49 protein-coding genes and 1 pseudogene (1 of these 50 cut by a window edge) are annotated in these 57671 nt (G+C 41.1%); 29 read left to right on the top strand and 21 right to left on the bottom strand.

The genetic code is table 11. From position 1 onward, the window contains the following. Nucleotides 1-566 precede the first annotated feature (566 nt). Both RMZ41_RS17200 and RMZ41_RS17195 read right to left on the bottom strand, forming a co-directional pair. Nucleotides 567-944, bottom strand: coding sequence for a hypothetical protein (locus RMZ41_RS17200; protein ID WP_322640383.1), 378 nt, complete (start codon nucleotides 942-944; stop codon nucleotides 567-569). 462 nt (nucleotides 945-1406) lie between these two features. Further along, nucleotides 1407-2078 (bottom strand): LuxR C-terminal-related transcriptional regulator, encoded by a 672-nt coding sequence (locus tag RMZ41_RS17195; protein WP_322640384.1) that lies wholly within the window; start codon nucleotides 2076-2078, stop codon nucleotides 1407-1409. A gap of 101 nt (nucleotides 2079-2179) precedes the next feature. Between RMZ41_RS17195 and RMZ41_RS17190 the strand changes: the two genes are divergently transcribed. Further along, nucleotides 2180-2836, top strand: coding sequence for a DUF3386 domain-containing protein (locus RMZ41_RS17190; RefSeq protein WP_322640385.1), 657 nt, complete (start codon nucleotides 2180-2182; stop codon nucleotides 2834-2836). 66 nt (nucleotides 2837-2902) lie between these two features. Here the strand turns inward: RMZ41_RS17190 and RMZ41_RS17185 are convergent, their stop codons facing one another. Further along, nucleotides 2903-4561, bottom strand: a complete 1659-nt coding sequence (locus RMZ41_RS17185) for a DUF1565 domain-containing protein (RefSeq protein ID WP_322640386.1) — start codon at nucleotides 4559-4561, stop codon at nucleotides 2903-2905. Nucleotides 4562-4843: 282 nt separating this feature from the next. Here RMZ41_RS17185 and RMZ41_RS17180 point away from each other — a divergent pair, with 282 nt between their 5' ends. Beyond that, nucleotides 4844-6463 (top strand): tetratricopeptide repeat protein, encoded by a 1620-nt coding sequence (locus tag RMZ41_RS17180; protein ID WP_322640387.1) that lies wholly within the window; start codon nucleotides 4844-4846, stop codon nucleotides 6461-6463. 112 nt (nucleotides 6464-6575) lie between these two features. Here RMZ41_RS17180 and RMZ41_RS17175 read toward each other — a convergent pair whose 3' ends face one another. Further along, nucleotides 6576-8486 (bottom strand): acetate--CoA ligase family protein, encoded by a 1911-nt coding sequence (locus RMZ41_RS17175; RefSeq protein WP_322640388.1) that lies wholly within the window; start codon nucleotides 8484-8486, stop codon nucleotides 6576-6578. Nucleotides 8487-8801: 315 nt separating this feature from the next. Here RMZ41_RS17175 and RMZ41_RS17170 point away from each other — a divergent pair, with 315 nt between their 5' ends. The 3 genes from RMZ41_RS17170 (at nucleotide 8802) to RMZ41_RS17160 (ending at nucleotide 11013) form a co-directional block, all read left to right on the top strand. Next, entirely contained in the window at nucleotides 8802-9005 is a 204-nt protein-coding gene (locus RMZ41_RS17170) for a hypothetical protein (protein WP_322640389.1), read from the top strand. A gap of 373 nt (nucleotides 9006-9378) precedes the next feature. Then, a complete protein-coding gene (locus RMZ41_RS17165) occupies nucleotides 9379-10218 on the top strand; it encodes a cyanophycinase (protein ID WP_322640390.1) in 840 nt (279 codons plus the stop codon). A gap of 597 nt (nucleotides 10219-10815) precedes the next feature. Beyond that, nucleotides 10816-11013, top strand: a complete 198-nt coding sequence (locus RMZ41_RS17160; RefSeq protein WP_322640391.1) for an NblA/ycf18 family protein — start codon at nucleotides 10816-10818, stop codon at nucleotides 11011-11013. Nucleotides 11014-11039: 26 nt separating this feature from the next. On the opposite strand, the gene RMZ41_RS17155 is transcribed toward RMZ41_RS17160, so the two are convergent. Further along, nucleotides 11040-11336 (bottom strand): hypothetical protein, encoded by a 297-nt coding sequence (locus tag RMZ41_RS17155; RefSeq protein WP_322640392.1) that lies wholly within the window; start codon nucleotides 11334-11336, stop codon nucleotides 11040-11042. A gap of 28 nt (nucleotides 11337-11364) precedes the next feature. Here RMZ41_RS17155 and RMZ41_RS17150 point away from each other — a divergent pair, with 28 nt between their 5' ends. The 4 genes from RMZ41_RS17150 to RMZ41_RS17135 all read left to right on the top strand — a co-directional run bounded on the left by RMZ41_RS17150 (nucleotide 11365) and on the right by RMZ41_RS17135 (nucleotide 20403). Then, on the top strand, nucleotides 11365-11505 hold the full coding sequence (locus RMZ41_RS17150) for a hypothetical protein (protein ID WP_322640393.1): 141 nt from the start codon (nucleotides 11365-11367) through the stop codon (nucleotides 11503-11505). Nucleotides 11506-11627: 122 nt separating this feature from the next. Continuing rightward, nucleotides 11628-13961: a response regulator gene (locus tag RMZ41_RS17145; RefSeq protein ID WP_322640394.1), complete on the top strand. Its 2334-nt coding sequence runs from the start codon at nucleotides 11628-11630 to the stop codon at nucleotides 13959-13961. A 361-nt stretch (nucleotides 13962-14322) separates the two neighbouring features. Then, nucleotides 14323-19926: a PAS domain S-box protein gene (locus RMZ41_RS17140; RefSeq protein ID WP_322640395.1), complete on the top strand. Its 5604-nt coding sequence runs from the start codon at nucleotides 14323-14325 to the stop codon at nucleotides 19924-19926. Nucleotides 19927-20172: 246 nt separating this feature from the next. Next, entirely contained in the window at nucleotides 20173-20403 is a 231-nt protein-coding gene (locus RMZ41_RS17135) for a hypothetical protein (RefSeq protein WP_322640396.1), read from the top strand. Between the two features lie 98 nt (nucleotides 20404-20501). On the opposite strand, the gene RMZ41_RS17130 is transcribed toward RMZ41_RS17135, so the two are convergent. From RMZ41_RS17130 to RMZ41_RS17120, 3 genes are all read right to left on the bottom strand, one after another. Further along, nucleotides 20502-20984 (bottom strand): hypothetical protein, encoded by a 483-nt coding sequence (locus tag RMZ41_RS17130; protein WP_322640397.1) that lies wholly within the window; start codon nucleotides 20982-20984, stop codon nucleotides 20502-20504. A 123-nt stretch (nucleotides 20985-21107) separates the two neighbouring features. Next, nucleotides 21108-21650: a hypothetical protein gene (locus tag RMZ41_RS17125; protein WP_322640398.1), complete on the bottom strand. Its 543-nt coding sequence runs from the start codon at nucleotides 21648-21650 to the stop codon at nucleotides 21108-21110. A gap of 116 nt (nucleotides 21651-21766) precedes the next feature. Further along, nucleotides 21767-22219 carry a cupin domain-containing protein gene (locus RMZ41_RS17120; RefSeq protein WP_322640399.1) on the bottom strand — a complete coding sequence of 151 codons (453 nt, stop codon included), beginning with the start codon at nucleotides 22217-22219 and terminating at the stop codon, nucleotides 21767-21769. Nucleotides 22220-22425: 206 nt separating this feature from the next. Between RMZ41_RS17120 and RMZ41_RS17115 the strand changes: the two genes are divergently transcribed. From RMZ41_RS17115 to RMZ41_RS17095, 5 genes are all read left to right on the top strand, one after another. Beyond that, nucleotides 22426-23991, top strand: a complete 1566-nt coding sequence (locus tag RMZ41_RS17115; protein WP_322640400.1) for an ATP-binding protein — start codon at nucleotides 22426-22428, stop codon at nucleotides 23989-23991. A gap of 250 nt (nucleotides 23992-24241) precedes the next feature. Further along, a complete protein-coding gene (locus tag RMZ41_RS17110; RefSeq protein WP_322640401.1) occupies nucleotides 24242-24616 on the top strand; it encodes a response regulator in 375 nt (124 codons plus the stop codon). 336 nt (nucleotides 24617-24952) lie between these two features. Then, nucleotides 24953-25234, top strand: a complete 282-nt coding sequence (locus RMZ41_RS17105) for a Nif11-like leader peptide family RiPP precursor (protein WP_322640402.1) — start codon at nucleotides 24953-24955, stop codon at nucleotides 25232-25234. Nucleotides 25235-25472: 238 nt separating this feature from the next. Further along, nucleotides 25473-25763, top strand: a complete 291-nt coding sequence (locus RMZ41_RS17100) for a Nif11-like leader peptide family natural product precursor (RefSeq protein ID WP_322640403.1) — start codon at nucleotides 25473-25475, stop codon at nucleotides 25761-25763. Nucleotides 25764-26086: 323 nt separating this feature from the next. Continuing rightward, on the top strand, nucleotides 26087-29395 hold the full coding sequence (locus RMZ41_RS17095) for a type 2 lanthipeptide synthetase LanM family protein (RefSeq protein WP_322640404.1): 3309 nt from the start codon (nucleotides 26087-26089) through the stop codon (nucleotides 29393-29395). Between the two features lie 95 nt (nucleotides 29396-29490). On the opposite strand, the gene RMZ41_RS17090 is transcribed toward RMZ41_RS17095, so the two are convergent. Further along, nucleotides 29491-29946: a hypothetical protein gene (locus RMZ41_RS17090; RefSeq protein WP_322640405.1), complete on the bottom strand. Its 456-nt coding sequence runs from the start codon at nucleotides 29944-29946 to the stop codon at nucleotides 29491-29493. Between the two features lie 250 nt (nucleotides 29947-30196). On the opposite strand from RMZ41_RS17090, the gene RMZ41_RS17085 reads away from it, so the two are divergent. The 4 genes from RMZ41_RS17085 to RMZ41_RS17070 are packed head-to-tail and all read left to right on the top strand — an operon-like array spanning nucleotide 30197 to nucleotide 37317. Next, nucleotides 30197-31636, top strand: coding sequence for an NHLP bacteriocin system secretion protein (locus RMZ41_RS17085; protein ID WP_322640406.1), 1440 nt, complete (start codon nucleotides 30197-30199; stop codon nucleotides 31634-31636). Then, nucleotides 31618-32322, top strand: a complete 705-nt coding sequence (locus RMZ41_RS17080) for a hypothetical protein (protein ID WP_322734471.1) — start codon at nucleotides 31618-31620, stop codon at nucleotides 32320-32322. The genes RMZ41_RS17085 and RMZ41_RS17080 overlap by 19 nt, the downstream gene beginning before the upstream one ends. Beyond that, on the top strand, nucleotides 32241-34433 hold the full coding sequence (locus tag RMZ41_RS17075) for an NHLP family bacteriocin export ABC transporter peptidase/permease/ATPase subunit (RefSeq protein ID WP_322640408.1): 2193 nt from the start codon (nucleotides 32241-32243) through the stop codon (nucleotides 34431-34433). Before RMZ41_RS17080 ends, RMZ41_RS17075 begins: the two co-directional genes overlap by 82 nt. A gap of 7 nt (nucleotides 34434-34440) precedes the next feature. After that, entirely contained in the window at nucleotides 34441-37317 is a 2877-nt protein-coding gene (locus RMZ41_RS17070; RefSeq protein WP_322640409.1) for an NHLP bacteriocin export ABC transporter permease/ATPase subunit, read from the top strand. Nucleotides 37318-37509: 192 nt separating this feature from the next. Here the strand turns inward: RMZ41_RS17070 and RMZ41_RS17065 are convergent, their stop codons facing one another. From RMZ41_RS17065 to RMZ41_RS17045, 5 genes are all read right to left on the bottom strand, one after another. Next, nucleotides 37510-37827, bottom strand: a complete 318-nt coding sequence (locus RMZ41_RS17065) for a putative quinol monooxygenase (RefSeq protein WP_322640410.1) — start codon at nucleotides 37825-37827, stop codon at nucleotides 37510-37512. A gap of 186 nt (nucleotides 37828-38013) precedes the next feature. Further along, the gene (locus RMZ41_RS17060; protein WP_322640411.1) at nucleotides 38014-39114 is read right to left on the bottom strand and encodes an ABC transporter ATP-binding protein; all 1101 of its coding nucleotides are present in this window, start codon (nucleotides 39112-39114) and stop codon (nucleotides 38014-38016) included. A gap of 147 nt (nucleotides 39115-39261) precedes the next feature. After that, nucleotides 39262-40125, bottom strand: coding sequence for a carbohydrate ABC transporter permease (locus RMZ41_RS17055; protein ID WP_322640412.1), 864 nt, complete (start codon nucleotides 40123-40125; stop codon nucleotides 39262-39264). 2 nt (nucleotides 40126-40127) lie between these two features. Continuing rightward, on the bottom strand, nucleotides 40128-41036 hold the full coding sequence (locus RMZ41_RS17050) for a sugar ABC transporter permease (RefSeq protein WP_322640413.1): 909 nt from the start codon (nucleotides 41034-41036) through the stop codon (nucleotides 40128-40130). Between the two features lie 55 nt (nucleotides 41037-41091). Then, nucleotides 41092-42423: an ABC transporter substrate-binding protein gene (locus RMZ41_RS17045; protein ID WP_322640414.1), complete on the bottom strand. Its 1332-nt coding sequence runs from the start codon at nucleotides 42421-42423 to the stop codon at nucleotides 41092-41094. Between the two features lie 473 nt (nucleotides 42424-42896). Here RMZ41_RS17045 and RMZ41_RS17040 point away from each other — a divergent pair, with 473 nt between their 5' ends. Further along, on the top strand, nucleotides 42897-43631 hold the full coding sequence (locus RMZ41_RS17040) for a DUF928 domain-containing protein (protein WP_322640415.1): 735 nt from the start codon (nucleotides 42897-42899) through the stop codon (nucleotides 43629-43631). Nucleotides 43632-43837: 206 nt separating this feature from the next. Here RMZ41_RS17040 and RMZ41_RS17035 read toward each other — a convergent pair. Continuing rightward, nucleotides 43838-43951: pseudogene (locus tag RMZ41_RS17035) on the bottom strand (transposase); the annotation flags it as partial. A 327-nt stretch (nucleotides 43952-44278) separates the two neighbouring features. Then, nucleotides 44279-44890: a hypothetical protein gene (locus RMZ41_RS17030; RefSeq protein ID WP_322642436.1), complete on the bottom strand. Its 612-nt coding sequence runs from the start codon at nucleotides 44888-44890 to the stop codon at nucleotides 44279-44281. 133 nt (nucleotides 44891-45023) lie between these two features. Between RMZ41_RS17030 and RMZ41_RS17025 the strand changes: the two genes are divergently transcribed. The 3 genes from RMZ41_RS17025 (at nucleotide 45024) to RMZ41_RS17015 (ending at nucleotide 47454) form a co-directional block, all read left to right on the top strand. Then, entirely contained in the window at nucleotides 45024-45455 is a 432-nt protein-coding gene (locus RMZ41_RS17025; protein WP_322642435.1) for a biotin carboxylase, read from the top strand. Between the two features lie 71 nt (nucleotides 45456-45526). After that, nucleotides 45527-46165 (top strand): YybH family protein, encoded by a 639-nt coding sequence (locus RMZ41_RS17020; protein ID WP_322642434.1) that lies wholly within the window; start codon nucleotides 45527-45529, stop codon nucleotides 46163-46165. 8 nt (nucleotides 46166-46173) lie between these two features. Next, a complete protein-coding gene (locus tag RMZ41_RS17015) occupies nucleotides 46174-47454 on the top strand; it encodes a glycosyltransferase (protein ID WP_322642433.1) in 1281 nt (426 codons plus the stop codon). Nucleotides 47455-47702: 248 nt separating this feature from the next. On the opposite strand, the gene RMZ41_RS17010 is transcribed toward RMZ41_RS17015, so the two are convergent. The 3 genes from RMZ41_RS17010 to RMZ41_RS17000 all read right to left on the bottom strand — a co-directional run bounded on the left by RMZ41_RS17010 (nucleotide 47703) and on the right by RMZ41_RS17000 (nucleotide 50040). Next, the gene (locus RMZ41_RS17010; protein ID WP_322642432.1) at nucleotides 47703-48242 is read right to left on the bottom strand and encodes a hypothetical protein; all 540 of its coding nucleotides are present in this window, start codon (nucleotides 48240-48242) and stop codon (nucleotides 47703-47705) included. Continuing rightward, nucleotides 48242-49108: a TIR domain-containing protein gene (locus RMZ41_RS17005; protein WP_322642431.1), complete on the bottom strand. Its 867-nt coding sequence runs from the start codon at nucleotides 49106-49108 to the stop codon at nucleotides 48242-48244. The genes RMZ41_RS17010 and RMZ41_RS17005 overlap by 1 nt, the downstream gene beginning before the upstream one ends. A gap of 77 nt (nucleotides 49109-49185) precedes the next feature. Beyond that, on the bottom strand, nucleotides 49186-50040 hold the full coding sequence (locus RMZ41_RS17000) for a DUF5677 domain-containing protein (RefSeq protein WP_322642430.1): 855 nt from the start codon (nucleotides 50038-50040) through the stop codon (nucleotides 49186-49188). A gap of 257 nt (nucleotides 50041-50297) precedes the next feature. On the opposite strand from RMZ41_RS17000, the gene RMZ41_RS16995 reads away from it, so the two are divergent. Then, nucleotides 50298-52004 carry a D-aminoacylase gene (locus RMZ41_RS16995; protein WP_322642429.1) on the top strand — a complete coding sequence of 569 codons (1707 nt, stop codon included), beginning with the start codon at nucleotides 50298-50300 and terminating at the stop codon, nucleotides 52002-52004. Between the two features lie 285 nt (nucleotides 52005-52289). Here RMZ41_RS16995 and RMZ41_RS16990 read toward each other — a convergent pair whose 3' ends face one another. Both RMZ41_RS16990 and RMZ41_RS16985 read right to left on the bottom strand, forming a co-directional pair. After that, entirely contained in the window at nucleotides 52290-52604 is a 315-nt protein-coding gene (locus RMZ41_RS16990) for a helix-turn-helix transcriptional regulator (RefSeq protein ID WP_322642428.1), read from the bottom strand. A 10-nt stretch (nucleotides 52605-52614) separates the two neighbouring features. Then, nucleotides 52615-52950, bottom strand: a complete 336-nt coding sequence (locus RMZ41_RS16985) for a type II toxin-antitoxin system RelE/ParE family toxin (RefSeq protein WP_322642427.1) — start codon at nucleotides 52948-52950, stop codon at nucleotides 52615-52617. 149 nt (nucleotides 52951-53099) lie between these two features. On the opposite strand from RMZ41_RS16985, the gene RMZ41_RS16980 reads away from it, so the two are divergent. From RMZ41_RS16980 to RMZ41_RS16955, 6 genes are all read left to right on the top strand, one after another. Beyond that, entirely contained in the window at nucleotides 53100-54020 is a 921-nt protein-coding gene (locus tag RMZ41_RS16980) for a hypothetical protein (RefSeq protein WP_322642426.1), read from the top strand. 144 nt (nucleotides 54021-54164) lie between these two features. Then, nucleotides 54165-54578, top strand: a complete 414-nt coding sequence (locus RMZ41_RS16975) for an Mpo1-like protein (protein WP_322642425.1) — start codon at nucleotides 54165-54167, stop codon at nucleotides 54576-54578. Then, on the top strand, nucleotides 54562-55566 hold the full coding sequence (locus RMZ41_RS16970; protein WP_322642424.1) for an aromatic ring-hydroxylating dioxygenase subunit alpha: 1005 nt from the start codon (nucleotides 54562-54564) through the stop codon (nucleotides 55564-55566). Before RMZ41_RS16975 ends, RMZ41_RS16970 begins: the two co-directional genes overlap by 17 nt. Nucleotides 55567-55808: 242 nt before the next feature. Further along, complete coding sequence (locus RMZ41_RS16965) at nucleotides 55809-56549, top strand: hypothetical protein (protein ID WP_322642423.1); 741 nt, start codon at nucleotides 55809-55811, stop codon at nucleotides 56547-56549. A gap of 5 nt (nucleotides 56550-56554) precedes the next feature. Beyond that, nucleotides 56555-57586 carry an aromatic ring-hydroxylating dioxygenase subunit alpha gene (locus RMZ41_RS16960; protein ID WP_322642422.1) on the top strand — a complete coding sequence of 344 codons (1032 nt, stop codon included), beginning with the start codon at nucleotides 56555-56557 and terminating at the stop codon, nucleotides 57584-57586. 80 nt (nucleotides 57587-57666) lie between these two features. Then, nucleotides 57667-57671 carry the 5' portion of a ferritin-like domain-containing protein gene (locus RMZ41_RS16955; RefSeq protein ID WP_322642421.1) on the top strand. Its footprint extends 901 nt past the window's final position, so the window shows 5 of its 906 coding nt (coding positions 1-5); it begins with the start codon at nucleotides 57667-57669; its stop codon lies off the right edge, out of view.

The following is a 57671-nucleotide window of genomic DNA, read 5'->3' as shown; positions in this document are numbered from 1 at the left end:
AATATAATTTTTATTCAATTTCTGGATTATTTATCAAGTAAGGCAGGAGGCAGGAGGCTTTTATGAAATTCTGACTCATGTGGAGCCACGATCGTAGGGAGTAAGGGGTTAAGACAAGAACACCAAATTTTCAATTTGGTGGCTCTTGTTTAGAGGGGTCTGAATCCCCGATCTTACAAAACCTTCTGCCCTCAGCATAGCTGCCTTCTGCCTTCTTCAATTGTTTATCTAATTCGTACAGCAGATATTAAGGTTACTAAACTCATTACTGGGTATGAATTTTAGGGAATTAAGTGCTTTATTAAAAAACTTTTAGTATTAGATAAACAACAGCTAAATAAGTAAGTCGTAGTGAAATTTTATAAGTATGTAACAACATAGTTTGGTTTTTTCACCTCGTTCTACTTAAACCATTGCAAAAACGTGCTTGATAATGACTCTCAGGTACTTTTTATCTCACGCCTCTATGTTTACCGGAACTCTGGGTAGAGAATTTCTCTGTCCAGAGTTCTCTAGAGCATCAATCAATTGTGAATACAGATTTAGAGATTTTCAACGATAACTAATTAACTATTTAACCAATAAAGCTGATAGTCCTCAATCAAAAATGTTCCATTATTGGAAGACATTTTAAAAAAGAAGAAATAATCTCCTGGTTCCCAAATACTAAATTCTTGCTCTTGTTCTTGAGAAATAGCTGTAGAGCCACTGTTAGGAATAGTCATGCCAGCAGTTTGTGTTCCATTCTGCGCTCTCATCAAAAAAACTTCCAGCAGTGAGAAACCCTGTAATTCGGCAGAATAACGGATTTTGAAGCGGATTTTCCCTCCATCTCTTAGGGTCTTTTTAACAGAAAAGCATTCAGTTTGAATGGGATTACCAGACAGTTTAATATTCTGATCTTGTGTTAATATTTCGATCTGCTTTTGATCAACTGAATTCATTAATTTTCCTCCTGAGAAATAATAGGCTATATTGAGGTAATTGCATTTTTGGCAAATGTCTTTTGGTAACAATTCAGCATTCAGAAATTAAAAATCAGAATTTAGAACCAGGTCTGCTTTGAATGATCGATATGATTAATCAAATGTTATTGTGATTCTTTAATTCTTCTGATTTCTGAATTTTGACTCCTGAATTCTCCTTGTAACGTTCGTATTCTCCCGTTATCGCTAAAAAAATGCAATGACAGATAAGACAGATAAGAAGATAGTTAAATATCTAAACTTAGTACAACAAAAATAATCTAGACTTAAGCCTTAACTATAGGAATCCGGTTTGATTCCTGGAATTACTAGGATTTATGTATCGCCAGAAAAAGTTAAATTTAAATCATTTGAAAAACCGCATCTATCGTAGGGTCAATTTTTGAATTGCTCTTACAACAGATGCTTCTGAATTATTCTTCAAGAAACTTGCATATCTTGCAGCTTTGCCACCATTTCTGCACGCGCTGAAACCTTCAGCTTACGAAACATCCTCTTCAAAGCTTGTTTGACGGAATTTTGCGTAATCCAAAGTTTTTCCCCAATTTCTGCGTTTGTTAACCCCTGCGCCACTAACTCGGCAATTTGTAACTCACGCGCTGTTAGAGGACTTACTACAAGAGAATGAGATATTTTTGGTTTTGTCCGCAGAGTTGCCATTTTTGCTGACAAATGAATGCATAGGGCACTCAAATCGGCTAAATCGTTGCCATTAAAAGGGGGATTTCCTTTATCACGAGCTAAGTTGAGCGTTCCCACAAGACGACCATCGCAAACAATTGGCCCAGTCATGACGTGTTCGTGGTCAGAACGCGAACAAAAATGCTTCCAGTCTCCTGGCGATAATAATAACTGTTCGTGGGCGGGAGCGTGACGCTCAACCACATAGCGCCCCACTGGATTGCTTTCTAAGCAGACTGCGGGAATACCTTGAACATCGATTTGGGCTGTTGGCTGCTCATCTAAGAAATAAATGCCCCAATTTTGCACGCCAAAATGCTCACCAATTTTATCCGTTAGAGCTAGCCTTAATTCTTGCTCATTTTGGACATTAGCGATCGCATCAAATACAGCGTGAAGAGAATTAACCATAAGTGTACCCAGTTGGGGACTATCCAAGCCTCAACAATTACTTCTATGCTAATACCAACGAAACTAAAACGCTAATTAACAGTAGCGACTAGGAGAAGCACATGACAGTTACACAACTCTCTGCTCAGGAACTTTTCCGGGCTGCTTATGAGAACCGCTATACTTGGGACAAGAATTTCCCCGGCTATACTGCAAATATTACCTTTAAGCATGACGATAAAGTTTTTACAGGTAAAGTAATCATCAATGCCAATCTCAAAGCCGAAGTTTTAGATGTAGATGACGAGTCGGCCCAGAAAGCAATTCATGGCCAAGCCTGGGAGATAGCAATTCACCGCATCCGCCGCAGCTTTGAAGACACCCACAGCGCCAATACATTTAGCTATGGTAAAACTGACGAAACTGGTGCGGTTGAGCTTTTAATTGGTGGTAAGGCTGAGGGCGATAAATACAAAGTCCGCAATAATGAAGTCTGCCACGTTCACCGTCTAATTCACGGTACTTTCGTGACAATTGACACTTTCAGCAGCCATGACACTGGTGAAGGCTACCTCTCTCACCGCTATGATTCTGTGTATCATGACCCCAAAACTGGGGAACAAAAGGGCGGTAGAAGCGAGTTTATTGATGAATATGAAAAAGTTGGTGACTATTTCATTCTAAATCGTCGGGAGATTCGCACCGAGACAGCAGGAGAAGTATCTACTCAAGAATTTATTTTCTCTAACATCAAATTGTTGGAACCTGTTGCTGCTTAAGTTTTATTTGGGAATTTACAAATTAGCGATCGCTCCTTTAAACTAAAGAGCGATCGCTTTTATTTTTTATGCACTCACAATATAAGGCGATTCAATCGCCGCTACACGGCCAGCATCAAGCAAAGCTTGATATACCATTACCGTTACCTCTGCGCGTGTAGCATCGCGGGTAGGATTGAGTTGTTTGAGGTTCGGGTGATTGACGATAATCCCCTTGTCTATAGCTTTTACTACCTCATCTTTAGCATAATCAGGAATCTTTGCTTGGTCATCAAATTTAATAGCTGCTGTACCATCAGCAGATAATCCCAACCCATTCACTAGAGAGACAATCACTTGCACGCGCTGAATATTTTTGTTGGGGCCGAAGGTATTGTCAGGAAAACCAGAGAGAAATAAACCTTGATATGCCTGTTGAATTACCTTGGATGCCCAAAAGTCTGCTGGTACATCTTTGAATTTGCTCGCGGGGCGATTTGGTGATGGGTTAAAAGCTTTTACCAATAATGCGGCGTATTGCGCCCGTGTCATTGTAGCATCGGGTTTAAATGTGCGATCAGGAAAACCATTAACTATGCCCAATTTGACTAATTCCCGAATAAATCCACCTGCCCAATGATTACTAATATCGGTTAATTCAATAGCAGGCGTTGGTGTTGGTGTAGGAGTTGGTGTTGGTGTCGGGGTGGGTGTTGGTGTTGGTGTTGGTGTAGGAGTTGGTATCGGGTTAGGTGTGGGTGTTGGTGTGGGTGTCGGCGTGGGAGTTGGTGTTGGGGTAGGAGTTGGTGTGGGAATTGGTGTTGGCGTTGGTGTCGGGGTGGGAGTTGGCGTTGGCGTTGGTGTCGGGGTGGGAACTGAACTATCCGCAAACTCTATGTTTCCTGTAACTTTAGACGCATTTATTTTATTTCCCACAGAAACCAGCTTATTGGAACTGGCATTTTGCAAATCGAATTTACCATTATTTTGTAGAGTATTGCCTCCTGGATTATTGGCACTGCCGATATCTGGTAGGGCGGTTCCAATTACTGTGATGCCATCGTCAGTGTTATTTTCGCTGACATTGTTACGCAATACAGGGCGAGTACTGCCAGAGATGACAATTCCAGAACGGTTTTCCGAAAGTTTGTTATCTCGAAGTATGGGTGATGCAGTATCACTAATGGCGATGCCAAAACCTGTTTTGACACAGGTATTACCTTGAATTTGACCTTTGGAATTTTTAGCGATCGCAATTCCATTAGCTGCATTCTCTCTGAATACACTATTTAGAATAGCTGGGTTAGCATCACCTGTAGCAAATACTCCCTCCCGCTTACAGTTGATGAAGGTACTATTAGCAACAGTAGGAGCAGTTGATTCAATCCAAACACCAGTACCGCGGCTAGCCAGATTCGTTACCGTAACTCCCCGTACCTCAGCTTTATCTAGCAGTACAAATGTTACATTTTGAGCAGCAAAAGTACGGCTGAGGTAGCTACCACTCCCTTCAATCAAAACACCATTACCAATGTTTGTTTCATCACCTACAACTATTACGCCCGATGGAACCGTTAGCGGAAATACTTCACCGCTAGCAGCATTGTAATTACCATTTGCTAGTTGAATCTTGGTGCTATTTGTAGCTACTTTGAGTGCTTGGGTAATAGTTTTGAACGGCGCTTGTTGACTACCAAGGTTAGTATCGCTACCTGATACTGGATTTACATAAAAAGTCTGAGCCATATTTATACTTCCAAAAAATACATAGCTATCCTAACGCTAACTATAAAAGTAGGTAGCGGTTGATGCATTAAATAACTTAAAGTAATTCTCACTGCAAAGTTAAAAAATTATGCCAATACTTTTAGGTTTTACTGTTTGCAAAAATAATTATGTAAATTTAAATTAACTTATAATACATAATGTGAAGCAATTTCGCATAATTTTACCCAAGCTAATTGAAAGGTTTACGGCGACTGGATATTTTAATAGAATAATTTCATCAAAAGATTCGCAGAAATATCAATGGACTGGATTACACTACTGCGATCGCTACAGTCTGATTTTATTAAAAGGTTAACATCTGGTTGTCTGCTTCATTGTGAAACAGAAGGTCAATATAGTGAATTAACTATAATCTCTGGAGAGAGATTAAAGGCACTACGGGAATTTTGCTGGTTGATGGCTGAGAAATATAAGCGTGTTTCACCAGTCCGTGACGTTTTTCTCAGCTATCTTAAAGGTAAATTGGGTGAGGAAGTTGTCAAAGAACGTTTAGCAGATTTTATTACCGAAGTCGATTATGAAAAGCGATTCGGCGGTGATGGCAATATAGACTTTACCTTAACTTCTGACCCATCTATTGGTATCGAGGTTAAATCTCGTCATGGTAGTATTGATAGAGTTAGATGGTCAATTAGTTCTGAAGAAGTTGAAAAAAATGCAGTTGTAGTTTGCATTTTGATTCAAGAAGATGTCAGCGAAGCACAATCTGAATATCACCTTTTTTTGGCTGGCTTTCTCCCAACCCGGATGATTAAATTAAAGACTGGGAAAATTTCTTTTGGGATAGAACAATTACTGTATGGCGGTGGTTTATGGTGTTACCTAGAACAGTTACAATCTTCTATAAATAATTCTTCTAAGCAGCAATCACCAATTTACAAATATCTTGCAAAGCCAGAAGTTTTATCTAAGCCAACTAATAATCAATTTACTAAAGCTTCTTTTCAATCTGAATACAGTAATGAAGATTTAAATATACTTTATATTAAATTGGGTGATGAGTGTTTTGAGAGAGCAGAATATACAAATGCAATAATTAACTATAATAAAGCCTTAAAAATTAATCATGGTGATGTTGATTTATATTATAAACGAGGTTTAGCTCATTATCAACTAGGAGATTATGAAGCTGCGATCGCAGATTATTCTCAAGCAATCCAGATAAATATTCAGGATGCCAAATCTTACAATAAACGAGGTTTAGCGCTGTCTCAACTGGGGCGATTAGAAGAAGCAATTAATGATTATACCCAGGCTATCAGAATTAATCCTAATGTTGCCGTAGCTTATAAAAATCGGGCTCAAGCTCGTTCTCATGTAGGAGATAACCAAGGAGCAATTGAAGATTATACCCAGGCGATTAAAATTAATCCTGATTATGCTGATGCTTACAAAAACCGTGGAATTGCTCGTTATTTATTAAGTTCTCAACCAGGATTTCCCCAAGCAATTAAGATTAATCCTAAAGATGCCATAGCTTATAAAAAACGTGGTAATGCTCGTTCCGACTTAGGAGATTTTGAAGGAGCAATTGAAGATTATACTCAGGCAATCCAGATTAATCCTAGTTATGCCGATGCTTATTACAATCGTGGTAATGCTCATTCCGACTTAGAAAATTTTCAGGAAGCGATTGAAGATTATACTCAAGCAATCCAGATTAATCCAAATTATGCAGACGCTTATTACAATCGTGGCAATATCCGTTTAGAAATCGCAGATAAACAGGGAGCAATCGAGGATTTTCAGAAAGCGGCAGACATCTATCGGAAAGAGGGTAAGCTAGAAGCACTCAAAGATACACGAGAAAAAATATTAGATTTAGAAATCGAAGAATCATTAGATATTTTGAAATTTTAGGCAATCAATTTATTGTAGAGACGGCGATTCATTGCGTCTCTTGCCTTAACGATAAATTCAGATACCCGACTTCTTAAAGAAGTCGGGTATCTAATGGATTCACTTACTTAGCTCAAAAAATCGTTCCAGTCTCTTTCAAATAAACCCGTGTAAATGGTTCATCTTCAGCCAAAGTATAATCTTCAATCAATCCTTTGCGACGGATAGAAATATCATTGCCTTTTCTAATCACCACAGTAGAACTATCGAAGACATCCCGCGCTAGTATCATCTCAGTTTCGGTGGGATTGTCCAAAACTACGATATTACTATTTTGGTAAAATATCCCCTCTTCATCTAAGGTTTCTTCCGCATACTCGGCAATCAACAAATCAACTTTGGGATGACGCAGCAAAGTTTGGACGTTGCTATTGTAGTTTTTGCTTAATACTTTTTTCGAGCGATTCACAAAAACGGCATCACGACAAACAGCACCTATTGTCAAATTGGGATGTTGCAAAAGGATATGGTCAATGGTTTCTTGAAGTTCTTCAACGGAGATTTTATTAAAGGTGATAATTGGTATCCTCGCATCTGTACCCGACTCAAAAAAGGTTTCTAGAATATAAGCAGGTACATCAACACTTTCACCTTCAGAAGGTTTAAGATGCATCAAAACTCCCGGTGCAGCGTTGATTTCCAGGATAGCGAAGTTACTGGATTTCCAAGATTCAGAGAGACTTTTGGTAATGACATCAATACCAAGGCAAGTCAGTTGGAAGTGTTGAGCAATATCTTGCGCCAGAATAATATTGTCAGCATGAACCGTGCGCGTTGCATCGATGCTCATACCCCCGGCTGAAAGATTGGCGACTTTACGCAGATAAACAGTGCGCCCTTTCTCAATCACGCTGTCTAACGATAAGCGTTGTTCCTCTAAGTAGAGTTCCATCGCTTCATCAATCTGAATTTTACTCATGGGTGAGGTAGGCGTATCTAAACGTGCAGGTTTGCGGTTTTCTAGGCGGATTAATTCTGCAAGCGTTAAATACCCATCACCAATAACCGATGCTGGACGGCGTTCTGTGGCAGCGACAAATCTGCCATTGACACACAACATCCGAAAATCCGAGCCGGAAATACTTTTTTCAACAATTATCCGAGTTAGCTGATCTTCAGGAATCGCTGCTAATGCCCTATTATAAGCAGATTCTAGTTCTTTTGAGTCTTGAATGTCAGCTGTAACGCCAATTCCTTTGTGACCTACCACTGGCTTAACTGCCACTGGGTAGCCAATTTGTCTTGCTGCTGTTAATGCTTCCTTTTCAGAAAAGACGATATCGCCTTCAGGGACTGGAAAACCCAATGTCTTTAAAAATGCCTTGCAGTCATCTTTACGAGTGGTAAACTCCGAATCTAGATGACTATCACAGTTAAATGTTGTTGCTACTCCCCGGACATGTTTTTTCCCAAAACCATACTGCATTAATCCTTCTTCCCACAAATAAAAGGCGGGAATACCTTTTTCGTAGGCTGTTCGCAATAGGGCGTAAACTGTGGGGCCGCCATACACAGATGCACGGAACTTATTTTGCAGCCTGACTATCTGTTCGTCAAAGTTAAAGTCTTCATCTTGGGTAATGGCTTCAAACCAATCCCAAACAAAATAAACGACCTCTCTAGTTGTGCGTTCGTGTAGTGATTGGACGCTAATTCGCACTAAATCTGGATATGGCTTGACACTCCATTGGTTCAGGTGCAAATCCATGTCCAGTTTTCCAACTTCAGACACAACTTGGGCGAACAGATGGGCATGGGACTCGTAGCTTTGGTTGCCCAGATTTGGATAGCGATCGCCAATGCTTGCAATATAATCTTCAATGGGCAAAGGCTCTCTAGACTCAACTAGAGTAAAGTCAAATACTATTGCCCCTGAATTTAAATAGGGGTTGGGGCCAGCATAATGCTTGAAGTTGAAAATATCGAATACATCCGTTCTTCTAGCATTAATGCGGACTAAATCACTGCTTTTTTGTAGAACCATTGATTACGAACCTCTGGCTAAACACCCTGAAATTTATATGGTGAGTTATCGTTACTTAGATTACTGATTGGAGATCGATTCACATTAATTTTGGAGAGTGATGGCAAAGCCATTGATCTAATCAGAACCTACACTAACTCTATTAGTAAGCATTTTTAACTATCTCAAGGCATAATAAAATCCCCTCTCCTCAGCAAAAAATAAAGAATAGTAACTTCATCCTTACGAATAGTCAAAGATATAACCTTTGAAAGGTGCAACACTCATCAGGAAATTTGTATAAATAAATATCCAGTATTGAAAAGACAGCCAAGTATGAATACCACACAAGCTGCTCTAAGAGATGAAATTCGAGAACTTGCTGAGGAAGCTTTTCATCAAAAGCTGATCTCTGGGCATGGTGATGGGCCAGACATCAACGAGTATCAAATTGTCTACCAAGGTAAACCCAGGCATCTCCCACTAGAACAAGCCCGTTTTTTCTTGACTAACTTGCTTTACAGAAGTCGCATTCATTAGGATTTACCATCAGATATCCAATTGCACGATAAATTTTTCGGTAATTAGGAACGTAGTCAACCTTGCCTCTAGAACAATTTCTCTAAGCAGTTGCATTTGGGGTTTTTATTTAGTAAAAGAAATTAATTTTGAGGGAAGCTGTTCTTTGGGTAATTTCTCGGAAAAATCTTTTGGTCGAATTGCGATGCCTAACGACAAGCCGCTGACGTTCCTTCTCTGCGAGACGCTCTCGCGTTCGTCGCTACCGCTTCGCTAATGCGTCTATGCAAATTCTAATCCTGCTTTCTATCAGGTAATCTACCAGAAGGATGATTTGATAGTTTAATTGTCATGGTTTAGTGAAATTTATTAACTCACATCAGGGGGCATCAAGGTGGAAAGTAATTTTAAACGGCAGTTGGTAATTATTGGGGGAGCCGAAGACAAAGAAGGAGATTCCCAAATTCTGCGGGACTTTGTTCGACGCGCTGGCGGTACGAAGGCGTACATTGTCATTATGACGGCGGCGACAGAATTACCAAGAGAAGTTGGAGAAAATTACATTAGAGTTTTTGAGCGGTTGGGAGCCGAGAATGTTCGCATTATTGATACAGAAACCCGCGAAGATGCATCTTCATCTACCGCATTAGAAGCAATCAATAAAGCAACTGGGGTATTTTTCACAGGAGGAGATCAAGCTCGCATTACTAGCATCCTCAAAGACACTGAAATCGATGCGGCGATTCATGAACGGTTTGCGGAAGGTATAGTTATTGCCGGTACAAGTGCGGGCGCTGCTGTAATGCCAGATAAAATGATAGTTGAAGGTGATTCACAGACACATCCGCGAATAGAAACTGTTGAAATGGGCCCTGGTTTAGGCTTTTTACCAGGGGTAGTAATTGACCAGCATTTTTCCCAACGCGGACGCTTGGGACGTTTAATTTCAGCTTTAATACTAGAACCGGCTGTTTTAGGATTCGGTATTGATGAGAATACTGCTATGGTTGTAACTGATAACCAAATTGAAGTGATTGGTGAAGGTGCGGTAACAATTGTCGATGAATCAGAAGCTACATATAACAATATGGGCGAAATTTTAAGGGATGAGTCTTTGGCGATTTGCGGAGCAAAGCTTCATATTTTACCACATGGATTCAAATTTGACTTAAAAACTCGCCAGCCTATCCTCAATAATGGCTCTGTAGCTAATGTCTCTGTACCTGTAGGTTGATCAACACCTAGCTTTTTACAGGTGCGTTTAACTAGGATAAATAATTAATAGTTGTAGATTATCAAAACAGAATTCAGGAGTCAGGAGCGGAACTAGAGACATTCCTATATTTTGACTCTTGAATTCTTCTCCAATAGCATTTATCTCTTGAATATTCTCTCGAGTACTCTCAGAAATAGGGAACATATAGCATTTTCCGGTCTATTGAAGGAAGTACACCTTAAAACCTCACCCCCAGCCCCTCTTCTTACTAAGGAGAGGGGAGATAAAGCACAGTTTATTTTCAGTAAACCATAGTGGGGGACTGGGGACTGGGTGAAAAGTCTTTTTGTGTCTAAATTTATCATCTGTAGCGCTGTTTTGCCTGCCGTAGGCGATCGCCAGCCGCAAGCAGAGGCTAAAAATGCTTTTGAAAACCTCAATGTAAGAAACTTTAGAACTTAGGTTTCGACTTTGGCTGCCACAATGGAGTAATATCAAGGTTTTTAGCAGCAGATACGGCAATTAAACCTACATCGGTACGGTTTACACCCCTTTGGTTTTTGTAAAGCTATCGTAACATTTATTTATATAAAGCAATATTTAGGTAATAAAGTGATGAATCAACCCATTGAATTATCTTTAGAACAAGAATTTAGCCTGAGAACATTCGCTGACGCTGTGAAGCAGATGTCACGTGAACAAGCTCAAGAGTTTTTGCTGATGCTCTATAAAGACATGAAAGTTAGGGAAGCGACTTACCAAGAATTGCTCAAACATCAGTGGAAACTTGATTCAGATTCAATCTTGGGTTAAACCGAACCTTGCAAGGTCACTTTAAGCTAATCAGAAGATAACGAACACAGAATTATTTTTTTCAAGAACTGCACCTTAGCCTGTTTAGCGTCACGGTTGGTTAGAAATTCCCGTCCCAGTGTCAAATAATAGTGCATCCGCAGTTGAGGATACGAGCCGTCGTCATCTTTCTCGACAAGCTTAGGGGAAACATCAACTTCGTAGCGACCGGACAATTCTGCTTTACGCTGCTGATGTCGTTCAGTTTTCGTTTTCGCCCTTTTGTCAAGGAACTTCTTGAGTTCAGCCCCAGAAAGTTCAACAAAGTTAGCGATCGCATTCATAAGCTACGGAAAAACGAAAACCAAGAAGATGTTAAAGCGACCGTATTTGACGGTTGTGGAGGAGAAGCTGTTAGGTTTGATAGAGATTAAGGAAGTAGTTTTTCACATCACATTGCAGAAATTGCGATCGCTTCAGTTTGTAAATCTGTGGGGAGCGAATGTATTTTAAGTTAATTTTTCGATTGCTTGACCGTTCATCGTGACGTATTTACTGCTTATAAACCCAATTTGGTCTACATTTTTGTTTAAGTCCCAATAGGATTTTTATATGCAAAAAAAGGTAGTGTTGCGATGAGAATCTTGCTGATCGAAGATGACGAAGTTTTAGCGAGTGTTTTGTTGCAGTCTCTTACCCAACAACACTATGCTGTTGAAATAGCACAAGATGGGCAACTTGGCTGGGAATATGCCCAAGCGACGAAATACGACCTGATATTAACAGATGTAGTATTGCCGAAACTAGATGGTATTACTTTATGTCAGCGCTTACGTTCTAGTGGCTGTTCCACTCCTATTTTATTGATTACAGCAAAAGATGAAACTAGCGATCGCATTCGTGGACTTGATGCAGGAGCAGATGATTATCTAATTAAACCTTTAAATTTGAGAGAACTGCAAGCAAGGGTACGCGCCTTGTTACGTCGCGGTGATACTCCCCTTCCTCCAGTGCTAGAAGTTGGGGCATTGCGTTTAGATCCAAGTATTTGCGAGGTAACATACGACAATCAAGTTCTGGATTTGACACCAAAAGAATATAGTCTACTGGAGATATTTCTGCGGAATCCATTGCGGGTTTTTAGTCGGGGAGATATTATCGAACATCTCTGGACATTTGACGATCCACCCCAAGAGGAAACTGTGAAGTCTCATATTAAGGGGTTACGACACAAGTTGAAAGTGGTTGGAGCCGTAGATTGGATTGAAAACGTTTATGGTTTGGGGTATCGCTTAAAATCCCAAAAAAAGAATAGTAGTGGAAATAGCAAAGAAATAACTCAAAAAAACCCAGTTCAGAATTCTCCATCAGTTGAGCAGCAGTTTCAGCAAGCAATGAATGGGCTGTGGAGTCAATACCAGGGGCTAATGACACAGCGAATGGAGGTATTGCAACAAGCAGCAGCAGAACTCTCTAGCGACACACTAACTATAGAATTACGTAACTCGGCGGAACGGGAAGCGCATAAGTTAGCTGGTGTTTTGGGAATGTTTGAGCAAGAAATAGGAACTCAAATAGCGCGGGAAATTGAACAGATTTTAGCGAAAGAAGGGGATTTATTAGCAGCCCAAAAACGCCAACTGCGATCGCTAATACAAGAGTTAGGCGAATTGTTAAACCTCATGGCACAAAAGCTAGTAGATCAAACTGCTACCTCCATTGAGGAAGAGATAAGTTCTAAGTTACTGCTGATTGACCCTGATTTACAATTGGGTTCACAATTGCAACAACTGGCATATTCTACGGGAATGCGTTGGCAGCAAATAACAACTTTAGAAGGTGCGAAAAACTTCTTGCAAACCACATCACCAGATTTAGTAGTGCTAAATGTAGATGAGATTGGGCAGCGAGAGGAAACTTTAGCATTAATGTTGAACTTAGCAACACACACCCCTCCTATACCTGTACTGGCACTTGCTATTAGCGATCGCCTAGTGGATCGTGTAACTTTGGCTCAGTCTGGGGCGCGGGGTTTTCTCCTTAAGCCTGTCACCGCCAGCCAAGTTTGGGAAACTGCCTCACAAATCTTACAGTTTACCCGTTCTTTAAAAGTAAATGTATTAGTCGTTGATGATGACCCGCTTATTTTAGCAGCGCTAGGCCCAATGTTAGAACCTTGGGGAATGCGAATCACCGGATTGGACGATCCCCTACGTTTCTGGGAGGTATTACAATCTACTGCACCAGATTTGTTGATTTTGGATGTGGAAATGCCTCACATTAGTGGTATAGAACTTTGCCAAGCAGTTCGCACAGATCCGCAATGGCAGGAATTGCCAATTGTTTTTCTAACGGCTCACCGAGAGATGGAAACAGTGCAGCAGGTGTTTGCTGCTGGGGGAGATGATTATGTGGTTAAACCTGTTGTAGGGGCAGAATTGCTGGCAAGGATTACCCATCGCTTAGAACGCAGCCGCCTACTACAGTCGCTTTCTACCAAAGATCCTTTAACGGGATTAGCAAATCAATTTCAGTCTAGCCGCGACTTACAACGCCTGATTGCTCAAGCCGAAAAAAATCAGCGATCGCTTTGCTTGGTGATATTGAATATCAGCGATTTACGCCAAATTAATATCCAGTACGGCCATGAGGCTGGTAATCAAGTATTGCAACGATGGAGTCGGCTATTCCAATCGACATTTTGCAGTGGCGAAATATTGGGCTATTGGGGTAACGGAGAATTTGTAGTGGGAATTTCTGGGTTTACTGAAACCGCAGACACAAAGCAACTTGTCGTTAAACATCGCCTCAGTGAAATTTTAATTAAGCTTCGCCAGCAGGTATTTACAGCTTCAAATGGCGATCGCTTCCAGGTAACTTGTAACTTTGCTATGGTTGAATATCCTAATGATGGACTAAAGTTACAATCTTTATACCAAGTTGCTAATTCTATGTTGAAGCAGAGCTAAAAGGCAATAGGAAAGAAGGCTTTTTGAGTATTGGGTAAAGGATGTAAGTAGGTCGGTGCAATTAAAGCTAACTAGTGGGGGCTGTCATTTATCCTTTGTCATTGGTCATTGGTAAGAGCTTGAAGCTGATTTACGTTTTGTAATATAGTTAGATTTATTTCCGCCCACTTACTTATTCAAAACCTTTCCCCATTTCCCTTTCCCCTTTAACCCTCAATGATGCTAATAACCGTATTAATGCTGTAACATTTGAAGGCAGTATGTAGTTTTGCTATGGTTAAATATCTTAATGCTCAACTTATAGATAGAATCACTATACCAAGTTGTTCTATCTATACCAGGAGACATTAAGGAGTTGGTGATGAGCGCTAAACAATTGGAGCAGGTGAAGCAATTGCAAGCTACCCTCACCAAGATGGAAGTAACATTAGGTGCGATCGCTGATGCTGTAGTCTGGGTAGGAGAAGACCGACGCATTCAATGGTGCAATTCTCATTTTGAATCTCTGGTAAATCAACCCCACGACAATATCTGCGGCGCAAAATTAACTGACTTACTACCCTTAGCACAAGCAGGACAACCAGTTTATCCTGATGTGCAGATACTCAATGGAGAGTACGAAACAGCAAATTATCAGTACCAGCAGGGTGAGCAGACTTTAACACTAGAAATTTCTGGTAGCTGTACCAAGCTGACTGACGATCGATGTGCAATATTGGTAATTCGGGATATCACGATAGCAAAACAAACCCAAGAATCCTTGCAAGAGATTGAGGAGCGATTGCAGACATTAATTAACGCTACACCCGATATTATCTGTTTAAAGGACGGTGAGGGAAAATGGTTGCTTTCAAACCAGGCTAACCTGGAATTTTTAGAAATACAAGGGGTTGATTATCAAGGCAAAACAGACTCCGAACTAGCAGAATTTAGCAATTTTTATCACGATGCTTTACTCAATTGCGATAAAACAGATGAACAAGCTTGGCAGTTGGGATGTGTGCATCGGGTAGAAGAAATTATACCCCGACCTGATGGGACAGTCAGCAGTCTCGATATGATCAAAGCTCCCCTATTTCACCAGGATGGTAGACGCAAGGCTCTAGTGGTTTTAGGGCGGGATCTGAGCGAACGCAAACAAACTCAAATAGCTTTAGAAAACTCTTTATCTCTATTAAACGCTATCTTTGAATCGATTCAAGATGGTATATTAGTAGTCGATAGTTTAAGTAATATCACTACTTATAACCAAAAGTTCTTAGAAATGTGGTCAATTCCACCAGAACTTTTGACAGAACCAGATCATCCTCACCGACTGGCGTATTTGGCAAATCAGCTAAAAGAGCCAGATCGGTTTTTGCAACGAGTTCGAGAATTATACTCACACCCGGAAATAGTTAGTTACGATTGCTTAGAATTGCAAGATGGTAGGATATTTGAACGATATTCCTGCCCTCAGCGTGTTGGCGAACAGATTATTGGTAGAGTGTGGAGTTTCCGCGACATCACCCAACGCCAAAGGGCAGAAGAAGCACTACGGCAAAGTGAGTTGCAATATCGCACTATTTTTGAAGCAATCAATGATGGACTATTTATTACTGATATAGAAACTGAAAAAGTAGCTGAAGTTAATCCTGCGGCTTATCAGATGCACGGTTATTCTTATGAGGAATTTCTAAGTTTACATCCATCTGTCTATATTCACCCAAACTCACATTCAGTTTTTCTAGAGTTTGTTGAAACAACGCGATCTGGTGAGCAATTTTATGGGCAAGCGGTTGATATCTGCAAAGATGGTACTTTAATAGATGTGGAAGTCAAAGGAACGACTTGCATTTACAACGGTAAGCCCCACATATTGGCAGTGGTGCGCGATATTAGCGATCGCAAACGCACCGAAGAAGCCTTACGACAAAGCGAAGTCCAGTATCGAGATTTGGTGCAAACAGCCAACTGTATTATCCTGCGTTGGGATACTAACGGTGACATTATATTTTTAAATGACTACGGACAAAGGCTTTTTGGCTTTGATTTAGATGAAATTATTGGGCATAACGTCATCGGCACAATTGTTCCAGAAACCGAAACTTCTGGACGCGACTTACAGACATTAATGGTTGACATTTGTCAACACCCAGAAAACTATTTATTCAACGAAAATGAGAACTTATGCAAAAATGGCGATCGCGTCTGGATAGTCTGGGCAAATAAACCCATATTAGATGCCCAAGGAAACTTAATCGAAATTCTTTCAGTAGGCACTGATGCCACAGAACGCAAACGCGCTCAAGCAGCCCTCCAGCAAAGCGAGTTAAAGTTCCGTAGCATCGTTGAAAATGCCAATGACTTGATATTCGTCCTTAACCTAGATGGAATCTTTACCTATCATTCGCCTAATGTTACCTCAATTATGGGATACAGCCTAGAGGAAATAGAAGGTCATTCTGTGGCGGAGTTTACCAAACTGGAAGATTTAGCAACCAGCGCCGCAGCATTACAAAGGGCTGCCACTGGGGAAAAACTGACTGATATTGAGGTGCGATTAAGACACAAAAATGGTAAGTGGCGATGGTTCAACTTTAACACTTCGACAATTACTGCTTTAAATGGCACAGTTGCGATTTTGGGTGTGGGGCGTGACATTACAGAACGCAAGCAGACAGAAGAAGCTTTGCGTCGTAGTGAAATGAAATACCGCAACATCTTTGAAAATTCTCAAGTAGGTATTTTCCGCACTCGTCAACAAGATGGATTGATTATCGAGGCTAATCAACGCGGTGCCGATATTTTAGGTTTTGCCTCTGCTAATGACTTGATTGGCAAGTTTTTTACAACTGAATTATATTCCGATCCAGGCGATCGCACGCGGATGTTAGCAGAGTTAGAAAAGGACGGTGAAGTTCGGAATTTTGAAGTCGCACTGCGGCGGCGCGATGATTCGGTTGTTTGGTTACTCTTGTCACTCCGTCTCAACGCCGAAGAATCTTGTCTCGATTCAGTTTTTACAGATATTAGCGAACGCAAACAGCAAGAACAGGCTTTACGTTTAATTGTTGAGGGGACAGCAGCAAAAACAGGTGATGAATTCTTCAACTCCTGCGTTCGTTACCTAGCTGAAGTATTACAAGTTCAGTATGCCCTAGTTACTGAGTTTGATAATGAACCAAAAACTAGAGTTCGCACTTTGGCATTTTGGTCTTGCGGGACTATAAACGAAAATTTGGAATATGATTTGCACGGTACTCCTTGCCAATATACCTTGGAAGGAAATATGTGTCACTATCCCCAAGGAGTACAAACCGCTTTCCCCGACGATGTAGATTTAGTGAGGATGAATGCCGAAAGTTTTTTTGGCGTTCCTCTCACCAGTTCATCCGGGGAAATTATTGGACATCTAGCAGTAATAGATGTTAAACCGATGAAGCACGATCCAGGACGGGAACTGATTATCAAAATCTTTGCTGCCCGTGCTGGTGCCGAATTAGAACGCAAACAAGCAGAAGCAGCCCTACAAGAAAGCGAGTTAAAGTTTCGTACTATCGTTGAAAAGGTCAATGATGTGTTGTTCGCGATCAGTGCTGATGGGGTTTTTAACTATATTTCCCCGAATATTTTGAATACTACCGGATTTGCCCCCAGCGAAATGGAGGGTAATTCTTTGACATTCTTTACTCATCCTGATGATGTGCAGAAATGTCAAGAAGTCGCTCAAACTATCCTCGCAACCGGTGAGGGAATTTCTGGTACTGAGTACCGCGCCAAACATCGCACTAAGGGCTGGGTTTGGCTAACTTCTAATGCAGTCCGCACACAAGATGCCCAAGGTAATTTCCAAATTGTGGGTGTAGCTCGTGATATTAGCGATCGCAAACAAGCAGAAGCAGCTTTACAACGTCGGACTCAAGCCGAAAGTTTACTCAGTAGTATTTCTCGGCAATTTATTGACCAAAATTTAGAAACAGCAATTAATTTTACACTCCAAGCGATCGCTCAGTTTATTAGTTCTGAACACAGCTGCATATTTGAATTATCCGAAGATCAAAGGCGATTCGACCTGATTCATGAATGGTGTGGCGAAGGTGTTGCACCATTAATTGATGTTGCCAAAGGATCGCCTGTTGAGAGTTTTCCCTATTTTTATACTCCAATCCTGCGTGGCAACTATATACAAATCCCTTCTGTGGCAGAATTGCCACCTGAGACAGCAGAGAGAAAGCTATTTGAGGGGATGTCATTTCAGTCTGTAGTTGCTGTACCCATGCTTCATTCTGGCAAAGTAGTTGGCTTTGTCGGTACAGCGATGATTCACTTGTGTAAAGCCTGGAGTCAAGAAGATATTAATTTATTGAAGTTGGTAGGTGAAATAATTGCGATCGGTCGAGCCAGACATCAGGCAGAAGAAGCGCTGAGAATTGCCAAAGAAGCAGCTGAAACTGCCAACCAAGCTAAAAGTGCTTTCCTCGCTAATATGAGCCACGAACTCCGCACGCCTCTCAATGCTATCCTTGGTTTTTCTCAGTTAATGGAACGAGATACTAGCCTCAACTCAAACCAACGTGAATCTTTAGCTACCATTAACCGCAGTGGCGAACACTTGCTCAACCTGATTAACGATGTTCTAGAAATGTCCAAAATTGAGGCTGGACAAATCATTTTCACCCCTGAAGACTTCGACCTTTATCTACTGTTGCAAACATTACAAGAAATGTTTCAGGTAAAGGCACAAACAAAGCAATTATTCCTCAGATTTGAAATTGCTCCCAATCTGCCCCGTTATATCCAGACAGATGAGGGGAAACTCCGCCAAGTTCTGATTAACCTTTTAGGTAACGCCGTCAAGTTTACTCAAACAGGCGGAGTTACTTTACGAGTCAGCTTGGGGAGTGAGAGTAGGGGAGCAGGGGGAGCAGGGGAGGCAGGGGAAGAAGAACTATTAAGCCCTGCCCCATGCCCAATGCCCAATGCCCCATGCCCCATGCCCCATTCCCAATCCCCAATGCCCCATGCCCCATTCCTTCACTTTGAAGTCGAAGACACTGGACGAGGAATAGCACCAGAAGAAATGAATAACTTGTTTCAGCCTTTTGTCCAGACAACAAGCGGTATCCAAACCAAGGAAGGAACTGGACTAGGACTAACTATCAGCCGTCAATTTGTGCGGTTGTTGGGTGGCGATATTCACATAACGAGTAGCCCTAGACAAGGATCTACTTTTAGCTTTGACATCCAAGTGAATTTAGCCGCAGAATTGAAGGTTTCACCAAGGTTGAATAAGGGACGTGTCATTGAGCTAGCACCAGGCCAACCTTCTTACCGGATTCTGGTAGTGGATGACCGTAAAGAAAACCGCGATTTAATTGTACAACTTCTTGGTAGCATTGGTTTTGAAATTAAGGCTGCAAATAATGGACAAGAAGCGATCGCAATGTGGCAAACTTGGCAGCCTCATCTTATTTGGATGGATATGCGGATGCCTGTAATGAACGGCTACGATGCAACTAAAGAAATTAGAGCCAAGGAAAGAAATACAAATACAAATCACCGCACTGTAATTATTGCCCTAACTGCCAGTGCTTTTGAAGAACAACAGGCGAGTATTTTAGCCGCAGGTTGCAACGACTTGGTTCGTAAGCCATTTCGTGAGCAGGTAATTTTTGAAAAGATTGCTGAATATTTGCAGGTGCGTTATATCTGTGCAGAAGAAAGCAGTGAAGATGCAACAGACAATAACCTAAAAAATATTCAATTTTCCATTTTGGATCTTCGCTCTGCAATTAATATTATGCCTACCCAATGGGTAACAGAACTTAATCAGGCAGCCGTTGAAGTCGATGCCGAAAGGATTTTTCAACTAATTGAGCAAATTCCACCAACACATTCTACTTTGGCAGAAAAATTGACAAATTTAGTCCGAAGTTTCTGCTTCGATGAAATTATTGATGTAACGGAAGAAAATTGTAACTGAGTCAACTTAATGTAAAATGGGCGCTTAGAAACCACATCTACACGAGGCTTTACCCACGGAGGTGGGTTTCAAACACTCAATTTTCGCCTATTAATATTTTCTTTGATTGTGCGATCGCATATTTGATAAGTAAAACCAAATTTGTATTAAATAAATTTTTTAATTATAAAAAGTTATTGAATGATAAGTTAAAAAGAAGTTTTAGTTAATAAAAAATTTTTTTGACTTATTAATTAACAAGTTTTAGTGACTACAACTCCTTCTGGAGCTACTAACAAAGAAGTTTTAGTAACTACAACTCCTTCTGGAGCTACTAACGGAGAAGTTTTAGTAACTACAACTCCTTCTGGAGTTACTAACAAAGAAGTTTTAGTGACTACAACTCCTTCTGAAGTTACTAACGGAGAAGTTTTAGTAACTACAACTTCTTTAAATAAACGAATTCAGGAGTCAGAATCAAGACGCGGCGCTCTCTAAGAGACGCTGCGCGAACGAATACTCGCTAATGCTATCCACCAGTTGTACAGAATACTCGACTGAATTCTGACTCCTGAATTCTGTTCGATAGATATTTATCAAGTTGTTGCTAAAGCAGGTTCTGCCACAAAATATTTTAGATTTTCTTGCTGAGTGGCGAATTTCAAATATTGAGATGCCATTTCTGGTGTTAGCAATTCAATCATTAATCTGTTTTCCACCCAAAACTCAATCACATCAAAGAAAGAATCGCGGTTACAGCACACTACACGCCAATCTTCACGGACACCGATTTGTTCAATTTCTTTTTGGCTGATGGGTACAGAAATAGCTGCATGAATATCTGTATACATAGAATTAATTGCAGTACGGACAAATACGCATTCTTCATCATTTTCACCAGGTTCAATTTGAGAGCCTAAAGGATAGAGTTCAATGGCTGTACCGTATTCATCAAAAGGTATAACCATATAGCTTCCTGGGTTAGGAGGAAAGGGAACAGCTTTTGCTTTTAAGATTTCTGCCAGAACTTGAGCAACATGGCTGGGGTTTTTAACAGCAATTGAAATATGGTGAATCATGGGATAACCTCAGTTCGATATTTTATAGATTACGAAGCAATAGGGGAGAACTAGGGGAAAAGGGTAAGGGGGAAGAGGGAAAAGGTTTAAATACTACCTTTTAACCTTTTCCCTTTTCCCCGCTTATTGAGGTCGCCCGTAATGAGCTTTACCCTGGCCATCGGCAGTCTCAAGTATTAGAACTTGCTGCCCGTACTCGTTCGTCTCAATCGACCACTCGTAAGTCTCAGGCTTTGCTGAATTGCGGCTGGAGTAGGTGCGCCCGCTATTGCAGATTTGCCCTTTGGATGTGCTGTCGCTAGGTTGGAAAGTCAGGCGTTGACCTTCAATCTTAACTTTGCCTTTTTCCTGTATAAAGAGATTAGATTCACAGTTATAGGTGGTGATTTGAAGCAGCCGATTTCGCTGGTAGTTACCGTTAGATGCAAGTTGAAATTGGTCGCTTGAACCATTTGGGGCTGCTGGCCGACCTGTATAGCTATCTTGGTATTGAATAGACGAGATTCGACCGTATCGCCACTCGCCCTGGAGTTCGGCAGGTACTCCAGCATCATTTTTACCCGCTTGACTTGCGCTTGGGTAGAAAACGAGGCTAGCGATAATTCCCAAACTAAATGCGCTAGTAGTTAAAAGTTGAGTAGCTTTTGGTTTTGTTATTGAGTACATATTGCTTTATAGAAATAGATTGATTTATCAACAAATGCAAATTCTGTGTGTTTATGTATGGCTTTTCTCCATAAGGGCGTATAGCTAGCTATACACCTTATATCCAAACGAAAGATTCACGCCAGAAATTGCAATCCATATTTGTTCAAAAGAGGCTGTATTTTGTCCATATTTGGCGATGGGCTATCTGCAACTTGACCCATTTCTTCATAAAAGTTTTTCGCGCCTTGAGGTGCAATTAAAACCAAAAATTTAGCAGTAGCAGAACGAATCTTGAAGGCGTGTGGTGCATTGTGAGGAATATTAACAAAAGAGCCGGTTGATGCCAAAATAGTTTCTGTACCAACTTGGATGTCTAGTTCTCCTTCGAGAATATAAAATGCTTCTTCCCAAGGGTGAGTATGCAGTGGTGGCCCATTTTCTTGTGTGTCTGTAATTTCATAAATTTTCCAAGCTTGATTTGTCTCTTCACCAGTTGCTTTGGTTGTAAATTGTCCACCCATAATTGAGAATTGATTACCTTCTCCTGGTGCAAGAATAATTGGTTTACGCATGATTGAAGTTTGCATACAAGTTACTCCGTACTTTGCAATTTGGTAGGTGTGAGCTATTAATTTGATTTGATGCTTTTAAGATTAGGAATTAATCGGGGAGAACTAGGGTAGATAAATGGATAATGGAAATTTTTTTTGTAACTGATTATTAAGACATTGAAGTAAGGTTACAATTTCTAGAAATCATTAGTAGCCTATTCTGGCTAAAGTCGATATTGCCAATGCCAAAAGAGTCGCTAAACTTTCCCAAAGCAGACATACTGGTGATTGATGACACGCCAGAAAACCTGAATCTCTTATCTGCCATGTTGACGGAACAGGGATATAAAGTTCGGAGTGTGACTAAGGGTTCTACGGGTTTACGAGGAGCAAATGCAGTTCCCCCCGACCTAATTTTGTTGGATGTGAATATGCCTGAGATGAATGGCTATGAAGTCTGCGAACATTTGAAGGCAAGCGATCGCACTCGTGAAATCCCAGTAATTTTTATCAGCGCTTTGGGTGATGTGCTAGATAAGGTGAAAGCCTTTGCAGTTGGGGGAGTGGACTATATCACTAAGCCTTTTCAACTAGAAGAGGTTTTAGCACGAATTGAAAATCACTTAACGATTTGGAAACTGCAACAACAACTCCAAGCCCAAAATGAGCGGTTGCAGCAGGAAATTCACGATCGCACCAAAGCAGAAGAGAAGTTTGCTAAAGTTTTTCGCTCTAGTCCCAATCCAATAGCGATCGCTACAGTCTCAGATGCTCGTTTTATTGATGTCAATCCCAGTTTCTTGAAGATGAGCGGCTACTCTCTAGACGAAGTGATTGGCAATACTGCCACTGAACTTAATTTGGGTAAAAGCACAGTGGCGATGTCTAACGACAAGCCGCCAAGCGTCTACGCTCAAACAATTCAACTTCTGCCAGAAACCGGGTCACTGTACAATCTAGAATTTGAATTTTCAACTAAGTGTGCAGAACTCAAAACTATACTGATATCTCTCGAATTGATTGACTTAGCTGGAGTACCGTGTGCTTTATTAATTGCCAATGACATCACCGAACGCAAACGTCTAGAAAACGAATTTATCTCTTTAGTCAGTCATGAATTGCGTACACCTTTAACTTCCACAATGGGAGCATTAGATTTATTGGGTTCAGAACAACTGGGAACTCTGAATGAACAAGGCCAAAAAGTTCTGAGCATTGCCACCACTAACACTGAACGCCTAATTCGTTTAGTGAACGATATTCTCGATTTAGAGCGGATGAAATCGGGCAAAATATTCACGCGGAAGATGAAGTGCAACGCCGCAGACTTGCTAACTATGGCTACAGAAGCCATGCAAGCAATGGCCGATCAATTACAAGTCCAATTGATTATAAATCCTGTAGAAGTTGAACTTTGGGCAGATCCCGATCGCCTGCTGCAAACCCTGACTAATTTACTGAGCAACGCTATTAAGTTTTCTGAACCAGGAGACACAGTATATATAAGTGCCACTCTCTCAGAATCTCAAGGCGTTGAGCCTAAAGAAAATGAGCCTTTATTACCCAAATACCTTTTGATTACTATCCAAGATCAAGGGCGAGGAATTCCTGAAGATAAATTACAAATAATTTTCGAGCGCTTTCAGCAGGTGGATGCATCCGACTCCCGTAACAAAGGAGGAACAGGTTTAGGACTGGCTATTTGCCGAGATATCATCCAGCAACATGATGGCAAAATCTGGGTTCAAAGCATTTTAGGTAAAGGTAGCACCTTTTATGTACTACTACCTTTACCAAGTTTGCAATAAAAAAGAGGGGAAAAGGTTAAAGGTTAAAGGGAAAAGGGAGGAACAAGTCGCCCTAACGTGGCGAGGTTTTTACCTTTCCCTCTCACGGATGCCTTACCCCTTACCCTTTCCCCTTTCCCCTTTCCCCCTTCCTCCTTCTTGATAAACTACTTCTAACAGCTTAATTCTTCCCTACTTTTCCCAATCTGGCTTTAGAATAGCTCAAGAGCGATCAAGCAAATCAGCACATATATTTTGTAAGAGTGCCGTTATGAACAGAAATATCTTGATTGTTGATGATGAAGAAGATGTGCGGGCGATCGCCAAGTTGGGATTAGAAATGGCTGCTGGCTGGAATGTATTGACAGCAAGTTCTGGGCAGGAAGCTTTGAAGGTGGCTGCTACCCATAAACCAGATGTCATCTTACTAGATATGATGATGCCTGATATGGATGGGCGTGCAACTCTGCAACAACTGAAAGCTAACCCCGCCACCAAGAAAATTCCAGTAATTTTATTAACAGCTAAACTCCAGCAATCAGATCGAGAAAGTTTTGCTGATTTGAATGTCGCTGCTATCTTTGCCAAGCCTTTCCGTCCATTGAAACTGGCAGAGCAAATCAGTGAAGTACTGGTTGCCCTTTAGTTTTAGATTCATAATCCTTTCAACTTGTCGTTATAGAGGCTCTAGCTCTAGTTACTTCTGGGCATAAATAAATTTGCTTGAAATTTACTTGCCCTCAAACCCAGCCTGACAGAGGTAATTCCACTATCTTTATCTTTCCCCCTGCCTCTTCGCTCAGAGCTAATATCCAGTTCTCATACCTCAATTATTTTAAAAAATTTTCTGCTATTGCAACTATCTCCCCTACTTCTCCCCGATTCTTCTCTAAATTCAAATCAGAAGAACAGAGAACACCGCACAAAACAAGTGTAGAATCTCTGCGGTTTAGATAAGTCAACAAAAACGGAGGATAGACGGATGTTACACCAAATTAAAGAATTACTGCAAAACGCCCAATTACAAGAGCAAGTAAAAGCAGCAGCTAATCAAGCAGAAGCTATTAAAGTGTTAGCGATCGCTAGTGCAGAGAAAGGTTATAACTTCACAGTCGAAGCTATCTCTCAAATGCTGGCAGAAATAACCTTTGTCGATTCCAACGAACTGAGTGAAGAAGAATTACTCAGTGTTAGTGGTGGGATGATGGCTGATAGTGCGCCTAAGCTATGTCATACAGAAGGCTGTGGTGGCGGACACTGCTAAAAAAGGTATGTAGCTTCTCTTGCTCTTCGGCATTGTAGCCTCCAGGATCAGGTTGTTTTTCTAAAAGAGCTTTTTAGATCCAACTTTTCCAATATTTTTATTTGGATAATTTCCATACTTGGTACTGAGGTTCAACTCAGAAAGAGATGCTGCATAACACATTCCCTCTTAGCTCCTTTGAGCAGAGGGGAGAGAAAATCTCAAGAATAATTATTACCACCAATAGGAGAATCTAATTATGTTGTCACAAATTAAAAACCTACTCCAAAACACCCAGTTACGTGAGAACATGCAAGCAGCAGTTACCCAAACAGAAGCCATCAAACTGTTGCTAATTGCTAGTGCAGAAAAAGGTTATACTTTCACAGCCGAAAGCGTAGCTCAAATGCTGGCAGAACTGACCTTTGTGGACTCCAACGAACTGAGTGAAGAGGAATTACTCAGTGTTAGCGGCGGGATGATGGCTGAAAGTGCGGCTAAACTATGTCATACAGATTCCTGCGGTGGTGGACACGCTGGTTGCTGCTAAAAAAAGTATAGACCTCTTTTTTTGCAAGAGGGGAAAAGGTTAAAGGGTAAAGGTTTTTTCTTTTCCCCTTAACCGACAAATATTGAATTCCTTCTTTGCTTTTCTATGAAGGTAAAGAGGGAATTTCATTCATAATTCTCACCAAATTTAAGAAAATATAATTCTTATTCCTATTTTCCGCCTTATCCCATTGATATCTCAATACGGTTCGGTTAAAGGGGAAAGGTTTTGAATACATCCTTTACCCTTTACCCCTTACCCTTTCCCCAGACCACAAAGAAATTGATATCTCTGTTTTAACTTTCACTATGAAAAATCCAGCTATGGTTCAACAACTTGTTCGCTTATCCCAACAGAAAACATCAGACGATTTAAGAGCGATCGCAGCCAATGCTAGCTTTATCTGGGAACGTCTTGATGAAAGCAGATTTGCAATTAATGGCGATCGAGTCAACGAACAAGAAATTAACCGTCGGCGCGATCGCTGGTGCGAAGTTGCAGCAGAAGGTAAATTAGATACATTGCACAAACGCTTACAGTGGGAAGGGTTAGACCTCGATACTGTTAGTTCCAAATTGGGAACTATCGAGTTGCTTGGCGATCAACCTTTGCCTGAGTGGGCAGAAACCTTGCAGCAAATCATCCAAACCGCTACAGGATTCAATTCTGCAACTGAAGTTTTTCTACCAATTGATTCACAAAATCCGATCGCCTTTGAAGATATTCTTTTGCCTGCTATCTTGGTAGCCAGACAGCAATTACTGACTCGCTGCAACAGTCAATTCACCCAAGATTGTCTTCCCTTATCGATTCTTTCCCAAACTGCTTACAGTTCTCTAGAATGTGGTCTACTGAAACGATTAGCAGGAATTTGCACAAAGACATTAGATTTTGAATTCTCTCAGGTGCGTCCCTTTGGTCAAAACTTGCTCGGCTTGCTGGGACTGGAGAAAGAAAACAATAACACTCACTACACCAAGTTCGTCAATCAACTCCTAGAAGATGGAATGCTGACGTTCTTCCAAAAATATCCAGTTCTCGGTCGGTTAGTGGGAACAGCCGTCAATTTTTGGGTTGAGTTTACTGCTGAATTTCTCGAACGTTTAGTTGCAGATAGGACAGATATTCAACAAACGTTTGATGAAAGAATTATCCCATTTTCTCAAAACAAAGTTGCTGAAATTCAAACATCCATTTCCGATCCACACAAACGCGGACGAACGGTAATTTTGCTCACCTTTGAGTCTGGACTTAAACTTGTTTATAAACCCAAAGATTTAGGATTAGAGGTTGTATTTAACCAATTTTTGGATTGGTGCAATCAACACAGCAATCTTTTAGATTTTAAAATAATTCAAGTACTGGAGCGCAATGGTTACGGTTGGGTAGAACATGTTGAACAGTTGCCTTGTGTGGATGAAGCAGCTGCGAAACGATTCTATCAACGTTCTGGGATGTTGTTGTGTGTGCTTTATGCTTTGCGGGGAACAGATTGCCATTACGAAAACTTAATTGCCAATGGCGAACATCTGGTGCTGATTGACATGGAAACGCTGCTGCACCACGAACCGAATCTCATTGAAGACTCACCGCTTACCCAAGATTTAGAAACAACCGCCACACAACAATTTTGGGATTCCGTACTCCGCACCGGACTTTTACCCCGTTGGGACTTTAGTGGCGATCGCAGTGTCGCTTATGATATTAGCGGGCTAGGCAGCACAGATCCCCGACTATCTCCCCGCAAAGTCCCGCGCTGGCAGAACATTAATACAGATAATATGCATCTGTCCTCTGAGTCTGTAACCTTGCCGATTGGGAAAAATGTGCCGTGCTTGGGTGAAGTTGTTCTATCTCCAAACGATTATCAACTCCAAATCACCACTGGGTTTGAGCAGATGTATCGCTTTTTGATGGCGCACAAAGATTTCTTAATTTCAAGCCAAAGTTTGTTATCTGCGATGCAAAATCAGCAGGTGCGCTTTATCTTCCGCAACACCCGCATTTATGGCATCATCCTCCAAAAAGCTTTAGCACCCGATTATCTCAAACACGGTGTAGATTACAGTATTCAACTCGATGTTCTCAGTCGTGCTTTTCTAGTTGCTCAAAATAGACCAAACGCTTTTCCTGTTTTGAGCGCAGAACTCCGAGCGATGGAACAATTGGATATTCCCTTCTTCACGGCTAGCGCGGTGGTTGATGAACTGAGTTTAAACGGTTCTTCTTCCATTCCCAACTACTTCAAGCAATCCAGTTACCAAGACCTGCTCAACCAGTTACAATCTCTGGATGAAACCGACTTAGCTCGACAAGTAGCGATTATTCAAGGCTCCTTCGATGCCAAGATTGCAACCACTTCCAGCCGCCAAGGTGGGCAATGGCAAGGCGAATCGTTACCGTTGCTAAATTCGGAAGAATTGATTGCTGAAGCCAAGGAAATCGCCACTCAACTGGAAACCAGAGCCATTTCTGACCCTGATGGCAGCGTTAACTGGATTGGCCTAGACTTTGTACCTCGCGCCGAACGATATCAACTGCAAGTATTGAACAATTGTCTCTCTGACGGACGTTCTGGAGTTGCCTTGTTTTTAGCTGCACTGAGTCAAGTAACTGATGATTCCCGTTACCGCGATTTAGCATTGAGGACAGTACAATCTCTGCGTCGCCAAATCCACACTATCGATCCCGAAACTTGGGAACGCATGGCTCGTTTCATGGGTGTTGGGGGTGCAACAGGTTTAGGATCGATGATTTATAGCCTGGTGAAAATTAGTCAATTTCTCAACGATGCAACGCTGTTGCCAGAGGCTCAAGTATTAGCGGATTTGATGACACCAGAACTAATTGCTGCCGATGAACACTTGGATATTATGAGTGGAGCAGCTGGGGCAATTTTGGGGTTATTGTCCCTGCATCAAGCCACAGGAGAAGCAACAGTTTTAGAAAAAGCGATCGCCTGTGGACAACATTTAATCAACCGTCAAGTTAGCCACAACGGTGCGCCCAAAGCTTGGCATACTTATTGGGATAAGCCCTTAACTGGCTTCTCTCATGGAGCCGCAGGTATTTCCTATGCCTTGCTCAGACTTTATGCCGCCACCTCAGAGGGCAAGTACTTAGAAGCAGGTTTAGCAGGAATCGAGTATGAGCGTAGCGTCTTTTGCCAGTCCACCGCCAACTGGCCCGACTTCCGCAGAATGGGACAACCGGGACAACCTGACTTTGCAAATAAGTGGTGTCATGGTGCAGCCGGGATTGGTTTGGGACGCTTAGGCAGTTTGAGAATCGTGGAAACGTCGGAAATTCAACAAGAAATTGAAATTGCTCTCCAAACTACTCAGAGTTTTGGCTTACAAGCGATCGATCACTTATGCTGTGGCAATTTCGGTCGAGCGGAAGTGCTGTTAGTCGGTGCAAAAATCTGTTCCCGTCCTGATTGGCAGCAAATTGCTCACCAGAATGCAACAAATGTTGTGGCTAGAGCCAAGCGAACTGGAGCTTATCAACTGTTCCCCAACTTACCCAATTCTGTATTTAATCCTGGCTTTTTACCCGGCATATCTGGAATTGGTTATCAATTGCTGCGTCTGGCTAACAATGACTTGCCTTCAATATTATTGTGGGATTGAGCTTGTTGTTTGTACCCAAAAACCGCATTATCAAAAAAAAAGCCCTTCTACCGAGGTTGGGGAGGGCTTTTTTTGGGCATCACGAACTGGGTAACTTAAGCTTGTGAATCTTCAAACCTCTTTTTTATGCCTTCAAATGAGCCTGTAGGATCATTTATATTAAAAGCAAATCCCGGTGTTGGTACGTTGCCATTTTTAAAGATTACAGCGGCGGGAGGTGCCGGATATATGAGTGGCACAATTGCACGAGAATATGCTTGTACGTTCTCTCTGATTTCACCTACAACAATTTTGTATTTATCTCCAAAAGATTTTTCAGCTTTTGACACTAGTTCATTATTTAATGATCCAGTATCATCTGCCAAAATCACAACAACAGGCTTGTCAGATTTTAAAACTTCAGCTTCAAAATTATCTCGATTGACAGTTGTTATAGTAGCAGCGATCGCAGGAGATGATAAGAACATCATTCCACTTACAACCAACATTAAGACTACTAACATTAGTCGCCGTGTAATTCTATTAACACTTTCCATGATTTTTGCAGACATATTTCTGTGTATCTATCTCAAATTTCAAGTAACCTAGCACAGCTAAAAAAGCGACACAAGGACAGTTAAGACAGATAAGACACTTAAGGAAAAATCTATCAAAAGAGGTAGCTAGGAAATACTGGGAATATTTCATTTGAGTAGAAGCGATCGCTTCCCTTACTTCTCCCCTAGTTCTCCCCGATCGCACTTTAATCTTAAAAGTCTAGAAGTCTTAAGGTTCTAGGTGCTGTCAGCAAGAAGGAGAACAATGCAACTAAAACACAGCCACATCTATCGCCCAGAAGCTTTAGAGCGCTTATCTTCACCAGAACAACTGGATCAAGCGATAAATGTAGTCAAGCCTCAAGCTTGGTTGACTTTATCTACCATGACTTTTGTGGTTGCTGTAGCTGGCCTTTGGAGTGTGTTCGGCAGAATTCCCCTCACCGTCACAGGTCAAGGTATCTTGATTAAACCGCACCATGTTGTGGAATTTCAAGCACCCAGTTCTGGCCCGTTACTAACTCTGAAGGTAAAGGCGGGAGATGTTATTAAACAAGGTGATGTACTAGGGATAATCGACCAATCAGCGCTGAAGCAGCAATTACAGCAAGAGCAAATAAAATTGCAACAATTGCAAACCCAAAATCAAGAGACTGATAGGTTACAAAAGCTGCTGATTGACCAACAAATCATTACTCTTGGACAGCAGAGAATGGATTTGGAAAATAATCTGCGCCGAGAGCAAGATGCACCAAAGTTACGCGATCAAACCCAAAGAGCGATCGCTCAAAAACGTCAAAGCATTAATTCTCGCAAACAACAAATTAATTATTTACTTAAAACTCTTAAAGGACGAGTTGATAATCGTCGTCACCTTTTCGAGCAGCATGTCATCAGCCAAGATATGTTGGTGCAAGCTGAACAGGAATATTTTAACACTCAAAGCGAACTCTCAGATATTGATGTGCAATTAAAGGATCTGGAAATCCAAGAAACTACTACGCAAAGAGAATATCTGGAAAATCTTAATAGAATTGACGAAATTAAAACCAAAATTAAAGACCTGAATACTCAAAATACTAAATTACGCGAGCAAGACCTGAACCGATCAATTGACAAAACAAATCAAATTCGGGAAGTAAAGCGGCGAATTGCCCAATTAGAACTGCAATTATCTCAAGAAAGTAGAATTATTAGCAAATATAATGGTCACATTCTCGAACTGAGTGCTGTCCCTGGACAAATGATGAATCCGGGTACTCGTTTGGGGTCAATCGAAGCTGAAAAAGCAAATTCAAAACTTATGAGTCTTGTTTACTTTGCTAATAAAGATGGTAAGCAAATCAAGCCAGGGATGGCTGTACAGGTGACTCCCAGCTTTGCCAAGCGTGAGCGCGAAGGTGGCATTGTCGGAACGATCGCAGATATTTCTTCATTTCCTGTAACTACACAAGATATTACAGCGATCGTTGGTAACAAAGAAATGGCCGCCAGTCTTGCGGGTAAAGGTGAAAATCAGGTGCAAGCTTTTGTCCAACTCAAAGAAAATCCGACATCAGTCAGTGGCTACAAATGGTCATCTTCTGACGGCCCTGCTTTAAAAATATCCTCCGGCACAACTACCTCTGTTCAAGTAAAAGTTGGAGAAAAAGCACCAATTTCTTATATTATTCCTATGCTGCGATCTTGGACGGGGATTTATTAAATTGGGAATGGGGAATTGGGCATTGGGGACTGGGGACTGGGGACTGGGGATTGGGAATTGGGAATGGGGAATTGGGCATTGGGCATTGGGGAATTGGGAATTGGGAATTGGGAATTGGGAATAGAAAGTTAAAAATTAAAGGTTCACCCTCAGAAGCTCAACTTTCACCCTCAGAAGCTCAACTTTCACCCTCAGAAGCTCAACGTTCACCCTCAGAAGCTCAACTTTCACCCTCAGAAGCTCAACTTTCACCCTCAGAAGCTCAACGTTCACCCTCAGAAGCTCAACGTTCACCTTCAGAAGCTCAACGTTCACCTTCAGAAGCTCAACTTTCATCCTCAGAAGCTCAACTTTCACCCTCAGAAGCTCAACGTTCACTCTCAGAAGCTCAACGTTCACTCTCAGAAGCTCAACGTTCACCTTCAGAAGCTCAACGTTCACCTTCAGAAGCTCAACGTTCACCTTCAGAAGCTCAACGTTCACCCTCAGAAGCTCAACGTTCACCCTCAGAAGCTCAACGTTCACCCTCAGAAGATTTTTACTTCCCAGTCCCCAGCCCCCAATCCCCAATCCCCAGTCCCCAATGCCCCATACCCCATGCCCCATGCCCAAACCAAATCGTGTTCGCACTTCTACACTTTTACAAATGGAAGCGGTTGAATGTGGTGCGGCTGCTTTGGGAATAATTCTTAGCTATTACGGGCGGGTTGTGCCACTGGCTAAATTGCGTGAAGAATGCGGTGTCTCGCGGGATGGGAGTAAAGCTTTTAATATTCTCAAAGCTGCCAAAAACTATGGACTCAATGCTAAAGGTTTAAAACTGTCTCTAGAAAAGGTGACAGCTACCCGTCTTCCCTACATTGCCTTTTGGAATTTTAACCATTTTCTTGTGGTAGAAGGATATAGCAAAAAATGCGTCTACCTCAACGATCCTGCTAGTGGTCGGAGAACAGTGAGTTGGGAAGAGTTCGATCGCGCATACACTGGTGTTGTGCTGACAATGGAACCAGGAGCAGACTTTCAGAAGGGCGGCAAAAAAAATCACATTATTTCGGCTTTAACTACCCGTTTACAAAATTCACGAGTTACTATCTTGTTTTGTCTGCTAGCTGGGTTATTGTTAACATTGCCTCGGTTAGCCGTGCCAGCCTTTTCTCAAGTCTTTATCGATGAGATTTTAATCCAAGATCGGCAAGATTGGTTACGACCTTTATTGCTAGGAATGCTGTTAACTACTATACTGCGAGCATTCCTTGCCAGACTGCGGCTTACCTACCTGCGGCGATTGATGGTTAAGTTGTCAGTCAGCACATCAGGACAGTTTCTCTGGCATATTCTGCGATTGCCTGTTGGGTTTTATGACCAACGTTTTGCAGGGGAAATTAGTAGTCGGATGCAATTGAATGACCGAGTGGCAGAAGTTCTCTCAGGGCCTTTGGCAACTACATTAATTGATGCAGTAATGATGGTCTTTTACCTGCTGATTATGATTCAGTATGACCAATTATTGAGTGCGATCGCAGTTGGTTTTGCTGCAATCAATATTTTCGCCCTCCTATTTTTATCGCAATCTCGTGTCGATGCTAATATCCGTCTAGCTCAGGAATACGGTAAAGTCGGTGGTGTGACAGTTAGCGGCATCCAAACAATAGAAACCATCAAAGCTTCTGGGTTGGAGTCAGATTTATTTGCTCGGTTTGCTGGTTATTACGCTAAAGCCCTCAACGCCCAACAACAATTAGGCTTAAAAACTCAAATTCTCACCACATTACCAACAATTTTGACAGCCCTAACCACAGCTTCTATTCTACTGATTGGCGGCTTTCAGGTAATGAATGACAATCTTAGTATTGGAATGCTGGTTGCCTACCAAAGTTTAACACTGAGCTTCTTAGAGCCAGTTAATAGCCTCGTTAATTTCGGCAGCACACTGCAAGATTTAGAAGCTGACTTAAACCGCCTTGATGATGTCCTGCAAAATCCTGTTGATTTGGAAGTGGAGGGGAGGCAGGGAGCAGGGGGCAGGGGGCAGGGAGAAGGGGGAGAAATTACTTTTTCATCTCTGTGGCAATTACAGGGACATATTGAGTTACGAAATATCACTTTTGGCTACAGTCGGGTGGAACCTCCTTTAATTGAGAATTTGAGCTTAACTGTTCAACCTGGACAACGAATAGCGCTTGTGGGGGGAAGTGGTTCAGGTAAATCTACAATTGCTAAACTAATTTGCGGTCTTTATCAACCTTGGGAAGGGGAAATCTGTTTTGATGGTGTAGAGCGATCGCAAATTAAGCGTTCTGTGTTGGCTAACTCATTGGCAATGGTTGAGCAGGATATCTTTTTATTTGCGGGGACTGTGCGAGACAATATCACTCTTTGGGATTCAACTGTGCCAGAAGCTGATTTGGTGCAAGCTTGTTATGATGCAGCCATTCATGATGCGATCGCTTCTATGCCTGCCAAATATGACTTTGAATTGATTGAAGGCGGTATGAATATCAGTGGTGGGCAACGCCAACGTTTAGAAATCGCCCGCGCTTTGGTGAGAAATCCCACAATATTAGTACTAGATGAAGCAACCAGCGCCCTCGATGTAGAAACCGAATTGATGATTAACCGTAACTTGCAACAACGTGGTTGCTCCTGTGTTGTAGTTGCTCACCGCCTGAGTACAATTCGTGATTGCCATAAAATTATTGTTCTAGACCAAGGTAAAATTGTCCAAAGTGGTACTCATGAGGAATTATGGCAGCAAGGCGGAACTTATGTTCGCTTACTCCACGCGGCAGAGGCATAGTTGAGCAATGAGTAGCCAGCAGGTGAATCTGTACTCCTTTCAGGCAAACGAACCAGTATTGTTAAATGACTCAGAAATATTCTGGATAGTGCAGTCTGGGACATTAGCTGTATTTGCGACTGGAGTTAAAAACAGTTTACCAAAGGAGCAGCGCCGCTATCTGTTTCATGTCAACCCTGGGGAAGCATTGTTTAGTGCAGCTTTCTTACCAGAAAAAAGCCAATGGAGTTTTGTAGCGATCGCAACTGAACCTACCCAATTATGCCAGATGTCAATGGTTGATTTGGTTCAGGGAATCGCGGCGGTTGACTCTCAAGCCATAGAACTTTTAGAAGGTTGGATAAATCATTTAGGTCAATTTCTTAATGCCCAGCAAACAGTTTTGACAACGGCATTAAACCTTGTGCAGACATCGGGACAGAATTTTTCATTATCCACTGGTGAGGCACTACATCTGTGGCAACAAACACTTGTATGGGTGAAATTGCAGCAAGGTAATACTAGCTGGATGGGAGTTGAGGAACTAACCTTGAATCCCGCCTCGCCAGCTTTTCCGTTCACGAGTGCAATGTGGTTGGAGGCAGAAAATGCAGTTATTGGACAGGTGCTAGCAACGGCAGATTTACCAAGTAATGAAGAAATATGCAGCAGTTTAGTATGTTTACATACTTATTTCTTTTGCTACTTGAGTTTGCTAGCAAACAAGCAAGCAGAAGCAGAATTTCAGCAGTTTCAGCAAAGAGAGCAACTTAATCAGCAAGTAATTGAGGGCGCACTCTCTGACTTAGCAACAGTATTGCAACCAGAGCAAGAAGCTGTATTTTCTCAAGAGGGGCCGCCTTTATTGGTAGCAATGGGAGCAATTGCACGGACATTAGGAATTGAGATTCGTCCAGCAGCAGATAATTTTAGTTCTATTCAAGACCCTGTGGCAGCGATCGCCCAATCATCGCACATTCGCATCCGGCGTGTGACTTTGGCGAATGGTTGGTGGCGACAAGATCAAGGGCCGATGTTAGCTTATACCCAATTAGAAAAGCGCCCAGTAGCTTTATTACCCACAGAAAACCGAGATTATGCGATCTTTGACCCAGTTGCGCGGACTCGCCTCCCTGTAAATGAGGCAGTAGCAAAAACACTGTCAACATCTGCCTACGTTCTGTATCGACCGTTGCCCCAAGTAGCACTCAAAGCCATCGATTTACTTCGGTTTGGGATGAAAGGTTATGAAAAAGACATCGTTAGTATTTTAGTAGTGGGGCTACTGGGGACGATATTGGGAATGGTTGCACCACAAGCAACAGCAATTTTAATCAATCATGCCATTCCAGATAGCGATCGCGCTTTACTGTGGCAAATAGGATTGGTCATGTTTGCGGTTGCTTTTGGACAGTTAGCTTTTCAAATTGCCCAAAGTATTATTACCCTACGAGTTGAAAGCGCCACTGATAGCGTATTGCAGCCAGCTATTTGGGATCGCCTGCTGAGATTAAGTCCGAGGTTTTTTCGTCAGTATACTGCCGGAGACTTAGTTAACCGTGTCATGGCGGTGAGGGAAATTCATCAAAAACTCAGTGGTGCTACCCAAAGAACGTTGTTGAGTGGAGTTTTTGCCCTATTCAATTTAGTGTTGATGTTTATTTACAGCTGGCAATTAGCGCTGTTAGGAGTAGGTTTAGCAATCTTTGCTGCTGTGGTTACGACAGTTGCAAGTTTCCTCTTGGTGAATAAATCCCGCAAACAGCAAGAACTCAATGGCGCGATTCAGGGACTTACTATCCAACTAATCAACGGTGTTGCCAAATTGCGGGTAGCAATGGCAGAAGAACGGGCATTTGCTGCTTGGGCAAAAAAGTATAGCCAGCGAATCCGGCTAAAGGCGAATTGGCAACAGATTAAAGATGGTATGTCTGTATTCAATGAAGCACTACCCTTAGTAAGTTCTATATTGCTTTTCGGGTTTGCAATGCTGTTGATGCAGCCACGCCTCACACTTGGTATATTTGTTGCTTTTAACTATGCCTTGACAATTTTCATCAAAGGGATAATTGACCTGAGCAATACTGGATCTGAGATTTGGGGTATTGTACCAATATGGGAACGAGCAAAACCAATTTGGCGATCGCAGCCTGAAGATAACTCAACCAAAGTTAACCCTGGTCAATTAAGTGGTCGTATTGCCCTAGAAGGTGTGAGTTTTCGCTACTCGGAAAATGGCAACTTAATTCTCAATAATGTCAGTTTATATGCTGAACCAGGAGAATTTGTAGCGATTATTGGCCCTTCTGGAAGTGGTAAATCAACAATATTCCGGTTGTTGCTGGGATTTGAAACTCCATTGACAGGCAGTGTCTACTATGATGGCAAAGACTTGGCAGATTTGGAACTTCAGGCTGTACGCAGACAGTTAGGGGTAGTATTGCAAAATGGCAAATTTGGAACTGGCTCAATTTTTGATAATATCACCGCCGGAGCCTTGGTTTCTCTAGAACAAGCTTGGGAAGCTGCACAGATGGCAGGCTTTGCTGATGACATCAAACAAATGCCAATGGGGATGCATACTATAATCGCCGAGGGGGGTACTAATCTTTCTGGGGGACAACGGCAAAGATTATTGATTGCGCGATCGCTAGTTGCAAAGCCCAAAATTATTTTAATGGATGAAGCAACCAGCGCTCTAGATAATCGCACCCAGGCAATTGTGACTGAAAGTTTAGCTAAATTAAATGCTACCAGAGTGGTGATTGCCCATCGCCTTAGCACAATTCGTCATGCAGACCGCATTTATGTTCTTGATGCAGGTAATGTAGTGCAGATGGGTAATTACTCAAACTTGATTACACAAGAAGGGTTATTTGCCCGACTTGTAGTTCGGCAGTCATAACTATACGGAATCTCAAGGAGGCATCTTTGTCACAGATTAACTTTTATTTATATAGCAAGGGACTGGGGACTGGGGACTGGGGACTAGGGACTAGGGACTGGGTGAAAAGTCTTTTTGTGTTTAAGTTTCATCATCTGTTGATATCCTAACCATCTTGACTGTTACCATATATTTGGTTAAAACAGCACTGTATTAGGTATTAGGTATCGCAGCCAAAATAGAATAACGACGGATATCTTCTAGTGGCGCAGCTATTAATCCTTCTAGCTTGGCTATTGCTGCTTGCAGATGAGGTGATGCTAAATGAGTATCCAGTGCTGCCGCAGATTCCCACTCTTCTACAAAAGTAAAATCTGTTGAATCTGATTGATTTTGTAAAAGTTGATATTTAATGACACCTACTTCAAGTTTCGTTGATTCAATCAGTCCTAATAATATTGCTTTGAGTTCTTCTACTTTATCTGGTAAAGCCACAAAATGAGCTACAACATGAATGGTTTGGTTAGTCATTGGTGAATGTTAATTAGTTATTAGTTCTTAGTTATTAGTCCATAGCCAACAGTTCATAGTCAATAGAAGTAATTGAAAAAGGGTTACTAGTACAGCACGGCGGAAGTAAACCACCCATTACAAATCTATGAAACGCTTACGCTGTATTCATTTTTAATTTTTAATTTTTAATTCCGCCTTGCGGTACTAGCCCCTCACATCTAACATTTGTCTCCTGACAAGAGCATGGCCAGATTGAACATCAAACCAGTGAATATCTTCAGGAGGCAATGTCAGTGTAATAACCTCGCTACTCCAATTTTGGTCTGTTGGCAGCAAAGCGCGTACTGTAATGGCTCCAGTTTGTGAACCCTCAACTTTGACACTAACCAAATAGTGCATACCCAAGTTTTCTACTAGATACACTCGCCCTTGAATAGTTTGGGTATCACCTGGTTGGGCAATGCGAACGTTTTCTGGGCGGATACCTAGCACAATCTGAGGTGGTACAGTTGGTATATCTGGTAGAGGTACTTGGAAGTTACCTAATATAGCGTAGCGTTCCTTACAAGGAAGAGTTAGCAAATTCATCTGAGGGCTACCAACAAATCCAGCCACAAATAAATTAGCTGGATGGTTATAGATGATTTCGGGCGGGTCAAGTTGCTGGACATAGCCATCGTTAAGTAAAGCTACTTTGGTGGAGAGTGTCATCGCTTCTGTTTGGTCATGGGTAACATAGACCACAGGGACTTTTTGATCTGCAAAAATTTGCTTGAGGTCGGCTCGGACTCGTTCTCGCAACAGCGCATCCAAGTTACTTAACGGTTCATCTAGCAGGTACACATCGGCATTACGCACCAAAGCACGACCAACTGCAACCCGCTGGCGTTGACCTCCAGACATTTGACCAGGCTTGCGGTTCATTAACTCTGCTAATCCTAAAATTTCTGCTACTTCTGCCACTCGCTGTTTAATTTCTGTCGGTGGTACTTTTTTCAGCTTGAGTCCAGAGGCAAGGTTTTCGTACACTGTCATGTGCGGATAGAGTGCGTAACTTTGAAATACCATTGCGATATTGCGATCGCCTGCTGACTTATATGTTACATCCACGTCGCCGATCTTAATCTCACCGCGAGTAGGTTCTTCAAGACCTGCAATCATACGTAAAACAGTCGATTTGCCACAGCCAGAAGGGCCAAGTAAAGTCAGAAATTCATCGTTATTTACTGTTAAGCTTACGTCTTTGACAGGGACGACTTTGGAAGTATAGGTTTTATTCAAATTTTTGAGTTCGAGTTTAGCCATTTTTCTTTTGTCATTGGTCATTGGTCATTAGGCAAACAGGGTATGGGGAAAGGGAAAGGGGTAAAGAGAAAAGGGGAAAGATTAAATTTATTCCTTTTCCCTTTAACCTTTAACCTTTTCCCCTGCCTCCTTGTCCCCCTTATCCCCTTATCCTTTAACAGCACCAGCAGTCAAACCTTGAACAATCCGGCGCTGGAAAAACAAAACTAGTAAAACCAGAGGTAACGTTCCTATAACAGTAGCAGCAGCGATCGCACCATAGGGAATTTCAAATACTGTTGCACCGCCCAATTGAGCAGCAGCAACGGGAATCGTCTTCATCTCTTCACGAGTCATAAAAGTCAGAGCGAAGATAAACTCGTTCCAGGCAAAAATAAAGGTGAGAATTCCAGTCGTTACTAAGGCGGGAAGGGTCATAGGCAATACAATTTGCCACAGTAGTTGAAAGGTGTTGTAGCCATCGACCCTAGCGGAATCTTCTAAGTCTTTAGGTAATTGTTGGAAAAAGCTTCTGAGTACTAAAATTGTCAGGGGTAAATTAATGGCGGTGTATGGTATAATCAGCGCTAAATAATTGTTGCCCAGTCTGAGGGCTTGAATAATTTCTAACAGTCCGAGGAACAACAGAATTCCAGGAAATAAAGTCACCATGAGAACGCTGGCGAGGATAGCTTGTTCACCCCAAGGGCGTAACCGTGCCAGAGCATAAGCAGCAGGTGCGCCGATCGCTAAAGCTAAAGCTGTAGAAGTAATCGACACAAAGGCACTGTTGAAGATGTAGCGCCAAAATGGACGACGAGTAAATAACTCAATGTAATGGCTAAAAGTAAATCGCGTGGGGAAATAAACAGTAGGAACGGCGGCAATATCTTCGTTAACTTTAAAGGAGGTCAGCAATTGCCATAAGGCTGGCGCGAGGCTGAATAAAATTACTAATGCAACTGCTATTAAGAGCAAGATTTTTTTAACAGAAAACCTGGTTTTTACTATTGGTTGTGGAGTTGAACTCATGGTTAAAGAACTCCTGATGTTTTGGCACGGGATTTATTAAGTAAGAAACTAGCGATCGCCACCGCAGCAATTAATATTAAAAATGTTACTACTACCAAGGCTGCTCCATAACCAAAATCTAAGTAGCGCATCACCGTGGAATAAATGTATAGCGACACCACTTCAGTTGCACCACCAGGGCCACCACCGGTCATCACAGCAATCAAGTCGAAAATCCCGAAAGCTTGAGCAAATCGAAATAAGACTGCAATTAAGATTTGTGGCAGCAGCAGTGGCAGGGTAATATTACGGAAGCTTTGCCAAGGATTTGCCCCATCGACAGAGTACGCTTCGTAAAGGTCGGCTGATATCGACTGCAAGCCGGCTAACAGCAGAATACTGATAAAGGGTGTAGTTTTCCAAACATCAGCAAAGATTGCTGCACCCATCGCCAGAGTTGGATCTCCTAACCAGTTAATTCCAGTTGTAATCAGCCCTAACCGCCGTAAAATATCGTTTACAACCCCAAACTGGTCGTTAAAAATCCAAGACCATGCCAGACCAATCAGAGCAGTAGGCAAAGCCCAAGGTAGAATTGCAATTGTCCGCACTATGCCCCTTCCAAAAAACGCCTGATTGAGAACTAGAGCAACCAATAGTCCAAGCAATAGTTCCGAAAGCACGGATGCTGTTGTGAACACGGTCGTCGCCCACAAACTCTGCCAAAAACGGCCATCCCCTGCCATTCGCACATAATTGTCCAAACCAGAGAATACAGGTTGTAATTCCGTTCCCAAATTCCTAGTAAATACACTTAACCAGAATGCTCGTAAAATCGGGTAGGCAAATACAAACAACAACAGCAATAATGCTGGTGTTAGTAAGATCCAAGCAGTGCGTTGTTCTCGGCTTCGGAGTGTAATATTAGTCATTTGTCATTTGTCATTTGTCATTTGTCATTGGTCATTTGTCATTAATCAGGAATTATTATTCTCCCCTGCTCCCCTGCCCCCAAGTCCCTAGAAGCCGGCGCGTTTCATCAGCAGCAGCTTGCATTGCTCGTTCTGGATTTATCCGACCGGATAATGCAGCGCTGAGATAACGCTGCAAAATATCAGATGTCTGGGCATATTGGGCAACTGGGGAACGTAAAACTGCATTGTCTACGACCTCCAGTAATTGCGGATAGTGAGGATATTTGGCAACAATCTCTGGGTCTGTAAATAAATCCCGCCGACTAGGAACATAGCCTGCACTCAAAATGAAGCGGCGCTGTGCTTCCCGACTGGTAAAGTACTGAATTGCTTTCCAAGCTTCTTCGGGATGTTTAGAAGATTTAGAAATCCCTATACCCCAGCCTCCTAAACAAGCTGCACCAGTTTTACCGGGAGCATGAACCATCGGTTTAATTGCTATTTTGCCTTTGATTGGCGAATTCTTTTCTTGGGCTAAAGGCCATGCATAAGGCCAGCTACGTAAAAACGCTACTTGACCACTTTGGAAGAAACGCCGGGTGTCTTCTTCCTGGTAGGTTGTGACTCCAGGAGGAGAAATGCCCTCGCTGATGGTACTACGCAAAAACTCAATGGCTTGTAATGTTTCTGGTCTATCCAACCCAACCTCCAATGTTTCGGGATTAACCCAGAAGCCACCAAAGCCATTAAGGACTTCCACAAACATTGCTACCAGTCCTTCATATTGCCGTCCCTGCCAAACATAGCCCCAATTCACTTTGTTTTTTTTCTGCAAGGTTTGGGAAATTCGCATCAAATCCTCAAAGGTTTCTGGCGGTTTCAATCCTGCTTCTTTGATTAAATCTTCTCGGTAGTAGAGCATTCCCACATCGGAACGCATAGGAATGCGATACAACTTGTTCTGGTAACGTCCGCCTTCTACATCCTTGGGTGAAAATACTGCCAACTCTTGCTTAGAAATGCGATCGTCTAGGGGTAGCAACCATCCAGCAGCAGCAAACTTGGGTGTCCAGATAACATCCATATTCACCAAGTCATAAGGGGATTCACCTAAAATAAAAGATGAGGTGTAAAGGTCTTCGAGCAAATTTGTGGCATTGGGCCCCTCAACTAAGTTAATGCGAATGCCTGGGTTTTCAGCCTCAAAGTCTCTAATCAAACCCTGCTTCCAAGGTTGGGCATCAGGGGCAGTAATTAACATATTGAGGGTAACTAGTCGTTGCGATAGTGCTACCCAATTGAACAATACAATCCCCAACAGAATTGCCAGAAAAATCCCTATATGCAAAAAACTTTGTTTTTGGATGAATTTTTGCAACTTGTTTATTGGGTTTTGATACAACATTATCAATGTGGCGATCGCTAATTAATGGTAATTATTATAGTTATCTATGAAGACAACTGTGCTTACTGCTTGTCTAGAAGGCGTAACCGTCCCTACTACTTATTATTGTTTCCGATTTCTTCCTAGTTTATACTTTCCTGGTATTTACAAAAAGGGATAAGGCAGTAGTTAATGCTTTTATGCTGACATCTCCGAAGTCGTTTATCCAGATTTCTATACTAAAAACTTGTCGCTTAACAACTTTAAAAGCTTACAGGGAAAGGCTTTCATTCTTTAATATTGCATTCGGTATTTCAAAATATAGTACTAATACACTATATAATGATGAGTATTAAAAATTAAGTAATTTTTAATACTAAGTGGAATATTACAAAATGTAGTGCTAAATGTGGTTTAATCAGGCTAGTAGCTTTACCATAAAAGAAACAGTACAACCAAATTTTAGATTAATCCTATAATCAACAACATCTATCATGAGTTATCAACATTTCGGACTTTGGCAAAATAACCGCAGACTTACAAGCTTTCTTGTAGGCATGGTTTTTCTTATGACAGCAGCCCCAGCATTTGCTGAGTTTAAACCACGCGATCGCAAACCATCTAGCGAAAATTCCCGTGCGGGTGGTTCCCGTGGATGTCCAAGTAACGGCGGTATCCCAATGACACAGCTTGCACCTCAGACATATATTGGTAAAACCAGTTCCACCCGTCCGACGTTAGTTTGGTATATGTCAAGTCCCCAAAATGTGCGATTCCGATTGGCTGAATTTGATTCAGCCAACAACCTTAAACAAATTGGCCAAGTAAAAAAAATACCCACAAGAGTCGGAATTAACAAACTAAAACTTCCCCATGATTACTCCGAACTGACAGTGGGTAAAACATATCTATGGCAAATTGCAATTGACTGCGAAAACGACTCGATTGTTAGACGTGCAGAATTTACCGTCATCAATCGTGAATCACTTGCTAACAAACAGTATACTAGCATTCCAGAAAGCGTAAATTATTATGCCAAAAATGAACTGTGGTATGAAGCACTCGAAGAAGCATTGAAAACAACTGATAATGGTAAACTGGGGCAAGCTGGAGCAACTTTAGTTAAAGAACTTGCCCAATCAGAAATACTGATGGGTAAGGAGGCATATAGAAAAAATATTCAGCAACGCATTGAATACCTCCAAAAAATTGCCAGCGAAAGAATTTAAAATTTAAAATTCAAAATGATGTTCTCTACGAGACGCTAAAAGCGCAGCTTGAAACTCTTACAGAGTAAGCGAACTCGCTCATAGCGTTGCCATGCCTCACTCAGTGCTGAGTAATGAGTAATGAGTAATAAGTAAAAGAGCAACAGGCGCAAAAAAGCGTGCAAGAACTTCTTACTTCTTACTATGCACTCCTTACTCACTACTCATTACTCTGAATATGGCGGCAAGTCTCTAGGTAAATCACCCCAGTTACACCCATTTTTGAGTTGATAAAAGATACCATCTAATATTTGTCGCTTTGTCCACTTTGGCGGTCTAGTAGTACGCCAAGGGAACTTGGCGGGGTAAAGGGTAAAGGCGAAGGGGGAAAGGGTTTAAATCCCAAACCCAGTACCCTTTCCCCTTTCCCCAGCCCTCACAAGCGCATTTTTGGGTTGGCAGACTACTAGTTTGCTTTTTCTGGGGCAACAGTGGTTCAATTATTTGCCACTCTTTATCCGTTAAGCTGCTGGAATACGGCATTTATTTTTTATTTACCCTCTCTCCCAAGATCCCAAATGGGTTCTATAAACATACACCAGTAATCAGAGCATAAAAACTCATTAATGGAGTTCAAAGCCTCAATGAGATTTACTCAGCACTCAGCACTATTTTTGCGGCCAACGCCAGTTATAGCGATTCCATTCGTAGATTCCTTGAATTTCGTACTCAGCGCCATTAAAGAAGCGGACGACGCAGTTAGTAGAAGAATCATCATCGTTGCTAATTTTCTCAACCTTAATCACCATACAAGGAAACCATTCACGCTTACAAGGCCCATCTTCTTGCACCCATTCCCATAGTGCATTGGAAACTTCAATGCGATCGCCTACTCTTAACTTTAATGCATCCTCAAAATAAGAATACTTATCAAAATGGTATGACTCAACCCGATTGAGCCACTGTAAACCATAACGTTGCCGAATAAACTGTACTGTTCCAGAGTCATTGCCTAGCAGCCAGTCGTTAAGCAATTGCACTTTCCAAGTGCGGTTACGCTGTTCTTCGCTTTTAACAAACTGTAAAAATGCTTCTAACTCCTCTGGGGTAAGTTCATCCAAGGGGTTAGCAATATCTGACACCCCGAAGGCGTAACTCCCCTGAATTTGCTCAATCACTTGCAGTAATATCTGTTTCTGCCTGTCAGTGAGAGGACAGCTTGCTGCATCACAATCATTAAAGGCTGCGAGCATAGATGCTTCAATCTCATCTGGAGTCATAATTTAATAGCAATTGAGGGTTATTTCCCTAATTATTACAAAGGTTAAATTAAAGTCTTCAATCCTTGTAGTTAAATTCAGGTAAGCTGAGATTATAAGTTACATATTCTTGGATTCAGTAACGGGGTTTTCTATGCGGTTGCGCTCACTGACGGTTGTTTTGATTTCCTGTGTCATTACGTTTCTATCATCTGCGATCGCTCCCTCTGCTGTAGCGTTGACACAGATTAGATTATTTGACGTTAGTTATAAGGATTGTCCACCAGAACTAGCACAAGGCGCTGTGATTAGTAGTGGTAGCGCAGCGGCCAATTGCTTTATTGTTACTGGCAAAGCAGAAAATGGTACTAATAAAACAGTCTACGACGCAGATATTTTTGGACGTATCTATGATGCCAACAACGACTCGGTGATGCAAAATCGCACTCGCTTAGGTTCTATTGCTGAAGTACCAACAGGTATTAGCGATTTTGAGTTGAGAATTTCTGTCCCTGCAAATCAGCCTACGCCGTTGAAGCTGAAGCAGTTTAAAGCAGCTGGATTTAGTGGCCAAGTGCGTAGATAATAACGGTTTTAGCTATCTGTACAAAAATTGCGATCGCCTACCTTAAGCAAAAAAGAGTATGAATTTTTTATATGATGAAACAGCGATGGGCAAGCATATACAAATCCACTCAGCTACTTTGGAGTGTTTTGTTAGTGTTGGTAATTTGGAATCTACCCCAATATGCTCTAGCAGATATTAACCCACAAGAGATAAATGCAATTATTCGCACGCGAGATATTGCTCTGCAAGCCTTAAACACTCGTGATTTTTCCAAAATACAGCCTTATTTGCACCCAAACTTCACAATCACAACAGTTGATAATCAGACTTTTAATAAAGTTTCTGAGTTTGAAAAGTACTGGAATCAGCAGTTTTCCAGTTCTATCAAAGATATCAAAATGCAATTAAAGGGAGATACTCTTAGAACATTTCTTACTCCCGATATAGATGTCTCCTCTGGAGAAGCGATCGCATCCTTTTCTTTCAAAGATGGCAAAGCGGCTGATATGGCGTTACGATGGACAGCCGTACTACAAAAAATCCAAGATAAATGGACGATTCAATCGCTGCACTTCTCCTCCAATCTCCTGAATAACCCGGTATTAAATGCTGCTCAACAATTAGGGAGGATTCTAGCAATTGCAGCCGGGGTGGGCGGTTTCTTGTTGGGAGCAGTGACGATGTTATTATTACGTCGCAGGACTAAGCCACGAACCGAAAGAATGTAGCAAATAAAGTGGGAAGAAACACTTATCAACCTAGTAAAAATACTATCTTTTCTCGTCGTCTCAAAGCAACTTTAGTAGTTTTATTGGTTTGGGGTGGCGTGAGTTTACTGCACTGGCTACCAGAAACACAATGGTTGATGCTGGGATTAACGGCAATCCTGACTGTGCAAGCATTACGGATGCTATTAGCAAAACCAGCAGCGGCGGTAATGGAGAGTGAGATTAATTTACCGCCAGTCTCGATTTTAGTTCCGGCTAAAAATGAAAGTTCAGTTTTGGCTAATTTAGTTTACAGCTTATACCAATTGAATTATTCTAGCGATTCTCTCGATATCTGGATTGTTGATGATGGTAGTACCGATGAAACTCCCCAGATATTGAGGGAATTACAAACTCAATTTCCATCTTTGCAAGTTCATCGACGCGAATCAAAAGGTGGTAAATCAGGGGCATTGAATGCGGTGTTTCCCTTTACCCAAGGCGAAATTATTCTAGTCTGCGATGCGGATGCTCAATTACCTACTAATTTTCTCCAGCAAACAGTACCTCTGTTTCAGAAGCAAGCGATCGGTGCAGTGCAAGTGCGAAAAACGATTTCTAATGCTAATACCAATTTCTTAACCCGTTGTCAGCAGATGGAAATGTGCTGTGATAGCTTTTTGCAAACCCATCGCATTGCGATTGGTGGAATGTCTGAACTGCGCGGTAATGGAATGTTAGTTCGGCGGGAATTGTTAGAAAAGTGTCATGGTTGGAATGAGAACACTGTCACCGATGATTTGGATCTTTGCTTCAAACTCTATTTAGCAGGTACAGAAATTGAGTTTGTGACAGTTCCTTCAATTCAGGAAGAAGGTGTAACTACTTGGGAAAAACTTTGGTATCAACGCTGTCGTTGGGCTGAAGGTGGCTATCAGCGTTATCTAGATTATTTTCCGCAAATTCTGACTTTAGGTTGGGCGAAAGAAGTTGATTTACTATTGTTTTTTCTATTACAATTTATTTTGCCAATCGGACTAATCCCAGACTTACTTTGGACAATATTTTATAGCCATCATTCCATTCTGTTTCCACTGCAAACACTACTTAGTATTATTCTGACAATTGCTTTTATTGCTGGACTTTACCAATTTCAAAATTTACGAGGATGGCCTTTGCTTTGGGCAACAGTGCAAGCATCATTATATATGGTGCATTGGATTCCTGTGATGATTTTAACCACTTTTAAAATGTGTGTGCAGGAGCGATCGCGCTGGGTAAAGACTGAGCATCGTGGTCGAATTACTTAGGTAAAGTTGCAGTATATTCTATAATTAGGTAGTAAAGTCTTTAACCAGTAAGCTTTTGAAGTAAAAAATCTCCGAATTCAATTTATAGCAAATGGTGTCAGCGATTCTTCATTTTTAGAAAGTAGGGAAGCAATACTACTGTTCCACTGGTGGCTAGTATTCAGAAAACCGTTGGATATGGAGGCATAATCAAAAGGCGATCTTTCGGATGCATTTTCACACAGAGGGAAAAATATTATTTATTACTTTTACTCGTGTTGTAGATAAAATCGTTCAACTAGATCGACAATTAAATCACATGGATCTTCTCCTCTTTCCTTAATGAAGAGCATTTCCTTCAAATGCTCCTTCGTCATGAAGAGAATGACTCTGCGACGGCGACTGTAAATATTATTTCGCTGGATATGAGCGCCATCGTTAGGAAGTTTGTTGCACACCATTATTGCAAGCTTACCCATAGGCTCTGTCAAGTAATTATCAGTTTGAATTACTTCCTCATGTCCAATATCTGTTGCATCATAATTTTTGAACTCAAATAGCACCAATCTTGCTTCCAGTTCACGAAGAAGCAAGCCCCAACTGTGTTTTTCATCAAAATTTCGATTTGGAAATACTGCATCGCGTCGATTTGTACCAGAGTACGTTCGTGGCTGAATAATTGGTCTTACCAACGGCGGGACAAATAAAAATTCAAGAATTTCTACACACATATCTTCAAATTCTCGCCAACCTTTCTGACCAGCAGGACAGTTATCAAGCCGATTGATAAAACCAGTAATTCGGCTCATTAAGCGTGACCTACACTGGCAGTAAAGTACTTGGAAACTAGATCGGTGTTTTGAAGGAGAAGCCGCTTTAACTCTGTTCCATCAACAACACGGATTGGGATACCAGTTAATTTTGGAGCATCGCTTACCCAATCAAGAACAACAGATGTGAGATTTCCGTTTGTAACAAGCAGTACCTTATCAATCTTTGGATCGTTCTTTACATAACCGATCAATTGCTTGAATGTTCGCAAGTCAGCACGGGAATCACGGTAAAATTTTGTTTCAACTGCATATACCTCCCGATTTTCAGCACCAAAAGGATCTTTATGTCGGAATTCAACAATAGCATCAATGCCTGAATCACTTTGTTTGCTCTCCGATTGCACATTGATAAAACCTAGTTTCTGAAGAAGATCCGTAATCAGTTGCTCAAAGGTGTGTGGAGACAATTTCTCAAAATCAATCTCCACAGTAGAGCTAAGTGCGTTAACGAGCTTTTCTAAATTTTCCTCTATTCCACTTCTCATATCAAAAAACTGATATGTAGCAAATGATGATGGAATCTCACAATCCTCTAAAAGAACAGGTAAGAATGTGATATCTCGGTTTTGCAACTCTTTCAGTACAGCTTCAGTTTCTTTGCTTACCCAATGGGAGTTTACCAAATGTTTGGACAAGAGAAGCAGAAAATAGGCACTTGCTGAAACTGCGGAGCGAATAGATTCAGTCCAATGCGTTCCTGGATAGAGTTCATAATCATCTAACCATACATTGATATTCCGCGATCGCAGACCTTCCATAATTACTCGTGCAACTGCTTTATCGGCACTTGCATAACTTACGAAAACTTGTGGTCTTGTCTCCAAGTTATAAATATTGCTCATCTTCCAGTTTTTTGGCTCAGAAGCAGAAGAAAACTACTCATACTACTAACATAACTTATAGGTGTTAGACCTCTCTATTAGCAAAGAATCCGCTCTTGCTCTTTGACCGTTAAAATCCATTCTTCTATAAAGTTTCGCTTAGATTCGATATGTATGAAAGATTTCTCTTCATCGGTTAATAATTTTCCGTGTCTCCACCGCAAACGAATGTAATTTCGTATTGAAAGTGATAAGTACAATACACAGGCTCGTGTTGACAGCGACAAAAGATGCTGTTTATTAAGCGGATTATTTGAGCCTCCACCAGTAACATTATGAATTCCTAGAGGAAAGGAATGGTTGCTTGTTGAGAATAATCTATAGAGTGCTGACTGTGCTTCTACACCGATTGAGTCATTGCTTATTTCGCTTAGATTACGGAGAAAAGCTTTGTCACCTTTCAACAATCTCTGCTTTAGTTTGTTATCAAGATTTTGATAAAAATTAGATTGCGTTAAATATAATGAAGTACATTGTTTTATCCATTTATAGAAAGAAGATGTACTATTGTCTGAATCAAAACCCAACAATTCTATTATCTTAAGCATGTCACATGATTGATGATGCGACAAAAGATGGATACGAAATTCAAACTCTTCTTCAGATAGTTTATCAATGCAGATGTACTTAAAGACAGAGAACGCCTCCATTACGTCTCTAGTCAAACTAGCAATAGATGAAACATCTATATCTATCCATCTTTCGTTACTAGTCTCTAAATTCGGTAAGAGACGTATAACACTTCCAGTATGTTGAACTATTTTTGTAAATAACATTTCACCATAATAGGTACGGTTTGTAGTGCAATTTATTCCTGTTTCCAAAATAGAAATTTTGTATCCAATCTCGTATACATTGTGTAGTTTTTCAATAATCGAATATAACCGAGTCATTTTAGTAAGTTTTTAGATGTAGATGGGTTGCGCGATTGTAACACAAGCTATTGCTGCACTAGGCAACAGTTTGAAGCTTACACCTTGGTTGCACAGGATACTTTAAGCTTTGCCGTTATACTATTGAGCAATCGGGGTTCAGGAGGTTATCGGTATGTTGACAATATTCAATCACAAGCGATCGCCATTTCCAATAAATTCCCAGCCTATAATGACCCTAAACAGATCCAATAACAACCAAAGGACTAGAAAGAATCATGTTGGATTTGCTGATTCAAAACGGGTTAATTTTCGATGGCTTAGGTTCTCCACCTGTGCGCGGAGATATTGGTATTCAAAACGGCCGCATTGTCACCCTTGCACCCTCCTTAACTACCCCAGCGCGTGAAGTGGTTGATGCTTCGGGGTTATGGGTGACACCTGGATTTATAGATATTCATACTCATTACGATTTAGAGTTAGAAATTGCACCAGGATTGAGCGAATCAGTTCGTCATGGTGTTACTAGCGTGGTTATTGGTAACTGTAGCTTGTCAGTTGCGATCGCCCAACCCCAAATTTTAGCTGATATTTTTCAGAGGGTAGAGACACTTTCCCATCGGCTGATTGCAAAATGGTTGAAAAAGTCGGTTTCCTGGCAGACACCAGCAGAATATTTACAGCATTTGCAACAGCTACCCCTCGGCCCCAATGTTGCCCCAATGTTTGGACACAGTGCCTTACGCGCTCATGTGATGGGGTTAGAACGCAGTTTAACTGTTCAACCGACAAAATTTGAACTAAAACTTATGCAGCGCATAGCCATAGATGCAATAGATGCTGGCTTTATTGGTATTTCTATTGATATGTTTCCTTGGCATCGGATGAGTGGAGAATGGCAAGGCTACACAATTCCCTCTCAACACGCCAAATTTAAAGAATATGCGATGTTGGCGGATTTGTGTCGGCGTAGCCAACGTGTTTTTCAAGTCACCCCCAACTTACAACGACTAGCTTCCTTTGCAGACATTCTGCGGATGGGTTCAGGGATTGGACAAAAACCACTGCGGCTAACTGTCCTCTCAGCCTTAGATGCCGTACACGATCGCAAACTATGGCGAATATTTTCCCCCCTACTTTTTATTTGGAATCGACTTCTAAATGGGAATGTGCGCTTTCAAACCCTAACTGAACCCTTCACCATTTACTCAGATGGATCTGTAACTCCCTTATTTGAAGAATTTTCCACAGGCGCACAACTTAATGGCTGTCAGTCACGAGAAGAAAGACAACAACTATGGGCATCGGAAATTTTTCGTCGTCAGTTTCGCCAAGAATGGCTCAATAAACGGCGTAAATCATTCCATCGTCAGTTAGATTTGATGGAAGTTATTCATTGTCCCGAAGCAAGTTGGCAAGGGTTAAGTTTTGCGGAAATTGCTCGTCAAAACCAACAAGAACCAGTAGATTTATTTATCTACGCATTACAAAAATACGATACAGATTTACGTTGGGTAGCCACAGGAGCGAACGATCGCCTAAAACCCCGTTTAGCGATGATGCAGCATCCTCATATTTTGCCTGGTTTTACTGATGCTGGCGCTCACGTGCGTAACCTGGGCTACTATGATGGAGCTTTATCTTTACTCAAACAAGCAGTTGCAACGAAATTCCTTTCACCGGAAGCTGCGATTTGCCGCGTTACCGGAGAACCTGCTGGTTGGTTTCGTCTTGATACGGGAGTTATCAAAGTTGGTGCGAAAGCGGATATAGTTTTACTCGATCCCAATGCTTTAAATCAGCCAATTAGCCCGCAAGTGCAGATATCAGATCCGGTTTTAGATGGCGAACTTCGGATGGTTAAGCGTGGTTCAGATGATATTGTGCAAGGGGTTTATATTAATGGGGTTCGGGTTATTTGTCGGGGGAAAGTGAGCGATCGCTTGGGGCGTGAAAAGTTGGGAACAGTTTTGTTTCCTTGTTGAAGTATCTCACGGAGAGTTGTACCGACAATCACTCCTCAATGGCTTGTAAAATTTAAACAGCAATAAATTCCTCCATGCTTATTCTTATGAATGTAAAACTCCAGATCGACAAAGACAAGCTACAGGCAAACACTAATATAAACATAAATAAAGAAACAGAAAACGAAAAAGTTCTATGTTCTCATTGTCAGCGCACTGCTACGAACGGTATTAAATGTAAAGGTATTTGTGTGGCTGATAATGACTATTAAGGTATAAATTATATCGTTTAGCATTGAATTGCTGTTACCCCACACCAGCAATCACTTGCCCAATATCTTGAGGAGTTGCACCTGTTGCTAACATTGCCCTAATCAACAATTCAATTGATACTGAAGCATCGCCATTTTCAGCTTTAGCAATCCGAGGTTGGCTGGAACTAATTTTAGCAGCAAGTTCACTTTGAGTCATCAGTTTTTGCCGACGCTCCTTCAAGTTTTGGCTGAGAGCTAGCTTAATTTCAACCAAGACAGTTTCTTCAGATGTTAACTCCAAAAAATCTGAAGCTGTGCCAATTTTCCAGCCTTTAGATTCCAAACGTTCTCTCTTAGCTTGATCCATCACATTACTCCTATTGATCGTTATCGTATTTGCTCAGACGCTTTTTGCAAACCTCAATTATCTTCTTGGATGTTGTTCTCGTTGTTTTATTAAAGACTTCAACAATCAAGATTGCATCGTCATCAATTCGATAAATGATTCTCCAGTTTTTATCTGCATCTCGAATACGTAATTCATGACAGTGAATTCCTATACTTGGCATAGGGCGTGAATGTGGCAACCCAAGGGATTCACCTTCCTGTAATTGTCTGAGCAGAACACCCGCTTCTATACGTGCTTCTTGACTGAAAGGTGGGGTTTTAACTTCACCATATAACCAAACTAAAGGTTTACTTTTATCTTCCATTCTGTATTTATATCATATCTGATATATCGATATAATATACCTATCCAAGGGAACTTTATCTGTAGGGCGATCCCACTCTTCGCACTAAACGGATATGATTTTACTTGATCCCAATACTTTGAATCAGTCAATTAGCCCGCAGTGTCTATATGAATCCAGCTTCAATACAATCACCTAAAATTCCAGTTCTTGGCCCTTATGAAGCACAATGCTTTTCAAAATACTTTAAAGGTATAGACTCACTCCTAGCAAATAGATTTTTATTTGGTTTTCTACCGAATGAAGAACATATAACTTCAATTTTATGTGAATTACTTGATGAACGTGGCTCACAGTTACATCAACTTCATTATAGTCTGTTGGATTTGAATAATGATCTTAAGAAAAATGGTGGTCTTTTACATGCTGATGTTTCTATATCAACAACTGATTACAATAAGCACCAGGAGCATGATCTAACTCAGTCAGATATTGGTATTGTTGTCGAGTATGAAGACAATATCGAACCTAATAATAGTTTTAGTAATGGTATCTTGCTTCAAGCTAAGAAATTATTTCCGGTTAGGAACTCTGACTATGATCTAACTTCAGCTTACGAGTCTTTCGATCCAGCACAGCATGAGCGCCTTGAGAAATTGAATAAGTTATATATAGACAAAGGATGTGGCGATGAGTGCATAAAATACTTAATGTATAACCCTTCCCTAAAAGTAATTCCAAAGTATGAACAACAAAAAATATTACATCGACAGATGAAGCTAGATGCAAAGTCAATCTTTGATTTTACTATTGGTTTGCAAAGATATAGAGAGCTTCTTGAGGGAGAGCAATCTTCAATCCTTAATTTAGGATGTCTTTTTACCTCTATTGAGAACATACACGGGCTTGCTAAAAAAGCAGCTAAAGCTAGTAAGACAAAGCAAACTTTGTATAAGTTCACGTTACGCTCACTCATTGATTCTATAAATGTTTATGAGAGTTCGCTGTCTTACTTCTTCGTCTTTGATCTCATGATGAGGGGAGCGGGTTGCTCATGTGAAGAGTTTATCAAATTCGTTTATTCTGGTTAAAAAACAGACATTATAAATGAACTAGAAGTTGCGCCACCAAAGTATTATATAAAACTAAGGATTACTGCTGCTGGTGAACAGTGATTTCCACACATTGCGCGATCTAAAGCACTAAACCAAGGATTAATGATAGAAGGTTATGACATGAATTCTAATCCTCAACAAAGTTTGAGAAATCGGATTAGTAATCAAATTCTGGATCATCCTTTTACAGATTATTGGGATATTTTTATTCTTAAACATCAACATCCAATTAATATTACTCTACACATTCTGGGAATATTATTTTTTTACAGTTTACTTTTTTATACTTGGAAGTCGCAAAACTTTTGGTTGCTCTTGAGCTTACCGTTAACTCAATTGGTGGGATTAACTGGGCATTTTCTATTTGAGCGTAGCCATATTGATTTACAAGATGCTGTTTTTTCTTGGCGGGCTTCTTATTGTTTAGGTAAAATGTTATTTAGAATTTTGACAGGTAAATACCGAGATGATATTCGCCAAAGACAAGAAATATTAAAGAATTATCTATCAAACAATTATGCAAATCTTCAATAATTGGAATGTAATTGCTAAGGGTTGGTATATTGCCTGTCCTAGTCATGAAATACCTAAAAAAACAGCAAAATCTGTAGAAGTATGCGGTCATAAAATTGCCATTTTTAGAGGTGAAGATGGGCAAGTACGGGCTTTAGATGCTCACTGTCCTCATTTGGGGACAGATTTAGGAATCGGGAAGGTTGATGGTAATTGGATTCGTTGTACATTTCATCATTGGGCATTTGATGAAACAGGGCTTTGTCAAAATATTCCCTGTCAATCAGAAATTCCTAGTCAAGCTAAATTACAAGCTTATGCAACAGAAGAAAAGTATGGATTTATCTGGATTTATCCAGATGTTAAAGCACCAGAGGGAGTAGCTGATTTTGATGAATTGAAGGGAAAAGAAATTGTTGCAAAAGCTGATATTGCATTTGAAAGAAATTGCCATCACCATATTTGTATGATGAATGGGATTGATGCTCAACATTTAAAAACAATTCATCATTTAGATATCAAAATGGATCTATCGCTAAATCGCAGTGAATTAGGCACGCAAATTGACTTTACAATGCGGGGACAATTCCCAAAAACTACTTGGAGAGAAAAGTTAGGTCAAAGATTTCTGGGTTCTACATATCAGTATTCAATGCGTTATGCTCATGGTTGCATTGGGTTGTTAACAATGATGAAGGATGTCAGGCTTTTTCCGCCACTGTTTATGATATATGCTTATACTCCAATTGCACCTGGAAGAACGAGAATTCAACCGATTTATGTAACTGAAAAACGTCAAGGTATTGGGGGATATCTACAAAGTCAGTTTTTGTTATTCTGTACTCGGTTAGCTTACTACATGCTCAGAGATGAAGATGGCAAAATTTACGACAATATTCGCTTTAATGCGAAGTTACTCCTTAGCATCGATCGTCCATTAGCTGAATATATGGAGTATGTAAATCAGCTAAAACCGTCTCGATGGTCAAAAAATAGGGGCGTAGAATAGTACATTGGGCTACGCGATCGCTAACCAAACAAAAGCTTTGGTAATGTTCGGTTTCTCAACCTAACCTACATCTGAATTATTTTGTAGAGTGGGAAATGTCACCAACTCTGATTGAAAAGGTACAGAATTGTAGTGTAAATAACCATTCTGGAATCTGTCACATTATACCGTAAATTTACCATAATGGTCGATAAAGTTTTAATGAAATATCATACAAATCGAGTTTAGGTAATTTCCGCGCAATGAAGAGTTTGCTGATTCCTGTTCAAAATTTGCAACCAAGCGATCGCACCGCCATGTATGCGTTGCTGCAAAATCACTTCCAAGGTATAACCTGGGATGGGTTTCTAGTCGATCTAGAGCGCAAAAACTGGGTTTTGTTGTTGAGAGATGAAACATCCAACGCACTCAAAGGATTTTCAACTCTGATGTTATGCCAAACAACTTTTTTGGGAGAAAAAATTAGTGTGGTGTATTCTGGCGACACTATTGTTGATCCTAGTGCTTGGTCGAGTACAACACTACCACGTAGTTGGATTGCCGCTATCAATTTTCTGCGTCAACACTATGCAGAAAATAAACTTTACTGGCTGCTAATTTGCTCTGGTTTTCGCACTTATCGTTTTCTCCCTACTTTTTGGCAAGATTTTTACCCACGTTATGATGTTACAACACCTGCGGATGTTAAGCATCTAATGAGTAATTTGGCACGCGAATACTATGGTAGTTTATACCAAGAAGCAACTGGTATCGTCCATTTTCAGCATCCCCAAATTCTTCGTGAGGGTTTGATTGAAATCCCCACAGGAAGACAGACTAACCCCCATATCCAGTTTTTTGAAGAAAAAAACCCAGGTTATCGATTAGGGGATGAATTAGTTTGTTTAACTGAAATTAACTATGACAATCTCACTCGTGCTGGAAAACGGATGTGGGAGTCAGAATCATCGTTACAATTTGTGCAAGATTGTGTTCTTGTTTAACTTTTATGGCATTTACAAATCTACAATCAAACTTTAATAATCCGACACAATTTATAGAAGGATGGTACTGGGCATTATCATCAAAAAAATTAAAAACTGGTAAGGTAAAAGCTATAACTTTACTAGGTAGGAATCTGGCAATTTATCGGGGAGTTAGTAGTCAAGTAGTAGCTGTAGATGCTTATTGTCCACACATGGGCGCTCATTTAGCAGAAGGTAAGGTAGAAGGTGATGGAATTCGTTGCTTTTTCCATAATTGGAAGTATGACAGTCACGGAATTTGTGTAGATGTTCCTTCTCTCGGAAAACCACTACCTGTGTATATTAAAACTTGGCACACGGCGGAAAAATACGGCATGATTTGGGTTTGGGTGGGAGAAGAGAAGCCAAGTTCTCTGCCTTTTGTACCAGAGTTAGAACAGGCAGATTACGATTATATATTGGGGACTCGATTTGTCAAAAACTGCCATCCTAATGTCTTGCTAATTAATGCGATTGATGCTCACCACTTCAATACAGTACACAATTTGCCTTTAGAGATTGTATTTGATTCTCAAAACCTCAACCCCAACGCTATTACCTTCAGCAATACTACACGAGGAGGGGATGATTCCTGGTTAATTCGCCTGATTCGCCCTCTATATCGCAACGAAGTTACTTATAGTATGTGTTACTGGTATGGCAGTACTGGTACTGTGACGCTAGGGCCGGATTTTCTGCACTTCTACATTATATTTACACTGCGAATGATAGAAGGTGGCAAAACTGAAGGGCAAACAATTCTTGTCACTCCCAAGCGTTCAGGATTTTGGGGATGGGTTTTAAATCGTGGTTTATTATGGTTAACTCAGCAGGTTGGTAATTACTTCGCCAAAGGGGATACGCAGGTATTTCAGACAATTCAGTTTGATTTGAAGACTCCTACTAAAGCAGATCAATCTATTCTGGAATTTATTCAGCACGTTAATCATCAGAAAGCTTTAAGCTGGGAAACTTGGGACACTGTTAATCGGTATGAGGATGCAGTTAATTATTAAACGAACCGCCTCGATAATGTTTCTAATTCAAGTAGGATTGCTATATAACCCGTAATTAACTTCAATTTAATAAGAAAAATATGGA

Origin of the sequence: Nostoc sp. DedVER02, assembly GCF_034530675.2 — a bacterium.
In the GTDB taxonomy this organism is placed as follows: domain Bacteria; phylum Cyanobacteriota; class Cyanobacteriia; order Cyanobacteriales; family Nostocaceae; genus Nostoc.
This window is presented reverse-complemented; position numbering and strand designations above follow the sequence as displayed.

Bases quoted from the DNA above. Each gene is read 5' to 3' on its own strand.
- RMZ41_RS17200 (WP_322640383.1), bottom strand. From the start codon at position 944: ATGAATTCAGTTGATCAAAAGCAGATCGAAATATTAACACAAGATCAG.
- RMZ41_RS17195 (WP_322640384.1), bottom strand. From the start codon at position 2,078: ATGGTTAATTCTCTTCACGCTGTATTTGATGCGATCGCTAATGTCCAA.
- RMZ41_RS17190 (WP_322640385.1), top strand. From the start codon at position 2,180: ATGACAGTTACACAACTCTCTGCTCAGGAACTTTTCCGGGCTGCTTAT.
- RMZ41_RS17185 (WP_322640386.1), bottom strand. From the start codon at position 4,561: ATGGCTCAGACTTTTTATGTAAATCCAGTATCAGGTAGCGATACTAAC.
- RMZ41_RS17180 (WP_322640387.1), top strand. From the start codon at position 4,844: ATGGACTGGATTACACTACTGCGATCGCTACAGTCTGATTTTATTAAA.
- RMZ41_RS17175 (WP_322640388.1), bottom strand. From the start codon at position 8,486: ATGGTTCTACAAAAAAGCAGTGATTTAGTCCGCATTAATGCTAGAAGA.
- RMZ41_RS17170 (WP_322640389.1), top strand. From the start codon at position 8,802: ATGAATACCACACAAGCTGCTCTAAGAGATGAAATTCGAGAACTTGCT.
- RMZ41_RS17160 (WP_322640391.1), top strand. From the start codon at position 10,816: ATGAATCAACCCATTGAATTATCTTTAGAACAAGAATTTAGCCTGAGA.
- RMZ41_RS17155 (WP_322640392.1), bottom strand. From the start codon at position 11,336: ATGAATGCGATCGCTAACTTTGTTGAACTTTCTGGGGCTGAACTCAAG.
- RMZ41_RS17150 (WP_322640393.1), top strand. From the start codon at position 11,365: ATGTTAAAGCGACCGTATTTGACGGTTGTGGAGGAGAAGCTGTTAGGT.
- RMZ41_RS17145 (WP_322640394.1), top strand. From the start codon at position 11,628: ATGAGAATCTTGCTGATCGAAGATGACGAAGTTTTAGCGAGTGTTTTG.
- RMZ41_RS17140 (WP_322640395.1), top strand. From the start codon at position 14,323: ATGAGCGCTAAACAATTGGAGCAGGTGAAGCAATTGCAAGCTACCCTC.
- RMZ41_RS17130 (WP_322640397.1), bottom strand. From the start codon at position 20,984: ATGATTCACCATATTTCAATTGCTGTTAAAAACCCCAGCCATGTTGCT.
- RMZ41_RS17125 (WP_322640398.1), bottom strand. From the start codon at position 21,650: ATGTACTCAATAACAAAACCAAAAGCTACTCAACTTTTAACTACTAGC.
- RMZ41_RS17120 (WP_322640399.1), bottom strand. From the start codon at position 22,219: ATGCAAACTTCAATCATGCGTAAACCAATTATTCTTGCACCAGGAGAA.
- RMZ41_RS17115 (WP_322640400.1), top strand. From the start codon at position 22,426: ATGCCAAAAGAGTCGCTAAACTTTCCCAAAGCAGACATACTGGTGATT.
- RMZ41_RS17110 (WP_322640401.1), top strand. From the start codon at position 24,242: ATGAACAGAAATATCTTGATTGTTGATGATGAAGAAGATGTGCGGGCG.
- RMZ41_RS17105 (WP_322640402.1), top strand. From the start codon at position 24,953: ATGTTACACCAAATTAAAGAATTACTGCAAAACGCCCAATTACAAGAG.
- RMZ41_RS17100 (WP_322640403.1), top strand. From the start codon at position 25,473: ATGTTGTCACAAATTAAAAACCTACTCCAAAACACCCAGTTACGTGAG.
- RMZ41_RS17095 (WP_322640404.1), top strand. From the start codon at position 26,087: ATGGTTCAACAACTTGTTCGCTTATCCCAACAGAAAACATCAGACGAT.
- RMZ41_RS17090 (WP_322640405.1), bottom strand. From the start codon at position 29,946: ATGTCTGCAAAAATCATGGAAAGTGTTAATAGAATTACACGGCGACTA.
- RMZ41_RS17085 (WP_322640406.1), top strand. From the start codon at position 30,197: ATGCAACTAAAACACAGCCACATCTATCGCCCAGAAGCTTTAGAGCGC.
- RMZ41_RS17075 (WP_322640408.1), top strand. From the start codon at position 32,241: ATGCCCAAACCAAATCGTGTTCGCACTTCTACACTTTTACAAATGGAA.
- RMZ41_RS17070 (WP_322640409.1), top strand. From the start codon at position 34,441: ATGAGTAGCCAGCAGGTGAATCTGTACTCCTTTCAGGCAAACGAACCA.
- RMZ41_RS17065 (WP_322640410.1), bottom strand. From the start codon at position 37,827: ATGACTAACCAAACCATTCATGTTGTAGCTCATTTTGTGGCTTTACCA.
- RMZ41_RS17060 (WP_322640411.1), bottom strand. From the start codon at position 39,114: ATGGCTAAACTCGAACTCAAAAATTTGAATAAAACCTATACTTCCAAA.
- RMZ41_RS17055 (WP_322640412.1), bottom strand. From the start codon at position 40,125: ATGAGTTCAACTCCACAACCAATAGTAAAAACCAGGTTTTCTGTTAAA.
- RMZ41_RS17050 (WP_322640413.1), bottom strand. From the start codon at position 41,036: ATGACTAATATTACACTCCGAAGCCGAGAACAACGCACTGCTTGGATC.
- RMZ41_RS17045 (WP_322640414.1), bottom strand. From the start codon at position 42,423: ATGTTGTATCAAAACCCAATAAACAAGTTGCAAAAATTCATCCAAAAA.
- RMZ41_RS17040 (WP_322640415.1), top strand. From the start codon at position 42,897: ATGAGTTATCAACATTTCGGACTTTGGCAAAATAACCGCAGACTTACA.
- RMZ41_RS17030 (WP_322642436.1), bottom strand. From the start codon at position 44,890: ATGACTCCAGATGAGATTGAAGCATCTATGCTCGCAGCCTTTAATGAT.
- RMZ41_RS17025 (WP_322642435.1), top strand. From the start codon at position 45,024: ATGCGGTTGCGCTCACTGACGGTTGTTTTGATTTCCTGTGTCATTACG.
- RMZ41_RS17020 (WP_322642434.1), top strand. From the start codon at position 45,527: ATGATGAAACAGCGATGGGCAAGCATATACAAATCCACTCAGCTACTT.
- RMZ41_RS17010 (WP_322642432.1), bottom strand. From the start codon at position 48,242: ATGAGCCGAATTACTGGTTTTATCAATCGGCTTGATAACTGTCCTGCT.
- RMZ41_RS17005 (WP_322642431.1), bottom strand. From the start codon at position 49,108: ATGAGCAATATTTATAACTTGGAGACAAGACCACAAGTTTTCGTAAGT.
- RMZ41_RS17000 (WP_322642430.1), bottom strand. From the start codon at position 50,040: ATGACTCGGTTATATTCGATTATTGAAAAACTACACAATGTATACGAG.
- RMZ41_RS16995 (WP_322642429.1), top strand. From the start codon at position 50,298: ATGTTGGATTTGCTGATTCAAAACGGGTTAATTTTCGATGGCTTAGGT.
- RMZ41_RS16990 (WP_322642428.1), bottom strand. From the start codon at position 52,604: ATGGATCAAGCTAAGAGAGAACGTTTGGAATCTAAAGGCTGGAAAATT.
- RMZ41_RS16985 (WP_322642427.1), bottom strand. From the start codon at position 52,950: ATGGAAGATAAAAGTAAACCTTTAGTTTGGTTATATGGTGAAGTTAAA.
- RMZ41_RS16980 (WP_322642426.1), top strand. From the start codon at position 53,100: ATGAATCCAGCTTCAATACAATCACCTAAAATTCCAGTTCTTGGCCCT.
- RMZ41_RS16975 (WP_322642425.1), top strand. From the start codon at position 54,165: ATGAATTCTAATCCTCAACAAAGTTTGAGAAATCGGATTAGTAATCAA.
- RMZ41_RS16970 (WP_322642424.1), top strand. From the start codon at position 54,562: ATGCAAATCTTCAATAATTGGAATGTAATTGCTAAGGGTTGGTATATT.
- RMZ41_RS16965 (WP_322642423.1), top strand. From the start codon at position 55,809: ATGAAGAGTTTGCTGATTCCTGTTCAAAATTTGCAACCAAGCGATCGC.
- RMZ41_RS16960 (WP_322642422.1), top strand. From the start codon at position 56,555: ATGGCATTTACAAATCTACAATCAAACTTTAATAATCCGACACAATTT.